The organism is Myxococcota bacterium, from assembly GCA_041389495.1.
Classification (GTDB): Bacteria; Myxococcota_A; UBA9160; order UBA9160; family UBA4427; genus JAWKRT01.
In genome coordinates this window covers 2,342,676-2,400,346 of record JAWKRT010000001.1, presented here as the reverse complement: position 1 = coordinate 2,400,346, position 57,671 = coordinate 2,342,676, and the positions used below count along the sequence as shown (strand labels likewise).

Genomic DNA, 57,671 nt, shown 5'->3' with positions numbered 1-57,671 from the left:
CCGCGATGGCGGGCGTCGAGGACTTCAGCACGCTCGCGGGCTCGATCGGCGCGGGCGGCACGGCGAAGCGCCACCGCATCGCCGAGCTCGCGAAGCAGGAGCGCGTCCCGCTCGTGATGATGCTCGAGGGCGCGGGCCACCGGCTCACCGACACCGGGCACGGCCGCGCGCCCAACGACCTGCTCGCGCTCGCCGACCTGAACGGCCACGTGCCCATGGTGTGTCTCGTCCTCGGCGCATCGGCCGGGCACGGCGCGCTCGCCGCGCCGCTCTCCGACTTCGTCGTGATGAGCGAGGCGGGCGCGATGTTCACGGGCGGGCCTCCGCTCGTGAAGGCGGCGACCGGCGAGGAAGTGACGAAGGAGGAGCTCGGCGGCCCGAAGGTCTGCGCCGAGATCGCGGGCTCCGTGCACAACGTCGCGGCCGACGACGCGGCCGCGATCGATCTCGCGCGCGCGTACCTCTCGCACTTCCCCTCGCATGCGGGCGGCGCGCTGCCGCGTCGCGACGGCGCGGACACGGGGCCGCGGCCGCTCGACGAGCTGCTCGCGATCCTCCCGCCGAACGACCGGCTGCCCTACCGCATGCGCCGCGTCATCGAGCTCGTGGTCGACGACGGCCGCTACCTCGAGGTGCAGCCGGGCTACGGGAAGTCGGTGATCACGGCGCTCGCCTTCGTCGGCGGCCGCGCGGTCGGCATCGTCGCGAACGATCCGTCGCACAAGGCCGGCGCGATGGACAGCGCCGCCGCGATCAAGGCGATGGACTTCCTCGACACGCTCCACCCGTTCGGCCACCCCGTCGTCTTCCTCGCCGACAACCCGGGCGTGATGGCCGGGACGAAGGCCGAGCGCGAGGGCATCCTCAAGTGGGGCGGCAAGATGTTCCGCAGCGAGCGCCGGCTTCGCGGCCCGAAGATCTACGTCGCGATGCGCAAGGCGTTCGGCTTCGGAATGGTCACGATGGCGGGCACGCCGTTCGACCACCAGACGATGACCTTCACCCTCCCCGGCGTGAACCTCGCCTCGATGCCGGCCGCGAGCGGCGGCCGCGCGGCCAAGCTCGACGAGGACGCGCAGCGCGCGGCCGAGGAGGCGCAGCGCGCGGGGCCCTACCGGCTCGCGAACGGGCTCGGCGTCGACGACGTGATCGACCCGCGCGAGCTGCGCAACGCGATCCTCGGGGCGCTCGCGCTCGCGCGCGGGCGCGAGCCGGCGGGTCGCTAGGCGCGCGGCGCGGGCATGCGAAGCGCGCGCGGGCTCGCCCTGCTCCTGTCGAGCGCGCTCTGCGTCCTCGTCGCCGAGGGCGCGCTCCGCCTCGCGTGGTCGAACCCGTACGCGGGCGAGACCGACTACCTGGTGCGCCTGCGCCGCCACTACGGCGACAAGCAGCGCGTGTACGACCGCGGCGCGATCGACCCCGCGCACCCGCGCGTCGCGCTCGCGACCGACGCGCGCGGCTACCTCCGCGGCGCGGCGCGCGGGGACGGGCCGCCCGACCCGACTGCGCTCCGCATCGCCTTCCTCGGCGGCTCGACGACCGAGTGCACGGCGCTCGACGCGGAGGTGCGCTTCCCGGCGCTCGTCGAGGCCGGGCTGCGCGCGCGCGGCGTCCCGGCCGTCGCGTGGAACGCCGCCGTCTCCGGCAACAACCTGCACGACAGCCTCCACGTGCTGCTCGACCACGTCGTCGCCGACGCGCCCGACGTCGTGTTCGTCATGCACGCGACCAACGACACGGGCGTGCTCGCGACGGCCGACGGCTACGCGAGCTCGATGGGCGTCCCGCTCGACGCGCGGGTCGCCGCGCGCTGGCTCGAGACGGTCGCCTCGCGCAGCTCCTTCGTGGTCGCCTTCGCGCGCCACCGTCTCGCGGCCTACGCGCTCGTGCCGCAGCCGCTCGCCGCGGACGTCGCCGCGCGCGAGACGGGGCCCGGCGCCGCGGCGATTCCCGTCGCTCCCTTCGCGCGCCGCCTGCGCGCGTTCGTGGGCGTGGCGCGCGCGTTCGACATCGAGCCCGTCCTCGCGACACAGCCCCTCGCCGCGACGCAGAACGCACTCACGCCGGCCTGGGCGAACGTCGGCGCGCAGGCGCGCTTCAACGCAGCCACCCGCGCAGTCGGCGCGGAGACCGGCGCGCTCGTCGTCGACCTCGACGCCGCGGTCCGCGCGAGCGGCGCCGACTGGGATGCGCCGATGCACCTCTTCTACGACGGCATGCACGTCACCGCGGAAGGCTCGCGGCTCTACGCGCGCACGATCGTCGACTCGCTCGCTCCACGCCTTCGCGCCCGCCACCGTTCCCGGGAGGAACCATGAAGCTCCACACGTTTCCGCTCGCTCCGAACCCGACGAAGGTCGAGGTCTTCCTGAAGGAGAAGGGGCTCGACCTCGCGCGCGAGATCGTCGTGCTGCCGAAGGGCGAGCAGCACGATCCGGCCTTCCTCGCGCGCAATCCGCTCGGGCGCGTCCCCGTGCTCGAGCTCGACGACGGCGAGTTCGTCGCCGAGTCGCTGCCGATCCTCGAGTACCTCGAGGAGCTCCATCCCGAGCCTTCGATGATCGGCCGCACGCCGCTCGAGCGGCTCCGCATCCGCTCGCTCGAGCGGATGATCGACACGTCGATCCTGCTCCCCGTCGGACGACTCGTGCACTCGACGCGCTCGCCGCTGCCGGGGGTCGAGCCGAACGAGGGCATGGCCGCGTGGGCGCGCACTGCGCTCGTGAAGCCGCTCGCCCTGCTCGACGAGCGCGTCGGCGACGCGCCCTTCGTCTTCGGCGATCGCCCGACGATCGCCGACGGGACGCTCTTCGCGGCGATGCGCTTCGGCCGCATGTTCGGCGTCGAGGTGGACGCGAGCCACCGCAACCTGCACCGCTGGTACGCGAGCTTCGAAGAGCGCCACGGAGGAGCGCCCCGGGTGTAGGCTCGCGCGCTCCGAGGGAGGAACGCGCGATGACGACGATCTACCGCTCCTCCGACGCCGACCCGCGCGCGCTCGACGGGCAGCGCGTCGCCGTCGTCGGATACGGCAACCAGGGCCGCTCGTGGGCGCTCAACCTGCGCGACTCGGGCGTCGACGTCGCCGTCCACGCGCGCGCCGACGAGAGCCGCGCGGCGGCGGAAGCCGACGGCTTCGCCGTCGGCGCGATCGCGGACGCGAGCGACGCCGACGTGCTGTGCGTGCTCGTGCCCGACGACGCGATCCCGCGGCTCGGCCTCGCGCCGAAGCCGCACGCGCTCACGATCGTGGCGAGCGGCTACACGCTCGCCTTCGATCGCTTCGCACCCGACGGCGACCTCGCGATGGTCGCGCCGCGCATGCTCGGGCCCGAGGTGCGACGCTGCTACGTCGAGGGCGCGGGCTTCCTGACCGCACTCGGCATCGAGCGCGACGCGACCGGCACCGCGCTCGCGCGCACGCTCGCCGTCGCGCACGCGATCGGGGGCCTCGCGCAGTGCGCGATCGGCCTCACGCCGCGCCAGGAGGCGATCCTCGACCTCTCCGTCGAGCAGGTGCTCTCGCCCGCGCTGACGCATGTGTCGCAGGCGTTCGTCGGCGCGATGCTCGCAGAGGGGATCCCGATCGAGGCGGTGCTGACGGAGCTCCACCTCTCGGGCGAGGTCGAGCGCAACTACCGCCTGCTGCGCGAGGAGGGCTTCGCCGCGCAGCTCGCCCACCACTCGCCGGCGAGCCGCTACGGGCAGCTCTCGCGGCGCGGCCGCTACGACGCGCTCGACTTCGGGCCGGTCATGCGCGAGATCGTCGCGCACATCGCGTCCGGCGCGTTCGCGGACGAGTGGGACGCCGAGAGCGCGGCCGGCCAGCCGCGGCTGCACGCGCTCGAGGAGCAGCACGCGGGGCCCGCGATCCGCGCGTTCGAGGCCGGCGTGCGGCGCACGCTCGGGCTCGACGCCGACTGAGGCGCGGCCCGCACCCGCGCGCGCCGAGACACCCCCGACACCAGGAGGCTCCGTGACCGACCCGACTCCCGAGACCGATCCCGCCCGTGTCCCGACCGATCCGCCGCCCGCCACTGCCCTGCCCCGGCTCGAGCGCCGCGCCTTCCTGCGCGCCGTCGGCGCGGCCGGCGCGCTCTCGGCCCTGCCGCTCTCGGGCGCGCGCGCCGACGCGCACGCCGCGGGTGCGCCGGCGGCCCCCGCGCCCGTCGCATCGGAGAGCCGCGACGCGTGGCGCGACTTCGTCGCGCTGCTCGGCGAGGTCGGCGAACGTTATGCCGGCCCCGAGTACGGCGTCGCGAGTGCGGGCCAGGCGGCGGACACGCACCGCGTGCTCCTCCACTGGCTGTCCGCCGGGCTCGACTTCTACACCGAGCAGAGCCTCGCGCATCCGGTCTTCACGCGGATCGTCTCGCCGACGCGGAAGTTCCTCGGCGACAACCCCGACGCCGTCTACTTCACCACCTCCGTCGACGCAGGCCTCACGTACCGGATCCGCGGGAACACCGCCGGGGCCGTCTACACCTCGTTCACCGTCGAGGACGGCTCGCACGACGGAAGCTATGCGCGGCGCGTCTCGGCCGCGATCCACGACGGCGAGTTCGAGGTCGCGCCCGACGGGAGCTACGAGGTGGTCGCGAGCGCGACGCCGCAGCCGCGCAACTGGCTGCGGCTCGAGGGCAGCGGAACGATCACGACGCGGCACTACTTCGAGGAGCCGACCTCCGTCGCCGCCGATCTCACGAAGCAGATCCCGCTGTCGATCGAGGCGCTCGGCGAACACCCCGCGCCCGCGACGCCGAGCGACGCGTCCGTCGCGGCGGCGATCCGGCGCGTCGCCCGCTACGTGCGCGGGCAGACGCTCGACCAGCCACCGCGCGACCCGTCGAAGATGCCTTCGTGGGTGTCGAGCGTGCCCAACCAGTTCAACGCGCCCGAGAAGCCCGGCGACCTCGCGTTCTCCGCGGTCGACAACGCCTACACGATGGCGCCGTACCAGCTCGGCCCCGACGAGGCGCTCGTGATCGAGGGCCGCTTCCCGAAGTGCCGGATGTCCAACGTCGTGCTCTGGACGCCGACGCTCCAGAGCTACGACTACGCGCACCGCACGATCTCGCGCAATCGCAAGCAGACGACGCTCGGGGCCGACGGGCGCTTCCGCATGGTCGTCGCGCACCGCGACCCGGGCGTTCCGAACTGGCTCGACACCGAGGGCCGACCGTTCGGGATGGTGTACTGGCGCTTCCTGCTGCCGGAGGGCGGGATCGAGACGCCGCGCGGCCGCGTGGTGGCGATGCGCGACGTCGCGAAGGCGGTGCGCGCCTAGCGCGCCGCCGGCGCCTCGACGACGCGTCCGAGCACGACGCGCTCGCACGCCGCGCGATCGATGCGCTCGACGCCGGGGCCCGCCGCACGCGTCGGCGCACCGGATCGGGCATCGGGCAGCTCGTCCACGAGCCCGTGCAGGCGCCCGGCCGCGGCGCTCGTCAGGTTCTCGAACGCGAGCGCGAGCCCGCGCTCCCCGTCGTCGCGCACGACGCGCGCGTCGAGCTCGATCGGCGCGCCGAGCGGGTCGTAGAGCGCGATGCGCAGCGCGTCGCCGACGCGGAGATCGGGCTCGGGATCGACGCGCATCCCGGCGAGCGAGAGGTCGCGGCCGACCAGCACGCGCGCCGCGGCGTGCGCCTCCGCGTCGAGCGCCACGACCTCGCGGTCGAGCGCCGCGCGGCGCAGCTGCCGGCGTTCCTCGAAGGGCGCCTCCTCGATCGCCGCGACCGCGGGCTCGCGGCGACTGCCCGGCGCGTGTGCGGCCCGGCCGCGCCACGACCGGAAGCGCTCGATCCAGCGCTCGATCCACGACGCCGACGGCGCGAGCACCGGCCCGACGGCGCGCCCCGCGAGCACGCGCGAGAGGTTCGCGAGCGCGCGCGGCTCGATCGCCTCGTCGAAGCGCAGCGCGAGCGAGACGACGCCCGGAGCGGAGTCGCCGCGACGCCGCACGACGCGGCATGCGATCGAAGCCGAGCGACCTCCGAGCAGGCGGCGGGGAAGACGCAGCCGCGCGTCCGTCCGCACCGCGACGTCGGCCGCGACGAGCACGCGCGCGCCACCGGCCGAGAACTCGACGAGCGTCGCCGGCAGCGTGCGCCAGCCGACGCGCAGGCCGACGCGCTGGCCCGCCGGACGGCGCACGTCGTGGCGTGCGTCGGCGCCGCGATAGAGCGCGCGCTGCAGGAGCAGCCGCACCACGTCGGGGTGCACGGGGCGCCGCAGCAGGTAGTCGTAGCCGAGCCGGGCGATGCGCCCGAGGAGCGCCTCCGAGCTCGTGTCCGCGACCGCGATGCGCGTGCTGCGCGCGAGTGCGATCGCCTCGGGCAGCTCGATGCGAAGCGCCTCGGCGGCGGGGATGACGAACAGGAGCGGCGGCCGCGACCAGCCGCGGAAGCGCGTCGGGCCCGAGAGGCGAGCGCGCACCGGGCGCGCGCCGAGCTCGTCGAGGAGCGCGTAGACGTCGTCGAGCTCGTGCCCGTCGTAGACGACGAGCACGTCGGGTGCGGGCTCGGCCGCCGGGTCCGTCGCCGCGCGGCGGGGGTGGGATTCCTCGGTCGGCGCCGCTGTGGCGGCCGCGCTCGCGCCGTGCGCGGCGACGGATGCGGGGGTCGGACGCGGCGCGGGCGAAGGAGGCGCGGAGATCGGAGCCGCGGTCGGCGGCGGAGTCGGAGGTGCCCCGGGAGACGGCCCTGGCGCCGAGGTCGCGACGAACGCCGCCGGGAGGTCGGCGTCCTCGGCGCGGCGGCTCGCGTCGGCGGGCCCGACGGGAGCGGGCAGGTCCGCGTCCGCTGCGGCTGCGGAGTCGAGCCGGCCGTCGCCGTCGTCGATCGCGCCCTGGGCCTCGTCCGCTGCCAAGCCGGCCTCCCGTGCATCGGCGCGAACGCGCCACGGGGCCGTTGCGGCGCGCCGCGAGCCTCGCTTGAGGCGCGCAGCGCCGCTCCGGAGCGCGCGCACCGCCTCGGGCGGTCAGACCTCGAGCGCCCTCGCGCGCGCCAGCAGAAGCTTTCCATCCGGCTCGAGGTCTTCGGCGCAAGCGCTCGCGGGAATGTCGATTTCCAGGGCGTGGCCCGGCGCCAGGGTCCGCGCCGCTTCGAGCGCGGCCGGCGGGAGCGGGGCCTCCGCACACGCGCGCTCGGATGCGATCTCCGCGATCAGGGCCGCCGCGACGTCCGCCGCGGTCGCCCCGGGGAGCTCGTTCTCGACGCTGCCGGTCGTCGCGCCGGCGAGCGGGAGGTCGAGCGCCTCGTAGACCTGCTCGAGCACGTCGCGCACGCGCGGCGCGTCGCGCACCACGACGACGCCGCCCACGTGCGCGGCGCCGCGCAGCACGCGCTGGCCGATGCCCGCGAGCTTCACCGCACCGCGCGCGTTCACGCTGAACTCGCCCGGGCAGTACTCGCCCGCCACCTCGCCCGTGCGCGCGTCGATGCCGAGCCGGCGCAGCGCGCGCTCGATGCGCGAGGCGATCGCCGCGAAGCGCGCGCGGATGCCGTCGCGCGGCGACCGCGCGGGCACCGTCCAGGCGAAGGCGAGCGCGCCGCGCTCGAAGACCGCGGCGTGGCCGCCCGCGAGCCGCAGGATCGGCGTGAAGCCGGCGGCGCGCGCGCGCGCGACCGCGAGCGGAAAGCCCGGCCGCGTGCGGTCGAGCACCGAGAACGCGAGCGCGTCTCCCGGCGTGTAGAGCCGCAGCGACTCGCGCCCTCGTCCGGCGTCGGCCTCGCGCAGCAGCGCGTGCGACACGGCCGTGTCGAGGGCCGGGGCGTCGGGGAAGCCCTCGCGATGCAGCGCGATCTGCACGCGCGCTCAGCTCCCGTCGGCCGGGCGGCTGCGCGCCGCGACCTTTGCGAGGTGCTCGACCTGCCCGTCCTCGTTCCCGAGCAGGACGTCGTTGTAGACGCCCTCGCCCCGGTGGTGTGCGAGCGCGCCTTCGCGCGCGAACCCGAGCAGCACGCTCGTGCGGAAGGAGCCGTCGTCCCGCCACGGACCCGCGCGGCGCGGAGGCGGCGCGGCGTGCATGACGTCGCCGTAGTGGAGCGACACGTCTCCGGCATCGACCCGCAGACCGACGCCCTTCGGCGCGCGCGCGTCGGTCGCCTCGAAGAACGGCACCGAGCTGCGCCAGGAGCCCGGAAGCATGCGGAGCTCGCCCGCCTCGGCGTTTCCGGCGGTGAGGTTCACGGTGACGATCAGCAACGGGCACATCACGCCGTGTCCGCCGAGGCCGCAGTCGCGGTGCCACGGCAGGTCGCCCAGGCCCTCCGCCATGTCGGGCTGCTTCCAGAGCACGGAGACGGCCTCGTCGTCGTCGCGCCGGCGCGGCCGCAGGTCGAACTCCGAGAGCGCGACGAGCGAGAGGATGCGCGCGTCGGCGTAGAGCGCGGCCATGCGATCGCGCCGCGCGGCGTCGATCACGCGACAGAGGGTGGCGGCGCCCTGCGCGTCGCGCCCCCACCAGGACGTGCCATCGCCCTCGCGCGCCGCGGCGCGCAGCGCGCGCGCGTCCTCGCGGAGCGCCGCGATCTCGTCCTCCGCGAACACGCCGCGAACGACGAGGTAGCCCGCCTCGCGCAGGAAGTGCGCCATCTCCTCGCGGTCGTCGCCCTGCGCGAAGCGATGCGCGGGGTCGAGCGCACGCCCGCGCCGGTCGACGAGCCGCGGCGGCGCTTCGAGGTCGAACACGGGCCGGCCCGCATAGAGCGCGCGCAGCTTCGGCTCCCAGCGGACGAAGCGCATCGGGTCGCCGCGCACGACGCGGCACGCGCCCGCGTAGAGCAGGCCGGGAGCGGACTCGAGATCGTCGACGAGGTCGCTCCAGCGCTCGCCGTCGAGCTCGACGACGACGTCGGCCTCGGCGTCGCCGCGGCGGAGCGCGACCCCGTCGACCGTCGGTACGTAGGTGAAAGCGCGCGACGCGCCCTCGGCCGAGGAAACGCGCAGCGCGAGCGAGCCGACCGGCGCCGCATCGGCAGCCGCGAGCGCGGCGCGGCCCGATGCGAGGAGTCGCGGCAGCTCGGCCTCGTGGAAGGTCTCGAAGTCGCGCACGGGGAAGCGCTCGCGGAGCGGCGGGGACGGCATGGCGCGCAGTCTACTCCCGCAGCGCGGCGCGCCGACTGCGCGCCGCGGCGCTCCACCCCGCGCGCCGCGGTGGGAAACCCCCCGGAGTCCGGCCGCTTGCCCGGTCGCATGCACCTCAGCTTCCGGCCCACTTCCGCCGATGGGGTGAGCCGTGTCACGGGCACCGCGAGCGCGCGCGGCGATGCGCTGCGCGCCGCGGATGCCGGCCTGGAGGGAAGCCAACGTGTCGTCGACCAGGAACCGAGCCGCTCGCGGCGCGCGCCGCGGGCTCCGCGCTCCCGGAGCTCGCCGCGCACTCCGCGCGCTCGTGCTCGCCACCGTCTGCCAGTCGCTCGTCGCGGCCGACGCGGCCGCGGGCGACTTCTACGCGGCCGGCTCGCTCGCGACCACGCTCGGCATCGTCGAGCCGCACGGACACAACGGCGATCGCGCGGGCGCGAACGACAACCGCGCGAACCGCGGCACCGACACCGACTCCTCGCCGGTCTTCGCCGGCGTCGCCGGCTTCGAGTTCCCGCTCCGCCAGGCGCTCCCGCGCCGTCATCGAATGCCCCGCTGGATGCCCGACGTCGACCTCGACGACTGGGTGATCCGAACGGAGCTCGAGCTCGCGGGCGGACGCAACTACGACGTCGCGATCGGCGCGTCGGGCCTGGCCACGCACCACGTGAGCGTGTCGCAGTGGGCCCTCCTGACGAACGCCTGGCTCGACCTCCCGCTCGGACACGGCCTCGAGGCCATCGGCCTGCGACAGCGCTGGCTTCGCGACGTCACCTTCAACACGGGCCTCGGCATCGGCTACCAGCGCACGCGCGTCGAGTCGACCTCGTTCGACGCGCGCGGCAAGCACAGCGACAACGGCTTCCTCTGGCAGCTCGGCCTCGAGCTCGGCATCCCGCTGAGCGACGCCGTCGTGTTCACCGCAGGCTACCGCTACGTCCCCGTCGGACGGCTCGAGAACGAGATCACCGACACCACGAGCTCGCAGGACTACGGCGTCCAGAAGCTCGACGTCTCGGGGCACGAGCTGCGCACGACGCTGCGCGTGCGGTTCTGGTCCGTGCGCTTCCCGCGTGGCCTCTTCGAGCCCGATCGCGACCGCTACGAGCCCTGATCCGCGTTAGCGGTGCTCGCAGGCCGCCGATAGCCTCCGCGCCATGCGAACGGCCGCTGCGCTCGTGATCGTCGTCGCGTGGCTCGGCGCCGCGGCGACGCCGCGCGCCGCCGCCGCACCGCGCGACGACGCGCCCCGCATCGCGATGCGCTTCCAGAACGCGAACCTCCCCCAGATCCTCGATCGCATCGCGCCCCAGCTCGGATCGCGCTTCATCTACGACACGTCCCTCTCGGGGCGCGTCACGATCTCGCTCGCGCGCCCGGTGACGGTCGACGAGGCCTGGGAGCTCTTGCATGCGGCGCTCGCGATGCGCGGCTTCGCGCTGGCTCCGATCCCGGCGGGCGGCTTCAAGGTCGTCGCCCTCGCCGAAGCCCAGGCGTCCGACCCCTTTCGCGTGCAGGTCCCGACGGGCGACGGCGAGTCGCGGCTCGTCACGCTCCTCGACGTCCAGCACGCCGACGCCGCCGAGCTCCGCGACGTGATCGCGCCGCTCCTCGACGCCCACACGCTCGCCGTCGCCCTCCCCGCCACGAACGCGCTGCTCGTCGCGACGACCGAGCGGCGCCTCGCCGCGATCGCGCGTCTCGTGCGCGCGATCGATGCCGACGCGCGCGACCCGCTCCGCCTGCGGACGCTGCGCGAGCGCGACGCGAGCTTCGTGTTCGGCGTGCTCGACGCGCGCTATGGGGAAGGCAGCGGCGCGGCGCATCCCGTCGAGCTGTGGGTCGACGAGCGGACGAACGCGGTGCTCTACCGCGCGCCCTCGGCGCTCGCCGACGAGATCGAGTCGACGCTCGACGCGCTCGACCACCCGGTCCGCGGCAGCGGCGAGCTCGCCATCCTTCGCCTGCAGCACGCGGACCCGACGGCCGTCGTGGAGGCGCTGCAGGCCCTCGCGGCCGCGCCCGGCGGCGTCGGTCCGGGCGAGGGGAGCGGCCTCGCCGGTGCGCGGCTCAACGTCGTCGCCGAGCCGGCGACGGCGTCGATCGTCGTGAACGCCGCGCCGGAGGTCGTCGAGCGCGTGCGCGCCCTCGTCGCGGCGCTCGATCGGCCGCCGCGACAGATCGCCGTCGACGCGCTCGTGCAGGAGTGGTCCTACTCGCGCGGCTTCGACTTCGAGCTCTCCGCCGCGTCGGAGTTCGGGCTCGACGGCGACGCGATCGGCGCAGTCACCGTGCTCCCCGCCGGCGACCTCGCGCCGGCGCTCGAGCCCTCGGACGCGCTCGCGATCGACGTCGTCCGGGGGCTCAGCCGGCTCGTCGTGGTCGCGAACGCGAACGACGTGGTCGCGAGCACCCTCATGCGGCCTCACCTCCTGGCGCTGAACGGCGAGGAGCAGGTGATCTTCAGCGGCGACAACGTGCCGGTGCCGGTCGCCGCCCCCGCGCAGAACGACCGCGATCAGCTGCTGCGCCAGCGCACGACCATCGAGCGGCGCGACGTCGGCATCGAGCTGCGCGTGCGCCCGACGATCGGCAGCGAGTACGGCGTCGAGCTCGAGGTCGAGATCGAGATCGAGGCGGTCGGCGCGCCGCTCGTCGACGCGGCGCAGGGCCCGACGTTCCAGCAGCGCACGATCCACACCGTGGCGCAGCTCCGCTCGGGCGCCGCCGTCGCCATCGCCACGCCCGTCCAGCTGACGCGGACGACGACGCACGTCGGCATCCCCTTCCTTCGCGATCTGCCCGTGCTCGGACGCCTGTTCGACCGGACGATCGAGAACGAGCGACGGACGCGGCTCGTCATCGCCGTGCAGGCGACGCCGCTGCCGGACTCGGACGCGCTCGCCGCCTACGGGATCCGCCGGCGCGTGGCGTTCGAACGCGCGCTCGCGCGCGAGGAGGTGCTCGCCGGCGCGCCGGAGACGCGCGCGCCGTTCGCGCTGCGCATCCCGTCCGGCTTCCAGCGCGACGACGCCGACGCGCTCGCCGCCCGCCTCGACTCCGAGCTGCACCCGGCGCGCGTCGTCGCCTGGCGCGACGTCGACCGGAGCCCGTCGTACGACGTGCAGCTCTTCGGCTTCGACCGCTACCAGGACGCGGCCGACGAGGCGTTCCGCCTCTTCGCCGACGGCCTGCGCGCCGAGGTCGTCCCGCTGGCCGCGGCGGGGGACGCGATCGGCGGTCCGCCCCGCGCCGGGGGCTCGGCGCCGAACTGAGCGGCGCGCGGCGTGGAGTCGCGCCGACGGTGTGATAGGGTGCGCGCCGCATAACACACGCCGCCGCCCGCGCGCGGCGATGCGACTCGTCGCGCCCGCCCCCAGCCAAGCGCCCTCGGGAGCCTCGATGACGACGTCCGCAGGGCGCAAGGCCCGTGCTGCAGCCCGCCGCCCGTCGGCGCGCGCCGCGCGCCGCCTCTCCACGGTTCTCGCGGCGGTGCTCGCGACCGTCGCGTGCGGCGACGGCGATGCGCCGTCGCGCGCCACGGCGCGCGTCGAGCGCGCCGCGATCGAGCGGATCGTCGTCGCGACGGGAACGATCGAGCCCGCGAAGGAGGTGGAGGTACGACCGCGCATCGCGGGCATCGTCGAGCGCATTCTCGTCGACGACGGCGACGAGGTCGCGGCCGGCCAGGTGCTCGTCGAGATCGAGCGCGAGCTGCTCGCCTCGCAGGTGCGCGAGGCCGAGGCCGCGCTCCGCGAGGCGCAGGCCGGGCTGCGCTTCGCGAAGGTCGAGATCGAGCGCGAGCGCGAGCTGAGCGCGCGCGGCGCGGCCTCGCAGCGCGCGCGCGACGAGGCGAACGCCCGCTACGAGCGATCGGTCGCCGCGGCCGAGGCGGCCCGCGCGCGGCTCGACACGCTCTCGACCCAGCTCTCGTATGCGACGGTGCGATCGCCGCTCGCGGGACGCGTGCTCGAGGTCCACACCGAAGAGGGCAACGCGGTCTCGCCGGTGACCTCGGTGAACGGCGGCACGCTCCTGCTCACGCTCGCGGGCGCGGACACGCTGCATCTCGAGGGGCTCGTCGACGAGAACGAGGTCGCGCGCCTCGCCATCGGGCAGCCTGCGCGCATCCGCACCGAGGCCTTCGGCGAGCGCACGTTCGAGGGCGTGCTCCGGCACGTCGCGCCCCTCGGCAAGCGCATCGAGAACGTCACCTACTTCGAGGTGGAGGTGGACGTGACGGACGCGGACGCGGCGCGGCTTCGTCCGCGCATGTCGGGCGACGCGGAGATCGTCGCCGAGGTCGTTCCCGCCGCGCTCACGATCCCGGAGATGGCGCTGCGCTATCGGGGCGACGCCCTCTACGTCGAGGGACCGCACCTCGCGCCATCGGGCGACGAGGGTGCGGGCGGCGAGCGCGCGATCGAGATCGGCATCGTCGACGGCGACCGCGTCGAGGTGCGCCGCGGGCTCGACGAGGGAGAGGAGGTCTACGTCGAGTGACGGCCCCCCTGCTCCGCCTGCGCGACGTGCACAAGGTCTACGACGTGGGCACGGCTCCCGTGCGCGCGCTCCGCGGCATCGACCTCGAGATCGAGTCGGGCGAATCCGTCGTCGTCATGGGGCCGTCGGGCAGCGGAAAGACGACCCTGCTCGAGATCCTGGGATGTCTGTCGGCGCCGACCTCCGGGCGCTACGAGCTCGCGGGCGAGCCGGTCGAGTCGTACTCGGCCGACGCGCTCGCCCGCGTGCGCGGCGAGCAGATCGGCTTCGTGTTCCAGAGCTTCAACCTGCTGCCGCGCTCGACGCTCGTCGAGAACGTCGAGCTGCCGCTCGGCTACCGGCGCGTGCCGCGCCGCGAGCGGCGCGCGCGCGCCCTCGCCGCGCTCGAGCGCGTCGGCCTCGCGCATCGCGCCGACCACCTCCCGGGCGCCGTCTCGGGCGGCGAGCGGCAGCGCGCCGCCGTCGCCCGCGCGCTCGTGAACCGACCGAGCCTCGTGCTCGCCGACGAGCCGACGGGCAACCTCGACACGCGCACCGGCGAGGAGATCCTCGCGCTGCTCGCCGAGATCCACGGCGAGGGCAACACCGTCGTCGTGGTCACGCACGACCCGCGCATCGGCGAAGCGGCACCGCGCCGGCTGTGGATCCGCGACGGGCGCATCGAACGCGACGAGCGGCGCGGCCCCTCTCCCGGCCGCGGCGCGACGGCGGGCGAAGACGCGCACGCGAGCGCGTCGTGAACGCGCGCGACGCCGTGCGCGAGGCGCTGCGCCTGCTCTGGGCGCACAAGCTCCGTTCGGCGCTCACGATGTTCGGCCTCGTGTGGGGAACGGCGTCGGTGATCCTGCTCGTGAGCTGGGGCGACGGGGTCGTCGTGATGCTCGAGGAGGGCTTCTTCCGCGCAGGGCGCAACATGGGGCAGCTCTGGCCCGGCCGGATCGGCGAGGAGTTCACGCCGGCCGTCGACCGCCGCTCGCTGCGCTTCACCTGGGACGACGTCCTGAGCGTGCGTCGCCGCGCGCGCCTTCCCGAGCTCGTCGCGGGAGAGGCGCGGCGCTACGTGACGGCGGCCTACCGACAGACCGCGCTCAACGTCGACCTGCGCGGCGTCGAGCCCGCCGGCATCGCCATCCGCGGTCCGCGCGTCGTCGCCGGGCGCGCCATCTCGCAGTCGGACCTCGACCACCGTCGCCGCGTCGTCGTGCTCGGCCACGTGCTGCGCCAGCGGCTGCTCGGCCCGAACGGCGGCGTCGGCAGCTGGGTCCGCATCGAGGGCAAGCCGTTCCGCGTCGTCGGCCTCCACGCGCGGGTGGGCACGCAGCTCGCGAACGACGGCGACCCGCTCGACGAGCAGGCCTGGATCCCGATCACGACCGCGATGTCGCTCTGGCCGCATCCGGAGACGGACGAGTGGGTGGTCGCGACGGTGCTCTACCGCATGCGCGATGCGGCGCTCTACGAGCCGACGCGCGACGAGCTGCGCTCCCTGCTCGCCCACCGGCTCGGCGTCTCGGCCGCCGACGAGGAAACGATCCAGGGCTGGAGCGCGGTCGACATGCTCCGGCGACTTCCGCTCGGAGAGCTCGGCACCGCGATGTTCCTGCTCTCGGCGGCGACGCTCGTGATCGGGGGCGTCGGCACGCTCAACATGATGATCGACGCCGTGCGCGAACGACGCCCCGAGATCGGCGTCCGTCTCGCCGTCGGTGCGCGACCGCGCGACGTGCTGCTGCAGCTCTTCCTCGAGTCGGTGGCGGTGGTCGCGCTCGGTGGCGCGCTCGGCCTGGCGCTCGGCATCGGGGGGTGCCTCGCGCTCGCGGGCCTCGACCTCCCGGATCTGATCCCCGTACCGCGTCTCTCGCTCTCGACGGTCGCACTGGCGCTCGGCGTGCTCGGGACCGTCGCGGTCGGCGCGGGCTCCGTTCCCGCGCTGCGCGCGGCGCGCGTCGACCCGGCGCTCACGTTGCGGGGAGAGTGAGGTGACGCGCCTCCTCGACCTCGCACTCGACGCGGCGAACAGCATCCGCGCGCACGCACTCCGCTTCGCGCTCACCGCGAGTGGCGTCGCGTGGGGCGCCTTCCTGCTCACGTTCCTGAGCGCGACCATGCAGGGCATCGACCGTCACTTCGCGAGCGAGTTCCGGGAGCTCGGACCGGACCTCGTCTACTTCGGAGGAGGACGCGTCCTGCGCGACCGCGTCGGCGAGCGCGGCGCGCGCCCCGTCGAGCTCGAACGCGAGGACGTCGAGCGCGTGGACGCACTCGCCGTGGTGCGCGCGGCGACACCCGTCGTCGACCTCGGCACGCGCCTCGTCCGCGCGAACGGACGCACGCGACTGCTGCACGTGGAAGGCGTGGGACCGACCGCGGAGGGCGTGCGCAACCTCGCGCCACGCACGGGTCGCTTCCTTGCGCCGAGCGACGTCGCGCGCCGCGCACGAGCGGCGGTGGTGGGCCCGCGCGTCGCCGAGCGTCTCTTCGGCCGCGGTGCGGACGCGCTCGGGCGGTGGATCCAGATCGAGTCGCTGCGGTTCCGCGTGGTCGGAGTGACTCCCGCCAAGGGCGAGCAGCTGATGAACCCGGGCGACCCGGACGACCTCAAGATCTGGATCCCGTTCACGACGGCACAGCGCTGGTTCGCGCGCGACGACGTGGTGCACGAGGTCGTCTACACGCCGGTCGCCGCGACGCGAAGCCGGGAGTCCGTCCGCCGCGTGCGCGAGGTGACGTCGCTGCACCATGCGTTCACGCCGGACGTCGAGCCCGCGCTCTGGGTGTTCGACACCCACGATGCTCTCGACCCGATCTTCGCGGGTATCGACGCCCTCTCGCTCTTCGTCTCGGCGGCGGGCGCCGTGACGCTCCTCGTCGGCGCGGTCGGCGTCATGAACATCATGCTGGTGGTGGCGGGCGAGAGGCGGCGCGAGATCGGACTCCGCAAGGCCGTGGGCGCGACGTCGCGCGCGATCTTCGCGCAGTTCCTCACCGAGGCGGCGCTCGTCGCGATCGCGGCCGCCGCGGCGGGCACGGCGCTGGGGGTCGCCCTGACGGCGCTGGTCGCGAACCTCGTCCCCGACGACTCGCCGCTCGCGACGGCGGCTGCGGCGACACCGGGAACGATCGCCGGCATTGCGCTCACGCTCGTCGGAGTCGCGGTCGTGGCGGGCGTCGCGCCGGCCCTGCGCGCGGCGCGCACGCCGCCCGCCGAGGCCCTTCGCGCAGGCTAGGCCGTCGCAGCCGCCGATCGCTGCGCGGCGACGCGAGCGGAGTGCTGGCGGCCGAGCGCGGAGGCATCGTCGAGGCACACGAGGAGCCGACCGTAGAGGCGGATCTTCAGCGCCTCGAGGATCGCGAACGCGATCAGGGCGAAGATGCTCGACGTGAGCGCGAGCGCGAGCGCGCCGAGCTCGAGCGACGCGGAAGACGCGTGCATCGAGAAGAACAGGATGAGCATGCCCGTGGTCGTCCCGATGAACCCGAGCGGCGGGAGCAGGTTGGCGTACATGGAGATCAGGCGCGCGTAGTTCTGTTCGTACTCGTTCTGCACGTACTGGCGCGTCGCATCGATCACGAACTCCGCGGGATGCCCCTGGCTCTCGCGAAGCGACTTCGCGAGCACCCGCACCATGAGCAGGGCGAACGAGTCGACCTCGCCCGAGCCGCCCGCGTGGGCGAGCTCCTGGGGCGGCACGCGACGCGTCGCGGCGCGCGCGCGCACGGCGAGCTTAAGCCCGCGGTAGAAGGGGACCCAGACCGCGATCAGGGAGATCGCGCTCACGAAGCTCGTGACGAATGCGTCCGTCGACAGGATCGATCCCATGGCTCTGCTCCGCTCGGGCCGTGTCGCCCTTCTCCGGTGCGCGCCCTGCGGCGCGCGCCTCCGTTCCGCTCCCGCTCCTCGCGCGACCGGGCGCGATCAGCCGCGCCACTTCCCCTGCTGCACCTTCTGCAGTCCTTCGAGCAGCGTCCCCTGCTCGCCGGAGGGGAACTTCACGAGCATGTTCTCGCGACCGGCGTAGCGCGTCAGGATGTCGTCGATCGTGCGCTGTACGCGCGACGTGTCGCGCATGACGATGAAGATCTCGGCCTCGAGGAGCCGCACGTTGGCGTCGAGCGCCATCAGCTCGGGATGCCGGCTCTGCCACTGCCCTTCGAGCATGGGGTCGACGTGCGTCCCGATGTACGCGTCGAGAAAGCCCGAGAAGTTCGTGAAGCCCGCGGAGTCGCGGCGCGACGCGAGGCTCGCGATCGTGCGATGGAAGTGCATGAGGTCGCGCAGCGCGCGCTGCATCTGCGACTTCTTCTGCGCGAGCGCCTCGCCGCCGAGCGGCGCGCTCTCCTCCGCCGCCGTCGCGTCGAGCGCGAACTCGTCGTAGCCCGTCGGCGCACTCGCGCAGGCGAGTCCGACCACCGCGAGCACGGCGGCCGCCACCGCGAGGCGCACGCTGCGAAGATCCGATCCGGACATGGCGCTTCCTCCTGCCGAGCGGCGACTACCGCTGCGCCGAGACGCTCACGCCGCGCGACTCGTGGTACATGCGGCGGAGCAGCGTGTGGATCTTGTGGTCGCGCTGCACGCGCAGCGCGCCTGCGAGGTCCTCCTGCTGGAGGACGTCCTGGAAGAGCGGAAGCGCGCGCGTTCGCGCAGCGATCTGCTTGTCGAGCTTGTCCATGCGCTCGGTCGCGAGCGAGATGCGGCGGTTCAGCTCGGCGATGCCCGGCCCGTCGTCACCGGCGTCGGCCGCGGGCGAAGCCGGGTAGTAGTCGCCCTGTTCCCGCTGCTCGCGCTCGATCGTGAGGCCGTCGAGCTCCCGCTCGATCTCGCCCCGCTTGGCGCGGAGCTCGCCGAGGCTCGCCTCGATGTCGCCCACGCCGTCGCCCGTCGAGAAGCCGAGGTACATGAGCGCGAGGCTGTCGGAGAACGCGCGGCGGTAGGCGGCGAGCGCCGCGAACCCCGGCTCCTCGTTCTCGATCCAGACGTTGACGGCGCGACTGCGCGCGACGGCATCGGCGACGGGACGGGCGATCTCGAGGTAGTCGTTCTCGCGGCCCTGGCGCTCGAGGCCCTCGGTCATGGAGGCCCAGACCGTGTGGTCGAACGGGAAGATCCGGAGCGCGCTCTTGTAGCGCTGCGTCGCGAGATCGACCTCGGCGGGCGTCGGCTTGCGCGTGCCGTAGCGGAGCATCGCGTCGCCGTACCCGCGCGCGGCCTCGAACGCGGCGAAGTACGCCGCTTCGGGCACGCCTTCCTTGTCCTTCGCCGTCGCGAACGCCTTGAAGAACGCGAGGTAGCCGTCGTAGATCCGAGCGGCGTTGCGCGCGTGCTCGTCCGAGCGGAACTTGCTCTTCACGCTGCGCGACAGGTAGTAGTCGGCGGCGTTCAGGCTCGTCTCCTGGATCTCCTCCCAGAGGCCCTGGAGCGTCGTGAGATACGCCTCGCGTCCCACGCTCGCGAACCCGAGCTCCGCCCAGCCACCGTGCAGCCCGCGCTGAAGCTCGCGGTAGGTCTCCATCGCGCCCTCGAGCGTGAACGGGATCTCGATGTCGGGGTCGACGCCGAGCCGCTGCTTCGCCGCGTAGACCTCGCCGAGCTGGCGCAGCACACGCGCGTAGACCGCCGCCTGTCCCTGCACCGTCTCCGCCCGGTTCAGGGCCGTCTCGTAGGCCCCCGCGGCGAGCTCGATCGCGCGCACCGTCTCGCCGTCGAGTCCGTGCGTCGCGAGGAGGCCGCGCGCCGCGTCGTGGTACTTGGTCGCTTCGAAGAGCGCGAGCGTGAACGTGAGGCTTCCGTTGTCGGACTCCGGACCGTCGAGCCGCGCCACGATGCGGTCGAGGTACGCGTACGACGAGGCGTCGACCGGAATCACGTCGGGGTGCGAGCCGACGCGACCGTCGTGGAGCAGGCGCACCACCGCCGCGAGCGGGTCGAGGTCGCGCGTCATGCCCATTTCCTGGCTGCGGATCAGCACGAGTCGCGAGAGGTTCTCGAACACGTAGGGAAGTGCGGAGACGAAGCCGGAGTTCGGCGAGTCCGAGAGCGAGAGCGTGTGGAGCGTCTCGTACGGCGTCTCGAGGGGAACGACGACGCCGAGCCAGAGATCGAGCACCTCGCCCACGAATGCGAACGAGTCGCCGCGGTCGAGCGCCCGGTGCGCCATCACGTAGTGGTACCAGTAGCGGTTCTCGTGCCGACCGAGATGATCCTCGAGCGCGACGACCGCATCGACCGAACGCTCGAGCGCCGTCGGTTCGCCGACCGCGAGATAGTGGAGCAGGAACGCGATCGCCTCGCGTCGCTTCTTCGCCTCGTCGAAGGGGGCGCCGTCGTCGGCGTCGCCACCCGGAAACTCCCTCGAGATGTACTTCTCGAGCGGCATCCCCGCTTCGCGTCCGTATTCGTTGAGGCGCGCGCGCAGTGCGTCGGCATCGGCCGACGAGTAGACGTAGGCATAGTCGAGATAGGCGGCCCACACGTCGTCGGCCGCCGCCGCGGGCGACGCGAGCAGGAGCCCGGCCCAGAGCACCGACAGCAGCGCCCCCACCCGTCGCTTGTCGTTAGGCATCATGAAGTTCGGTTCCTCGTGCGCGGACTGCGCTCCAGACAGTCGAGTGCGTGGCGAAGCTCGACGCAGCGATCGGACTCGCCGCGGCCGGGCGCTCGCTCGACGAACATCAGGAACGAGTTCAGGTTCTTCGTCTGAAGGAATCGGTAGTGCCCCGCCTCACTTACGCATTCCTTCTGCGTCGTAACGGCAGCGATGACCTGCTGCTTGAGTGCGTCCTCGCGGGCATCCGAGACGCACGCCGCCAGCGATCCGAGCGGCACGCCGGCGAGCTGCTCCTCGGCGTCGGAGCGGCGCGGCCCCGCGCTCGGTGCGGCGATCGGCTCCGAACGGGCGACACGGGGCGGCGGCGCCGCGGCGCGGGGTGCCGCCGAGGGCGCGCGTCCGAGCGGAGCGACGTCGACATCGGCGCGGCGAGCATCGCGGCCCGGCTCGAGCGCGGGCGCGACGCGCGCGGTCCTCGCTCGCGCGCCATCCTCCGAAGGGAGCGCGACGGCGGGGCGCGCCGCCGGAGCGAGATCGGGCCGCGGCGGCGCCGGTCTCGCGCTCGCAGGGGCGTCGCGCCGGGGCGGAACGCGCGGCGAAGGCGCGGCCGGTGGAGTCTCCGCGGGCGGGCGAAGCGGGTCGACGCGCACTGTCGGTCGGGCCGCGGCCGGAGCGGCCGAAGCCAGACGGAAGCGCTCGCGAGCGGGCTCCGGCGGCGGTGCGAGGTCCGGAGCCGGCGCGGCCGCGAGCGGTGCGACATCGACCCGCGGCCGCGGCGCGCTGTCGCTCGGATTCGCGCGGGCGACGAGCGGGCGGGCCGCCGGCGGCTCGGGCTGCGCAGCGCGAGCGACGGAGTCGATCTGCACGCGCGGGCGCGGCGGCGGCTCGGGAGCGGTCTTCGGCGGCGGCGGCGCGCGGCGCGGCGCGGGCGCCGGCGGCTCGGGCGGGCGCTGCGCGACGACGGGAGGCGGCTTCGGCATCTCGCGAACGACCGGGGGTGGCGGCGGAGCGGGCGCGGGCTCGACCGCGACCTCCGGCTCCGGGGCAGGCTCCGGCGCAGGCGCAGGCTCCTCGAGCGCGGGCTCGAGCGGTTCGGCCTGGGCCACCTCGAACGGAACGAGCTCGATGTCGGTGTCGTCGAGGCGCGGTCGCGACAGCACGGTCGCGAGCGCGAGGAGCGCGACGAGCGCAAGGCCGAGCAACGGCGCACTGCCGTAGCGGAGCGACCGCGCGAGCCCCTCGGCGCGCAGGTCGCGACCGAACATCTCGAATGCGCGCCGCAGTGCGTGATCGGGCTCGCCGACGTGGATCGGCTCCGCGCACAGGGCGACGTGCGCGGCGCCGTGGCCGTACAGCTCCTCGATGCGGCGGCGCATCATCGCGTCGCGACGACCCGCTCGACGAGGGCGCGGCGCCGCGTCGGCCACTGCTCCTCGAGCAGCTCGACCGCCTTCAGCAGATCGTGGCTGCGCGAATCCTCGTGCGGCGCGAGTGCGGGCTTCTCCTCGCCCTGCTCGCGGAGCACCGCGAGCTCACGACGGAGCTCCGCCTCGTCGACCCGCACGACGTCGGCCGTCGGCGCGTCGGTCGACCGCACGAGCTGGAAGGGAGCGATGCCCTCCTCGGGCGGATGCACGCGCAGCTGGAATCCGTCGCGGACTGCCGCCGTGGCGGGCTCCGTGCGCTCCTCCGCGATCTTCGGGACGATCAGCTCGCCGAGCTGCACGGCGCCCGGATTCGCGAGCTGCGTCATCGCGAGCAGGAGGAGGAACGCGAGGTCGACGAAGCTGAAGAGCCACGCGGGCGCGTCGCTCTGGCCGGAGGGGGCACTCATGGGCGAGCCTTTCGACGGATTCGCACTTCGGGTGTAGGCCGCACTGCGCACCTCCTGCGCGGTGCGGAGTCGGTCATGCGGCAGCGACGGCGGGACGCGATGCGACGGTTTCGGCGACGCGCGGCGCGAGCGTTCCCGCAACCTGGCCGTCTGCGAGCACGCTCACGTGCGGAAGGCCGAGATCCGCGAGCCACGGACCGCACCGCTCCCGACCGAGCAGCATCGCGATCGTCGACACGCTGCCCGCGACCGTGCAGTGCGGCGCGACGACGGTGACGCTCGCGACGCCCTCGACCGGCCACCCGGTTCGCGCGTCGAGCACATGCGTGTAGCGCCGGTCGCCGATCGTCATTCCGCGCTCGTAGTCCCCGCTCGTCGCGACGGCGCCGCGCGCGATGTCGATCGTGAGCAGCGCTTCGCCGCGCTCGAACGGATCGCGGACGCCGATGGTCCAGGGTGCGCCGTCGGGATGCGGTCCCGCGATGCCGAGATCACCGCCGAGATCGACGAGCGCGTGCTCGACCCCGAGGTCCCGGAGCAGACCGACACAGCGATCGACGGCGTACTCCTTCACGACGCCACCGAGGTCCAGCTCCATGCCCGGGCGCGGCAGCCGGAGACGCGGACGCGCCCAGACGACGCGCTCCCAGCCGACGAGCTCGAGCACCGCGTCGACCTCGCGCTGGTCGGGAACCCGACCCGAGCGGAAGTCCCACGCGCGCCTCAGCACGCCCGAGGTGACGTCGAAGCGGCCCTCGCTCTGCGCGAAGCACGTCGCTGCGTGGTCGAGCAGCGAAGCCGTCTCGTCGTCGACGTCGATGCCGCTCGCGGAGCCCGCGGATCGCGCGATCGCAGAGACGAGGCTGTCGTCGCGGTAGCGCGAATACTTCGCTTCGAGGCGGCGCACCTCGCCGACCACCCCGTCCGCGACCCGCTTCGCGTCGATCCGGGACGGGGCATGGAAGTGCAGAACGCACGGGCTCCCCATCGCGCGGAAGCGCACGCGCTCGAGCTCGAGCCCCATTTCAGAACCGGCCGGTCAGACGAACGGAGACGAGGTGGTAGGCGACGAGGCCGGGATGCTCGACGCCGACGCTGCCGAGCGCCAGATCGGCATCGCTCACGTACCGGTCGTAGGAGATCGCGACGTCCCAGTCGGTCCTCCACATGCCGCGAAAGTTCGTCTCGGCGCGGAGTCCGTACGTGAACGCGCCGAAGGGCGACAGCCGGTAGTCGCTCGAGAAGTGGCGCGGCGCCGTCGGCCCTGGGAAGAAGGTGTCGTAGAAGTCCGCCTGACTCTGCGAGTAGTAGCGGAATTGCGGAACGAGCCTCAGCGCTTCGAAGACGCTCTGGTGCCAGGCCAGCTCGAGCGTCACCGCGTTGATGCCCCAGTCGTCGAACGCGTACTGGAAATCGCCGTGCAGGGTGCCGTTCACCTGCTCGAAGTGCTTGCGCGCGCGGACGAGCACCGCGACCTGGTTCCGCTGGTCCGGACGGCTCTCCGCGAGCGGGCCACCTCCGACGAACGCCTGCTTGTACGGGTCGGACAAGTAGCCGGTCGAGTAGCGGTAGGTCGCCGTCGCCTGGAGCGCCGCCGTCCGGCTCAGGAGCTGCGCGATGCCCGCGAACACGGTGTAGGACTGCTTGTCCTCGGAGGCCAGCGCTCCGTTCGGTCCGCCCGACGTCGGATCGACCTCGTCGAACGACATCGCGAGGCCACCGAGGAGCGTCGTCGCGCCGCCGTTCACGTTGCGCGATCCGTCGACACCGAGGCTCACCGCCAGGTAGTCGTTCTCGGTCGACACGCCGAAAGAGCCGCCGAGGCGCCCCTCGTCGAAGTAGTAGTTGGCATCGCCGCGCACATCGATGCGCTCTTCCTCGATCGTGGCGCCGCTCATCACGACGCGGTTCGCCGTGCTGACGCTGATCGGGCTCGCCCCGCTCATCGTCTCCCATACGAAGTTGACGCCGACGTCCGACCGCGCGCCCAACGGAGTGCGGAACTCGAGCTGGAGGATGTCGATCGCGTAGCGCTCGGAGGCCTGGCCGCCCTCGACGCGATGACCGGGAAGATCGTCCTCTCGATACAGGGAGTAGCCGCCGCGAAGCTCTGCCCGCTCGGGCGGCGCGTCGGCGCGCGCGGGGCTCGACACGCCCGGCAGGGCGAGCGCACTCGTCGCGAGCGCCCGGAGTGCGCGCGCGCCCGCATCGCGTCGTCGACGCCCTCTCCGCTCGCAGCCGTTCGCGTTCGCGGATCCCCGATTCCGCTCAGCCATGCTCTCGCTCGCCTCTCGTCAGTTGCAGCCGCAGCCGCCGCCGCCCGTCCCGCCGCCGACGAGGGCGGCTTCCTTGCTGAACGCGATGTGCCCGTCGAGCTGCGCCTCGAGCGGGTCGGGCTCCCACGCCATGTCGGGACGCGCGAGCACCTCGCGCTCCCACGGCTGCACGGCGACGCACCCCGACGAGGCCATGGCGACCCACGCCGCGAGCGCGACGACACCCCCGTGGAGGATTCGCTTGTCCACGATCGTCCTCCCCTTCAGCGGGCCGGTGCGGCGGGCACGCTCAGCAGCTCGCGGATGCGACCCCGGAGCTCGCCGACGTCGCCCTGTCGGAAGCCCTCGTGCACGTACCGGACGACGCCGTTCGCATCGATCAGGAACGACGTCGGCATCGTCGAGATCTGGTAGGTCGACGGGACGGTTCCCTTCGGATCCGTCGCGCTCGGATAGGCGACGCCGAACTTCGCGAGAAAGCGGCGCGCCTTGTCGGGGTCGGTGTCGACGTTGACCGCGACGACCTGGAAGCCATCGTCGCCGAGCTCGCGCTGCAGCTCGTCGAGCTGCGGCAGGGAGGTGAGGCACGGCGCGCACCAGGAGGCCCAGAAGTCGAGATACACGACCTTGCCTCGATAGGCCTCGAGCCGGATGTCGGCGCCGCCGTCGATGGCGGGCACCGCGAACGCCGGCGCCGGATCGCCAGGCTCGACGGCACTCGCTCCCGAGGCCACGAGCGCGAGGGCGAGTGCGAGTGCGAGCACATAGGCAACCGGGCGACGGCGCTGCCGCCCACGAGCGAGGTCCATCCGCATTCGATCGATCTCCCCTGGCGGCGCTGCACGCCACCGCGGCCACCGCTGACCGGGCCGCGCAATGCGCGAACGGTCGTGCAGCGTCGGCGCAACCTGATCGACCTGCGGGCCCGCCACCTTGTGCGCACCGTCACCGCGCGGACCGCCATCGAGCGGCTTTGCGCGCGCCGAGTGCGTCGCTCCGCTCGCTTGCCGAGAGGCTGCGCAGGTGCTGCGCCATCGCCGCCCGCTTCGGGGCGCATACCGGGCGAGGTGAGCGAGATCACCAGTTTCGTGGGGAAATCACCGATGAGGCCCGGCGGCCGGCTCGCTCCCGTCGCGCGGCGCGATCCGCCGATCGACGACGAGCCTCTGCGGGCTCCGAACGGCCCGCCCGCGCGAGGACGAAGGCACGAGATGGCGGATCACACCTGCGCTCTCTTCCGTTCGCACCGACGCCGCGCGCACGCGCGCGGCCTGCTCGGCGTGCTCGGGCTCGGGGTCGCCCTGCTGCTCGTCGGCGCGACGGCCGCGATGGCGGGGCCGGTCGAGCGCGATCGAGCCAAGCGCATCCACGATCGCCTCGTCGGTGTCCCCCCCGACGAGACGACGCTGACACTGATGGAGCAGGACATCGTCGCGACCGACGTGCGCGGTGCCGCCTTCCGCGCCATGGCGCATCCCGAGTTCTTCACGACGTCGCTCAAGAACTGGATCACGCCGTGGACGAACGAGGAGCAGACCTCGTTCGCTCCGCTCAACGACTACACGGCCACCGTGATCGGCATCGTCCGCGACGGCCGTCCGTTCACCGAGGTGCTCTACGACGACGTGCTCTACGTGGGCGCCTCGAGCCTCGGCCTCACGCCCTACTCGCACGACGACAACTTCCACTACGAGGAGCTCGAGGCCGCACACGTCGACCTCTCGAACCCGACGCTCCTCGTGCGGCAGACGCAGTCGGGCCAGTCGGGCTCGCAGGTGCAGGCCTCGGAGGCTGCAGGCGTGCTCACGACGCGCGCCGCGGGGAAGGCGTTCTTCCGGGCCGGCACCAATCGCCGGATGTGGCGCTACACGGCGATGAACTTCCTGTGCCGCGACATGGAGCAGCTGAGCGACAACACGCGTCCCGCCGACCGCGTGCGCCAGGACGTGAGCCGATCGCCCGGCGGCGACAGCAGCGTGTTCCTGAACATGTGCGTGGGCTGCCATGCGCCGATGGACGCCGTCGCCGGCGCGTTCGCGTACTTCGAGTGGGTGCCGGATCCGAACGACCCCGACCTCGGTCGCGTCGTCCACACGCCGGGCGCGGTGCAGGGCAAGTACCTGATCAACGCGACGACCTTCCCGTTCGGGTATCTCACGACCGACAACCGCTGGGACAACTACTGGCGCGAGGGCGACTACAGCGTCCTCGGCTGGAACGGTCCGTCGAGCGGAGGCTGGGGCGCGAAGAGCCTCGGTCAGGAGATCGCGCTGAGCGACGCGTTCGCGGAGTGCCAGGTGCAGAAGATCTGGAAGCGCGTGTGCTTCCGGGAGCCGGCGAACCTCGCGGAGCGGCAGGAGGTGTCGCGCATCGCGACCGACGTCTTCGCTGCCAACAGCTACGACATCCGCGAGGCCTTCGCGGCCGTCGCCGAATACTGCATGGACGACTGACGGGCACGCGCGCGGCGAGAGGTCGCGCCCTGCCCTGCTCCCGCATCGGCATCGAGCGTTCGTCCAGAGGGAATCGAGGAGTGCCCGCATGAAGTCCGCGCACGCCTGCAACGAGAGGAAGTCGCCCCGACTCCGCGGCATCGGGCTCGCGCTCGGAATCGCGTTCGTGGTCGCGGGCGCGACGGCCTGCGGCGACTACGGCGGCGGCAGCCCCGGCTCGGGAGGCTCGTCGTCGAGCGGAAGCACGCTCCCGGGCGGCGGCGGGGGCTCCGCTCCCGACCCGGCACAGTCGATCCCCGCGTTCGAGACGACCGTGCTGCCGATCCTCCAGGCCCAGTGTGCCTCCTGCCACGCGGGCTCGGGCCCGGGCACCCCCGCGATCGCGCATGCCGACACGGCGACCGCCTACTACGCCTCGATGAACAACCAGAAGGTGAACCTCGGCAATCCGCTCGCATCGCGCCTGGTGCAGCGCCTCGCGGTGGACCTCCACTACTGCTGGGGCGTGTGCACGGTGAACGCCGAGGAGATGCGCGCCGCGATCGCCGACTGGGCGACGCAGATCAGCTACACGGGCGCCGGCGTCGACCCCGGAACGATTCGCACGAGTCAGCAGATGATGGCGGACGGCGTCGAGCTCGACTCGAGCGACGAACGCTATGCCAACAATCTGATCGCGCTGTGGGAGTTCAAGGAGGGCACGGGAACGACCGTGGCCGACACGAGCGGCATGGCTCCGGCCATCGACCTCACGCTCGAAGGCGCCGACGTGTCGTGGCTCCCGAGCTACGGCATCGACATCGTCGACGGCCGCGCGATCGCGGGGCCCGCCACCTCGCGCAAGCTCTACGACCGCATCGCGGCGCCGGGGACCGGCACGCAGCAGTACACCGTCGAGGCCTGGATCGTGCCTGCGAACATCGACCAGGGCGACAACACGCCCCGCATCATCAGCTACTCGCAGAACACGTCGAGCCGGAACTTCACGCTCGGCCAGGTCTTCTACCAGTACGCGTTCCGCAACCGCAACACCTCGGCGAACATCTCCACCAACGGCACGCCCGACCTCATCACCTACGACATGGACCGCGACGCCCAGGCCACGCTGCAGCACGTCGTGCTCACGTACAGCCTCGGTGCGGGCCGCCGCATCTACGTCGACGGCCTGTTCACCGACGACGTCGATCCGGTCGAGGCCCAGCCCATGTGGAACTGGGCGAGCGACTACTCGTTCCTCCTCGGCAACGAGCGCACCAACAACCGCCAGTGGAAGGGCAAGATCCAGCTCGTCGCGATCTACGACCAGGCGCTCACGCCCCAGCAGATCAACCAGAACTACCTCGCCGGCGTCGGCCGGAAGGTCGTGCTGCGCTTCGACGTCAGCCAGTGGGCGGGCCCGGGCGCCTATCTCGAGTTCCTCGTGAGCGAGCTCGACTCGAACAGCTACCTGTTCTGTCAGCCGGTCTTCTACGCGAACGCCGCGAACGGGCTCCGCATCGCCGGGCTGCGCATCGCGGTGAACGGCGTGATGCCCGTGAACGGCCAGGCGTTCGCGAACGTGGACGCGGCATCGTTCGGACAGCCCACGCAGATCTCGCGCCTCTGCTCGGTCATCGCCCAGGACCAGGGAGCCGGGCTCGACGTATTCGAGATCGACATCGAGATCGTCGACGGCTACGAGCACGACTTCGTCGAGACGGTGACGCCGGCCGGTGTCGACACGAGCGTGCTGCCGCCCGTGCCCGCCGAGGGGCTCCGCAACTTCGAGCTCGTGAACGCGAGCATGGCGACGCTCACGGGCGTGAGCCCGGCGACGCCGGCGGTGCAGTCCCAGTTCGTCGCCCTCCAGGAGCAGCTCCCGGCCGGCTTCGACCTGCGCACGTTCGTCTCCTCGAACCAGATGGGCATCTCGAAGCTCGCGCTCGAGTACTGCGACGAGCTCGTCGAGGACCCGGTGGCGCGCGACGCGTTCTTCGGCCCGGGCAGCACGTTCGCGTTCGACGCGCCGGTCGCCACCGCCTTCGCAGGCGCGAACGCCGACCTGGTCGTCGACCCGATCGTCGACAAGATGATGGGCGTCGGCATCCCGAACCAGCCGAGCACCGCAGGGGTGAAGGCCGAGGTGCACGCACTGATCTCGAGCCTGAATGCGAGCTGCACGGTGTGCGACGCGCAGCGGACGAAGGACACCGTGAAGGCCGCGTGCACCGCGGTCCTCGGCAGCGCCGTGGTGACGCTCCACTGAACGACCCCGCCGCCGCGGCCCGTCGCGCGCGCCCGCGCCGCGCGACCCGTCGCGAAGTTCGAAGAGGACGAACCGCATGAACCCGAAGCTCCGCGATCTCGAGCGCCGCTCCCTGGAGAGCTCCCGCCGGCTCGGCCACCGAAAGCCCGTCACGCGGCGCGAGTTCCTCGGCCGGGGGCTGCTCGGCGGCCTCGGCATGGCACTCGTCCCCTCGCTCTCGACGATCATCGCCCGTCACGCGAGCGCGGCTCCCAGCTGTGGCGGGTCGCTCGGCGGCGCCGGCAAGATCCCGTTCATCTGCTTCGACCTGGCGGGCGGTGCCAACATCGCCGGCGGAAACGTGCTGGTCGGCGACCAGGCCGGGCAGCTCGGTCCGCTCGGCGTCGACGGCTACGTGAAGCTCGGCATCCCCACCGACATGCTGCCGACCGATCCGGCCTTCGTCGATCAGACGCTCGGGCTCGCGTTCCACACCGACTCCGCGATGCTGCGCGGCATCGTCCAGCGCGCGCAGGCCACGACGCTCGCGCAGACGAACGGCGTGGTCGTGTGCGCGCGTTCCGAGAACGACACGCAGAACAATCCGCACAACCCGATGTACGGCATCGCCGCCGCGGGCGCGGATGGCGAGCTCCTCACGCTCATCGGCACGGACAACACCGACTCGGGGGGACGCTCGATCGCACCGATGGCGATGATCGACCCCGCGATCCGGCCGACCAAGATCGACCGTCCGTCCGATGCGACGGGCCTCGTCGACACGGGCAAGCTCGTCAACATGCTGGGTCAGGCGGACGCCGGCGCGGTGATGTCGGCCGTCGAGCAGATCAGCGCGCTCAAGCTCGGAACGATCGACGAGGATCAGCTGATCGAGGACCTCGTGCACTGCGGCTACATCCAGAGCGCGAGCCTCGTCCAGACGTTCGGCAGCCCGACGGCGCTCGACCCTTCGAACGATCCGGTGCTGAACCAGGTCATCACGCCCGCGGAGATCAACTCGAACGGCGACCTGCGCAAGACCGCGAGCGTCATGAAGCTCGTGCTGAACGGGTTCGCGGGCGCGGGAACGATCGAGCTCGGCGGCTACGACTACCACGACAGCACGCGCTCGACGGGCGAGCGTCGCGACGAGTCGGCCGGCCAGTGCATCGGCGCGATCCTCGAGTACGCCGCGCTGCTCAACCAGCAGGTGATGATCTACGTCTTCAGCGACGGCGCCGTGTCGAGCAACGGCGAGAACGACGACTCGGCGCAGGGTCGCGGGAAGGGCATCTGGAAGTCCGACAACGCGTCGACGTCGTCGGTGTTCATGCTCGCCTACAACCCGCCGCTCCTCGGGCCGCGGCCCGCGCTGACGCCCCAGACGGTGGGAAACCAGATCGGGTACTTCCGCTCGAACGGCTCGCTCGAGACCGCGGCGACGCTCGTCAGCAACTCGGTCGACCGCCTCGCCGAGGCCGTGGTGCTGAACTACCTGGCTCTCCACAACGATCTCGCGAGCTTCGACGGGGCCCTGCCCTTCAACGGACTCACGCCCTCCCAGCGGGCGGGCCTCACGGCGTTCGAGCCCATCCGGTAGCAGCGTCGCCGAACGTGCTCGCCGGCTTTCCTGAGTTCTTCCGAATTGTTGAGGCGCGAATTTCGCGTCTCGCATGAATCCCCTGGGCGCGTCCGATCCGCCCCGCGCCGGATGCCGGGTGGGCCGCCGTCTGGTACCCAGCCCCAATGGCAGGCCGGTACTTCGAAGAGCTCTCGGTCGGACAGGTGTTCGAGCACGCGCCCTCGCGCACCGTGACCGAGACCGACAACCTCCTCTTCTCCACGCTCACCATGAACCCGCAGCCGCTCCACCTGGACGCGGAGTTCGCGAAGTCGTCGCACTTCGGAGAGCGGCTCGTGAACAGCCTCTTCACGCTCGGGTTGCTCGTCGGCCTGAGCGTCTCGGACACCACGCTCGGAACGACCGTCGGCAACCTCGGCTTCGAGAAGGTCGAGTTCCCGAAGCCCGTGCTTCTCGGTGACACGTTGACCGCCTCGACCGAGGTGCTCGACAAGCGCGAGTCGCGCTCGAACCCGGGCTGGGGAATCGTGACGTTCGAGCACCGCGCGCGGAACCAGCGCGGCGAGATCGTGGCGCGTTGTCGACGCGCGGCGATGATGCTGCGCCGCCCGTGAGTCTCGAAGCGCTCCGCGCGCGCGCCCGCAGCTGGCGCACCTGGCACTTCGTCCCCGCCGCGAGCGACCGCATGCTCGCGCGAGCGGCGTCGCTCGAGGCGGACGCGCTGATCCTCGACCTCGAGGACTCCGTCGCGCCGGCGGACAAGCCCGCGGCGCGCGACCGCGCGCGAGCGTGGCTCTCCGCGACGAGCGTCCGCGCAGCCCGCGTCGTGCGCGTGAACCCCGCGTCGACACCGTGGAACGAGGACGACGTCGCGATGGCCGGCGCGCACGCCGACGTCGTGCTCGCGCCGAAGGTCGAATCCGCTCGCGATCTCGCCGCGCTCGACGAGCGAATCGAGGCCGCCGAGCGAGCTGCCGGACGACCGTCGCGCTCCGTCGGCGTCGCCGCGATCGCGACCGAGACGCCGCGCGCCGTCTTCCGCCTCGAAGAGATCGCCGACGGGCCGCGCCTCGTCGCGCTCACCTGGGGCGCCGAGGATCTGTCGGCCGCGCTCGGCGCGCGCGCGACGCGCGACGACGGCGGCGCGTACCTCGAGGTGTTCCGGCTCGCGCGTTCCCTCGCCCTGCTCGCCGCGGCGAGCGCCGGAATCGCCGCCGTCGACGGCGTCTTCACCGCGCTCGACGACGACGAGGGTCTCCGCGGCGAGGCGCATGCGGCGGCCGCGATGGGGTTCACGGGCAAGCTCACGATCCATCCGCGGCAGATCCCGGTCGTGAACGCGGCGTTCGGGCCGGATGCGCGCGCCGTCGCCGAGGCGCGCGAACTCGTCGCCGCCTACGAAGCGCACGCGGCGACGGGCCGCGGCGCGTTCGCCTTCCGCGGCGAGATGGTCGATGCTCCGCACCTCGCGCGCGCGCGGGCGCTGCTCGCGCGCGCCGAAGGCGGCGAACGGGCCTGACGCGGGCCGCACGTTCCGCGACGGAGGAATCGCGTGTTCGATCGCGAGCGCTACGAGCGATGGATCGCGGAGACACCGCCGGAGGGCCGGCCGGGCGTGCCCGCGGCGACCGTCATCCTCCTCCGCGATTGCGAGGACGGCGCCGGGGGGCTCGAGACGCTCATGCTCCGCCGCAACTCGAAGCTCGCGTTCGTGGGCGGAATGTGGGTCTTCCCGGGAGGCCGCGTCGACGATGCCGACCGCGAAGGGCTCGCGCGCAACGACGATCTCGCGTGCGCGCGCCGCGCGGCCGTGCGCGAGGCCGGCGAGGAGGCCGGGCTCGACGTCGACGAGCGGACGCTGGTGCCGTTCTCGCACTGGACGCCGCCGTCGATGACGCCCAAGCGGTTCCTCACCTGGTTCTTCGTGGCGCGCGCGCCGCACGGGCTCGTGACGATCGACGACGGCGAGATCAAGGCGCACCGCTGGATCCGGCCCGCCGACGCCATGGCCCGCAGGCAGGCGGGGGAGATCGAGCTCGCGCCCCCCACGTGGATCACCCTCGAGCGCCTCGCTCGCTATGCCAGCGTCGACGACGCGCTCGACCGCTCGCAGGCCGCGGTGCCCGAGATCTACGAGACCCGCATCGTCATGAGCGACACCGGTGCGGTCGCACTCTACGACGGCGACGCGGGCTACGAGGCCGCGGACGCGAGCCTGGCGGGCGGCCGGCACCGGCTCGAGATGCGCGACACGGGCTGGGTCTACCTGCGCGACGACTGGACGGTCTGACGAGACGACTCGACGGTCTGACGAGACGACTCGACGGTCTGACGCGACGGGCTAGCGACCGAGGTTCGCCTCGATCTGGGCGAGGGCCTCGAACGCGTAGGTGTCGTCGGCGAGCACGTACATCGTCGAGCGCCGGGCGACCGCACCGAAGCGACGCTTCTCGAGGTCGGACCCGTAGCCCAGGTGGACGCGCGGCAGTCCGAGCTCGGCCGCGCGCAGCAGCGCGTGGCGGAGCATCTGGCGGTACAGCCCCGCGGTCCGCGCGTAGCGATCGTCCATGCCGAGGACGGTCGGCACGTAGACGCCGCGACCCACGAAGCACGCGCCGACCGCGCACGGGAGGTCGCGCCCCTCGACGCCGCCGCCCGCGAGTTCCTCGCGCGGGTGGAGCAGCGTGAGCTCCCAGCTCGGGTCCGCCTCGGCGAGGCGGAACACGTCGTCCGGCAGGTCGAACGTATTGAACGCGAGACTGCGGCGCTTGACCTGGCAGTACAGATCCCACAGGTGCGCGTGCTCGTCGTCGCGCAGCCGGCGCGTTCCCTTGCCGACGATCTCGCGCTCGTAGTGCGCGTCGAAGGGCATCACCTGTCGACGCTGCGCGTAGCGGCTCTTCGGCGTGAGCCCCGCCAGGAACTCCTCTTCGGTCCGCCACGCGATCTCGACGGCGTGCGAGGTCGGCCCCTCGCGCGCCACGAAGCCCTCGCCCTCGAGGAAGGCGCGCAGCTCGTCGTCGTCGGCCGGCAGGTCGCGCAGCACGATCATCTCGGCCTCGAGAGCGCGCGCGTCGCGCCGCACGGCTTCGAGCATGCGGGCGAGCCCGTCGCGCCACTCGTCGCCGCTCTCGCGGTCGAGGAACAGGTGGTCGCCCTCGGAGAGCAGCGTTCCGGCCGCGAAGGCGCGCACCGTCAGGTACTCGGGGTCCTCGCGCCGTCGCTCCTCGACGACGCGCGACACGGCCTCGTCCGCGTCGACGTCGACCTTCCAGCGGAAGCACGAGAAGGGCGCGGCGACGACCGTCCGGCCGCGCGCGTCGACGCCGCGGTAGTAGCGGAACGTCGACGCGTTCGGTCCGGCCGCCTCGCGGCCGAGCAGCCGCTCGGCGAAGCGCTGGCCGGCGACGTCGAACGCGCCCCGGCCGCCGAAGCACTGGTTCCACGTCACCTCGGGCACGTCGGCGATGGTCGCCGCGCACGCGAGCTCCACGTGGCGCGCGCGCGCGGCCGCGCGCGGCGTCGCCGTTCCCGACGTCGCGAAGCGATGCGTCTCGGGGAGGCGGAAGTCCGCGAACACCTCCGTCGGCGAATCACCCGTCTCGCGGAAGGCCGCCTCGAAGTGCCGATCGATCGCGTCGACGAGCGCCTCGATGTCGCCGGGCTCGAGGTGGCGCGTCAAGGTGAAGCGGATGCCGGTGCGACGCGTGGAGACGGCCGGGAACCCGACCGCGTTCACGTGGAAGCCCTCGCGCGTGAGCCGCTGGCCGAGCGCGTATGCGACCCGCACCGGTCCGCACGCGACGAATCGCACCGGCGTGCGCTGCGACGACGCGAGCGGGATGCCCGCGCTCGCCAGGCGATCGTTGCAGAGCTCGAGACGCGCCTGCAGGTCCGCCTGCAGCGACTCGATCTCGGGCGAGAGATGGATGCGCGCCGACGCGATCGCCGCTCCGAGCAGCGCTGGCTGCATGGGACCGCCGAAGATCAGCGACGGGCCGAGCAGCCGGAGGCGCCGCGCGAGCTGAGGATCGGGGACGACGATCGCCGCCCCCCCGCCCGCGAACGACTTCGACAGGCTCGTCGTGACGACCATGCGCGGGTGCAGCGCGTACTTCTCGAGCGCGACGCCGCGCCCGTGCCGTCCCCGCCAGCTCATCCCATGCGCGTCGTCGACATAGAGGTGCAGCTGCGGATGCCGATCGAGCAGCGCCTGCAGGGCGCCGATCGGCGCGGTGTCGCCCGCCATGCTGTACACGCCGTCGGCCAGGTACCAGACGCGATCGCACTCGCGCGAGAGCGCCTCGACACGCTCTTCGAGCATCGCGAGGTCGCTGTGCCGGACCGTCTCGATGCGCGTCCCGCCCGAGCGCAGCATCGAGGACGTGAGCTGCACGCTCGCGTGCACGCTCTGGTCGAGCAGCACGACGTCGCGCCCGCCGATCAGCACGGGGAACGCGGAGAAGTGCGCGAGGGTCGTCGTCGCCGTCGTCACGACGTGCGCGTCGAAGATCCGTTCGAGCAGATGCTCGAGCTCGAGGTACTGCGGCGACGACACGTAGGTGCGCGACGACGAGATCTGCGTGCCGTAGCGCTCGACCGCGTCGATCGACGCGCGCTTGAGGCGCTCGTCGAGCTCGAGGCCGAGATAGCTGCACGATCCGAAGTTGAGCCGCCGCTCCCCATCGATCGTCACGAAGCGGCCGTCGAGCCGCTCGTCCTCGAGGACGAGGTGGCCGAGGCCGCGCTGCACGCCCGAGTCGATGTGCGATTCGATCAACGCGAGCTGCGCGGAGTGGTCCACGCCTTCCCCCCTCGGCGGCACACGCGCCGTTCGCCCGGGCGACGCGGGCGGCGCCTCCATCGGCAGGAGTCGGGCGACTCCTTGAGCAGGAGACACGCAACTCGGAGGAACTTCGGTATGGTCGCCGGGGCTTTGCCCAGGGTCCGCGGCATCGAGGCCGCTGCCGTCGGCCGCCGATGCGCACCGAGGGATTCGCTTGGCGGAGGTCTCCTACCGATCGCTCGGCTTCGTCGTCGACGTCCTCGCACGCCGCGGCGTGGACGTCGCTCCGCTCGTCCACGGGCTGCCGATCTCGGTCGACGACGCGTCGCGCCTGCGCGGCGGCTTCGCGTGGTCGACGTTCGCGGAGCTGATCCGCCGCGCGACGGTCGCGCTCGAGCCCCACGGCGGCATCGAGCGCGCCGTCTACGAGCACGCCGAGGCCCCCCTCCCCGCCTGGCTGTCGCCCGTCGTCCGCGCCCTCGTCCGCCCGCGCGACATCCTGTGGATGGGCGCGCGTTGGATGGGGCGGAGCATGTGGCCCATCACGCGGGCCACGTTCGAGGACATCTCGCGCTCGCGCGTGCGCGAGACGATCGAGATCCCGCCCGAGTACGAGGACGTCCCGGAGTTCTTCGTCGCGGTCCGCGGTGCGATCCGCTCCGCGCCGCGCGTGCTCGGCTACGCCGACGCCCTCGTCGACATGGAGCTGCAGCCGCGTCGCGCGATCTACACGATCGAGCTCCCGACGCGCGCGATCGCCGCGTCGCCGCGTTCCGCGCCGGACGAGGAGATCCTGAAGGCGATCGAGGAGATGGGCGCGCAGCTCGACGAGCTCCAGGCCACCCAGGACGCACTGCGCGCGATCAACGCGGACCTCGAGGAGCGCGTGCGCGACCGGACGCGCGAGCTGCTCGTCTCGCGCGCGCGTCTCGAGGAGTCGCACCGGCTCGCGTCGCTCGGCACGCTCGCCGCCGGTATCGCACACGAGATCAACAATCCGCTGGCCGCGATCCAGGCGACGGCGCAGCTGGCGCAGGCGCAGCAGCGGCGGGACCCCTCCCACCGGGTCGAGGACGAGGTCCTGTCGCGCATCGTCGACGAAGCGCGGCGCGGGTCGCGCATCGTCCGCGGGCTCCTGCAGTTCGCACGCGGCGAGCCGGCCGAGCGCTGGCCGACGCAGCTGGCGCTCGTCGTCGACCGCGCGCTCGTGGTCGCGAGCGACCTCGCCGAGCAGGCGGGCGTGCGCGTCGTCCTCGAGCCGAGCGACGCCTCGCTCTCGGTCGTCGCGAACCCGGTACAGCTCGAGCAGGCGCTCCTGTGCCTGGTGAGCAACGCGATCGAGGCGACCGCGCCGACGGGCGCCGTGGTGGTGCGCTGGGCGCGCACCGAGGCGGGTGTGCGCATCAGCGTCGTCGACGCCGGCGCGGGCATCGCGGCCGACGTCCTGCCGCGCGTGCTCGAGCCGTTCTTCACGACGCGCATCGACGAGGGCGCGAGCGGGCTCGGCCTCAGCACCGCGCACGGCATCGTCGAGCAGCACGGCGGCCGCATCGAGATCGAGACCGCGCCCGGCGCGGGCACGTCCGTGCACGTCGACCTCCCCGCGCACTCGCCCGAGCCCTGATCGCGTTCGCTAGCGTGCGCGCCGCATGACGCAGAACCGGCCCCCGGTGCCCGCCAGCCCCGCCTACCGCGCCTGGGTGCTGTTCGTGCTGTTCCTCGTCTACGTCGTCAACTTCGTCGACCGACAGATCCTCTCGAGCCTCGTCGGACCGATCCGCGCGGAGCTCGGCGCGAGCGACTTCCAGATGGGGCTGCTCGGCGGGCTCGCGTTCGCCGTGCTGTACTCGATCGCCGGCATCCCGATCGCGCGGCTCGCCGACACGGGCAACCGGCGCAACGTCGTGACGTTCGCGCTCGCCGCGTGGAGCGCACTGACGGCGCTCTGCGGCACGGCGACGAGCTACGGCCAGCTGCTCCTCTACCGGATCGGCGTCGGCATCGGCGAGGCGGGCGGGAGCGCGCCCTCGCACGCGCTCGTGGCCGACTACTTCCCCGCCGCGCAGCGCGGGCGCGCGCTCGCACTGCTGGCCACGGGAATCCACGTCGGCATCTTCGTCGGCCTCGTCACGGGCTCGCAGTTCTCGGAGGACTGGCGCGACGCGTTCGTCGTCGTCGGGCTGCCCGGGCTCGCGCTCGCCCTGCTCGTCCGCTTCACCGTCCGCGAGCCCGAGCGCGGCGGGACCGACGCGGCGCCGCCGCCCGTCGAGGTCCCGACCTTCGCCGAGACCCTCCGCACGCTGCTTCGCTCGCCGACCGTCGTGCTCGTGCTCGCGGGCGCGTCGGTCGCCGCACTCTCGGGCTACGCGTTCGCGTTCTGGGGATACGAGTTCTTCGCGCGCGTCCACGACCTCGACCGCCCGACGATCGGGTGGAGCCTCGGCCTCGCGACCGCCGTCGGCGGCGGCCTCGGGACGGCGGCGGGCGGCCAGCTCGGCGACCGGCTCGGCCTGCGCGACCCGCGCTGGTACGGGTTCGTGTGCGCGGCGGGCATGCTCGCGACGCTCCCGCTCGGCGCCGCCGCGCTCTACGCAGAGAGCGTGCCCGCCGCGCTCGCCTTCGCCGCCGCCTTCCTGTTCGCGGGCGCGGTCTACGCCGGGCCGATGTACGCGATCCTCCAGGGTCTCGCGCCCGCACGCATGCGCACGATGGCCGCGGCGCTCTTGTTCCTCTGCACGAACCTGATCGGGCTCGGCGCCGGCCCGCCCATCGTCGGCGCGCTCAACCCCCTGCTCGAGCCCGCCGCGGGCCGCGACGCGATCCGTCACTCGCTCGCGATCGTCACCGCGCTCAACCTTCCCGTCGCAGTCGTGTTCGTCGCGATCGGGCGCCGGCTCGGCCGCGCGTCGCCTGCCCCGGGAGCGCCCGAGGTGCCGGCCGCCGGCAGCGCGCGGACGAGCCGCCGCGCATAGCGCGCGTGCGCGAGCGGGCTCGGGTGGCCGTCGTGCGGAAGATTGCGCATGCCCGGCGCGTCGAGGTCGATGGCCAGGTCGAGCCCCGTCGCGCCGGCGCGCTCCGCGTGCGCGCGCATCGCTTCGGAGTGCGCGTTGCGCGTGAGCGTCGCGAACACGACGCGCGCGCCGCTCGCCCGCGCCTCGGCGACGAAGCGGTCGACGATCGCGCGCGTCACGGCCGCGCTGTCGACCCGGCGCCGCTCGAGCTCGTTCCACGCCTGCTCGAGCCGGTGGACGAGCGCCGACGCGGTCATGCCCGGCCACGGCCGATACGCGACGCGCGCCATCTCGACCTCGAGCGCGCCGTCGCGGCCGAGGCGCGCGAACGGCTGCACGAGCGGGCCGAGCCGCTGGAAGGGCGCGACGCGCTTGCGCCGCCGCCGCGTGAACGTGTTGCGCTCGTCGTGGAACGACGCGTAGGCGAGCACGACGACCGCGGGCGCCGGCCGCTCGCGCAGCGCGCGCTCGAGCTGGAGCAGCGACTGCAGCGTCCCGTAGCCGCTCACCGCGAAGTTGCGCACGTCGAGGTCGGGCCGCAGCCGCTCGAGCTGCCACGCGTAGGTCGCGTCGTCGTCGACGGCCCAGCCGTACGTGAACGAGCAGCCGAAGATCCAGAGCCCGGGCGCGTCCAGCGCCGGCGCCTCGCCCGGCGGACGCGTCGCGCGCAGGCCGTCCGCGTCGACCGTCGTCGTGAACGCGAGGCCGGTCGGGAAGCGGATGCGGTAGCGGCCCGGGAGGCTCGCGTAGCCGAGGACGGGGTCCGCGCGGTAGAGCCGCCCGCCCGGCTCGACGAGCAGCTCGGCCGGCCGCGCGTCCCACGGCCTTCCCCCGCGCAGCCGCACGATCCCCTCGCCGACGCCCGCGGTCGCGACGCCCAGCGCGAGGACGAAGAGCGCGTAGGCGACGCGCACGCGCGCCGTCGGTGCGCGGGTCACGGCGCGCGTCAGACCGGCGGGCGCAGATCCGAGGGCATGTTGTCGACGTAGCAGCGCTCCTCGACGCGCTGCCGGATGCGCCATCCGTCCGCGGTGCGCACGAGCTCGTCGACGTACCACAGGCCGCACACGAAGACGTGCTCCTTGCCGCCGCGGTCCATCACCATCGGGTTGTGGCAGATCGTTCGCGCGCTCGCGCGGTCGCCGTCGAGCTCGAGCACCGTGTTCGCGATCATGTGCTGGAAGCTCTTGAACATCACCATCGAGCGTTCGAGGAAGGCCTTCGTCTCGGCGAGCGTTCCCTTCGAGCCCCCGAGCGCGGTGTAGTCGATGTGGGCATCGGGCGTGAAGACGCGATCGAGCCCGTCGAAGTCGCGCGTGTCGATGCAGTGCGAGTAGCGGACGAGGAGCTCCTGGATCTCGATGCGGTCGGAGATCTCCTGAAGACTGAGCGGCACGGCGGCCTCCTCCTGGGTACGGCGGGTTTCGGGCACTCTCGGTCGGACACGCGGTGTCCGCCTCGCGCGGCGGTGCGGCGCGAGCGCTCGAGTATAGTCGCCGCGCGATGACGCAGGGCGAGCGGGCCGGACGAGATCGCGCGCCGCGCGGCCGCCGCGTGGCGCTGCGCGTCGCGAGCGCGGCGCTCGGGACGGTGCTCGGCATCGCGCTCGTCGGCGCCGCGCTCGTCGCGCTCGACGGCGCCCTCCTCCTCGAAGACTTCGCCGCGGCGCGCGCCAACGCGACCTCGTGGCACGATCCGAACACGCGCTTCGATCCCGAGCTCGGATGGGCGCCGATCCCGTCTCGCCGCGTCGAGCTCGACTGGGGCACGATCGAGACCGACGAGCACGGCTATCGCTCGCCGCCGCTGCGGCCGGGGAGCGCGCGCATCGCCGTGCTCGGCGACTCGGTCGCCTGGGGCTTCGGCGTCGACGGCGACGCGGCGTTCCCCGCGCGCCTCTCCCGCGCGCTCGCGCCCTTCGGCGTCGACGTCGCGAACCTCGCCGTCTCGGGCTACGGGCTCGACCAGACGTGGCTGTGGTTCGCGCGCCAGCGCGAGGCGCTGCCCGCGCTGCGCCACGTCGTGCTCGCGCTGTGCGCGCGCAACGACGTCGCCGACACGCAGTCGAACGCGCGCTACGGACGCCGCAAGCCGCTCTTCCGGCGCGCGCGAACCGGCGAGGCGTCGGACGACGGCATCGTCCTCGACGACGGGCCGATCCGCCGTCACAGCCTGCGCCACTGGTACGCCGACAGCCGCTTCCTGCGCGGTGCGCTCGCGCGCGTTCCCGCCCTCGACGCGTTCGTGCGCGCGCGCCTCGGCGACGTGCTGCTCGACCGCGCGGAGACCGACGCCGTGATCGGCGCGCTGCTCGCGCGCATCGACCGCGAGACGCGCGCGCGCGGAGGCGAGCTGCACGTCGTGCTGCTGCCCGCGCGCGACGACCTCGACGGCGAGGGCGACGACTACCGCCTCCTGCGCGCGCGCACGCTGAGCGCTCGCCTGCCGCTGGTCGAGGTGCTCGCCCGGCTTCGCGCCGCGACGCTCGGCGGCGCGCGGAGCCAGGCGGTCTTCCTCGACGCGATGCACCTGCGCGCGCGCGGCCACGCGATCGTGGCGCGCGCGCTGCTCGATCACCTCGCCGCCGTCGACCCCGCGCTCGCGCCCGACGCGCGCACGCGCGCGAGGTCCCAGACGACGAGCCCACCCCCGCGCGCGTCGGGAGGGCCGTAGGCGCGCTCGAGATCGCGGCGCGCGCGCGCGCGCGCGCGCGCGCAGTACGCGCCACACGTCGCCGTGCGCGCGCGGGCGGGCGCCGCCGCGCCGCGCGCCGCGCGGAGCGCCGTCTCCTCCCGCTCGAGGTCGAGGTGCAGGACGAGCCAGCGCGCGCGCGTGCGCAGCACCGGCGCAGGAGCGAGCGCGACGGCGTTGCGCCAGGCGAAGGCGTCCGTGCGCGCGTAGTCCTCGTCGTTCGCGACGATCACGTCCTCACCGTGCACCTCCTGGTAGGCGGGCACCGCATGGCCGAAGCCCCAGAACGGGTGCCACGGCGCCTCGACGACGGCGCCGCGCTCGCGCGCACCCGACGCGAGCTCCGCGTAGAAGCGGGGGAGCGCGGGCGGCGCGAGACGCGCGCGCGAGCGCGTGAACAGGAGGTAGTCGTCGTGATGCCGGAACGCGCTGCGCCAGCGGCCCGCGTCCGGAAGCGGCCCGGCGGCGACGAGCGCCGCGATCGCCGCGGCCGCGACGAGCGCCGTCCGACGCGTGCGCGCCGCGACCGCCTCGACGCCGAACGCGACGCAGAGCGCCGCGGCGGGAAGCGCGACGAGCCACGCGCGCGCGGCGACGACGGGCGAGTCGAGCTTGGGCGCGAGCACGGCGAGCCCGACGAGCTGCGCGGCGATGCCGCCGACCGCGCAGCCGACGAGCGCGCGCCCCCCGCCGCCCCGCCGCCATCCGATCGCGGCGCCGAGCACGGCGAGCGCGCCGACGACGAGCGCGCCCGGCCCTGCCACGCCCGCGTGCAGCTGCGCGACCTCGAGCGCGATCGCGAGCGTCGCACCCGGTGCGCCGCGCTTGCGCGCGACGAGCTCGGCGAGCGAGCCCGCCGCCGGCGCGAGGAGCGCGCCGCCCGCCAGCGCGAGGCCGAGCGCGGACGCGCCGACGTGCGCGAGACGCCGCGGCCCGCCGGCGTCGCCCGCCCGCACGCGGCCGGTCTCGTCGCGACCGCGCGGCGCGCGCAGCGCGGACGCGGCTCCGAAGGCGAGCGGCCCGAGCGCGAACGGCCCCGCGCCGAGATGCAGCCAGATCGCGAGCGCGCCGAGCGCGGCGAAGCCCGCCGCGAAGCGCGCGCCCTCCCCGCTCCAGAAGCGCGCGAAGCACACGAGCGCGAGCGTCGCTGCGGGGAGCACGAGCGCGTAGGAGCGCACCATCGACCCGTACGCCACGAGCATCGGGAGGACGGCGAGCAGCCACGCCCAGACGACGGCGACGCGCCGCCCGACGAGCGGCGCGGCGAGCGCCGGCGCGAGCGCGAGCAGCGCGAGCGAGCCCGCGAGCGGCGGCGCGCGCAGCGCGAGCTCCGAGAGCGGAACGCCGGCGTCGAGCGCGAGGCGATACAGCGCGGTGAGCGGAAGGCTGTGATCGGTGACGCGATAGGTCGAGAGGATCTCGCCCACCGGCATCGCGAGCGCGGCGCGCACGGCGTGGAGCTCGTCGTCGCCGACGACCTGCCGCGCGAGGCCCGCGCAGCGGAGCGCCATGCCGACGGCGACCGGCGCGGCGAGAGGGAGCGCCAGGTGCGCGCGCAGTCGCGCCACGTCGCCGTCCTGCATGCGCGGCAGCTTCCGTCAGCCGCCCTTCGCGCGCCACCCGGACGGCGCGCGCTGCTACGCTCGCGCGCCATGGAGTTCGCCGCGTTCGCGCTGCTCGTGGCCTACCTCGCGCCGTGGATCGCGGCGGTCGGCCGCGGTCACGAGCGCGCGCCGCTGCTGCTCGCCGCGAACCTCGCGCTCGGATGGACGGTCGTCGGCTGGGTCGCGCTGCTCGTCGCGGCGCTGCGCAGCGATGCCCACCCGTCGCGGACGCGCGCCCTCGCCCGGCGCCCCGCGCTCGTCGCGCTTCCCGGGGACGGCGGCGTGCGTCGGCGCCGACGCGAGGGGCACCTCGCCCTCGCCGAGCCTCGTTAGTCGCACCGACGGCGCCGCGCGCGTCGCCCGCACCCACCGGAGGACCGCTTGGCCTACGAAGACATCCGCTTCGCGCTCGAGGACGGCGTCGCGACGATCACGCTGCACCGTCCCGACGCGCTCAACTCCTTCAGCGGGCGGATGGGCGACGAGCTCGGGGACGCCTACCGCCGCTGCGACGCCGACGACGCGGTGCGCGCGATCGTGCTCACGGGCGCCGGTCGGGCGTTCTGCGCGGGCGCCGACATGACGGCGGGCGAGGACACCTTCGCGAAGCAGGACGGCGCCGACTTCAGCGCCGCGGCGGTCGACCCGCCTGCGTTCGCGCTGCGCAAGCCCGTCATCGCCGCGGTGAACGGCCACGCGATCGGCCTCGGGCTCACGCTCGCGCTGCAGGCCGACCTCCGCGTGATCGCGCGCGAGGGCAAGTACGGCATCGTGCAGGTGCGCCGCGGCGTGATGCCCGACGCCTACGCGAACTGGACGCTGCAGCGCATCGTCGGCATCGAGCGCGCGGCCGAGATCCTCCTGACGGGGCGGCGCATGAGCGGCGACGAGGCGTTCGCGATGGGCATCGCGAGCCGCTGCGTGCCCGCCGACGAGGTGCTCCCCACCGCCCTCGCGATCGCACGCGACATCGCCGTCCACACGGCCCCGGTCTCGGTCGCGGTCACGAAGAAGCTCCTGTGGCAGAGCCCGATGCTGTCGCCGCAGCAGACCGAACGCCTCGAGACCGCGCTCCATCACCACCTGATGGGCAGGCCGGATGCGATCGAGGGCGTCATGGCATACCTCGAGCGGCGCGACCCGCGGTGGAGCCTGCGCGTGAGCGCGGACTGGCCCGAGTGGCCGGACGTGTGAGCGGCGCGTCCGCGCCGCGCGTGACGGGCCTGCCGCCCGTCGCCGCGCCCGACGCCCACACGCTCGTGCTCGGAACGATGCCGAGCGTCGCGTCGCTCGCCGCGGGCGAGTACTACGGGCACCCGCGCAACGCGTTCTGGGACGTGGTCGACGCGATCGGCGTCGAGCGCGATCGCCCGTACCGCGAGCGCTGCGCGGCGCTGTGCGAGCGCGGGTTCGCGCTCTGGGACGTGCTCGCGGAGTGCGTCCGTGCCGGCTCGCTCGACGCCGCGATCCGCGATCCCGCGCCGAACGACCTCGCGCGATTCGTGCGCGCGCACCGCGCGCTGCGCCGGGTCTGGTTCAACGGCCAGACCGCGCGGCGCCTCTTCGAGCGGCACGCGGCCGGCCCGCTGCAGCCGCTGCTCGACGAGCGCGCGATCGCGCTCGCGACCCTCCCGAGCACGAGCCCCGCGAACACCGCGCGCGCGAAGCGCGACGTCTGGCGGGCCGCCCTCGTCGACGCGCTCGCATCCGCGCAGCCGCCCGCGCCGGCTCGCCCCGCCGGCCGCGGCTCCGCGCGCTGAGGGCTCGCCGCCGCCCGCGCCGCGCTATGGTCGGCCCGCGCCACCCGCACGCATTCCGCGCAACGCCGGAGACTCCGTGAGCGATCGTCTCGAAGACCGCGAGGGCCCTGCGGCCTCGCTGGGCGCCCTCTCCGCGCGCGCACTCGCCGAGCCCGCCCCGGAGCTGCACGCGGAGTACGACGCGGAGAGCGGCATTCCGCCCGCGAGCGCGGCGACCGCGCGCCCCACGGTGTTCCAGCTCGCGTGGCCGTCGATCGCGACCAACGTGCTGCAGTCGATCGTCGGCATCGTCGACACCGCGATCGTCGGGCGCGTGAGCGTCGATGCGCAGGCCGCCGTCGGCAGCGGCAACCGCATCTTCTTCTTCGGGCAGGCCGTGATGATGGCGGTGACGGCGGGAACGACGGCGCTCGTCGCCCGCGCCTGGGGGGCGGGCGACCGCGCCGAGGCGGAGCGCGTGACGTTCGCGTCGCTCGCGCTCTGCGCCTCGCTCGGGCTCGTCTTCTCCGCCGTGACGATCTGGCTGTCGGACCCGCTCGCGGCGAGCTTCGGCCTGCCGCCGGAGACGACCGCGCGCACGGCCGACTTCCTGCGCTGGCTGATGGCCTTCTACGTCGGGTTCACCGTGCAGTTCGTGCTGGGCACGGCGCTGCGCGCGGCGGGCGACGTGCTGACACCGCTCGCGATCGGCGCGCTCATGAACATCGTGAACGTCGTGCTCGTGTACGCGCTCGTGTTCGGCGAGCTGCCCGGCCTTCCGCTCCCCATCGCGCCGATGGGCGTGCGCGGCGCGGCGATCGCGACCGGGATCGCGTTCAGCGTCGGCGCCGCGGCGATGCTCGTGCAGTTCGCGCGTCGCAGGCTCTGCCTCGCGCCGCGCGTGCGCGGCGCGCTCACGCGCGAGCGGCTCGCCCGGATCGCGCAGATCGGCTGGCCGTCCGGCATCGAGCAGGCCGTCTTCCAGGGCGGCTTCTTCGCCTTCCTCGTCATCGTGTCGACCTACGGAACGGCGCCGAACGCCGCGTACAACATCGGCGTCCAGCTGCTCTCGATCTCCTTCGTGGTCGGCTTCGCGTACTCGATCGCCGCTTCGACCCTCGTGGGCCAGCACCTCGGCGCGGGCGAGCCGGAGGAGGCGATGGTGGCGGGCTGGCGCTGCACGCGGCTCGCGATCTACGCGATGGTCGTGCTCGGCGTCGCGGTGATCGCGAGTGCGCAGACCGTCGCGCCGCTCTTCAACGCCGACCCCGAGGTGCAGCGGCTCACCGTCGTCTTCATCTGGGTGCTCGGCGTCGTGCAGCCGCTGATGGCGATCGAGTTCGCGCTGTCCGGGGCGCTCCGCGGCGCGGGCGACACCCGCTGGCCGCTGATCTCGGTGATGAGCGGCTTCCTCGGCGTGCGCCTCACGCTCGCGTTCGCGTTCCGGCTGGCCGGGCTGCCCGTCGAGTGGGTCTACGCGGCCCTGATCGGCGACTACGTGGTGAAGGCGTTCGTGTTGACGACGCGCTTCCGCTCCGGACGCTGGCAGGCACTCCGCGCCTGACGCGCGTCGGCGACGCGACGCAGCGCGTCTCGCCGACGCATCACGGAGCCCGCGCATGACGCGGTGCGTGAACGAGGAGGCCCGCCCGGTGGGGCCTCCTGCGCGCGGAGGCTGCCGGGCGGGCCGAGGGTTCCGCTCCGTCGCTCTGGGAAGGAATGGGCCCGCCGAGTGCGGACTCCGGAAGACGTTATGCGTGGTGGCGGCGTCTTCCCCTCTGCGGGCCCCTGCGTCGAGCGGTCGACCTCACCACCATGGATACCGACACGGGACGCGCAGCTGCATCCCTCAGTTGGGTGACCCTTCGCGACTTTTCCGATGCCGATGCGCCGGGGGGCCGCCCGTCTACCCCATTTCGGGATCCAGCGGTCTACTATCCCGTCGACAGGGGATCGAGCGAGCGCTCATCGATGTCCGAGCCCACCGACGACCGACGACTCGCGGAGCAGCGCCTCCTCCCGCTGCTCGACGCGATCTACCGCGCCGCGACCGACCGCGAGGCCTGGTCCGACGTCGCGAAGGGCATCTCCGAGCTGTTCGGGGGCGCCGCCGTCTTCCTCAACATCCAGACGCCTGCGCTCAACCAGCCCGCCGCGCAGTTCTACGCGGGCACCGACCCGCTGCCGTCGCCGATCTCGCTGCGCCACGCGCGGGCCGGCCTCCCCTGGCTCGCGAACGCGGGCGACGACCTCGGCCGCCGCTTCGTGCGCATGAGCGAGCACTACCCGCCCGAGATGATGCCCGGCAGCGAGTTCGACGAGGACTTCCTCCGGCCGCGCGGCCTCGCTCCGGAGCCGCCGATCCTCCACCTCGTGTCGCCCGAGGAGGCGATCCTCTCCTCGCTGATCGTCGTCTACCGCCGCGGCGACCAGCCGGCGATCTCCGACGCGCTGCTCGGCGTCGCGGATCGTCTCGTTCCCCACCTCGGCCGCGCGGTCGACATCTTCGGGCGCCTGCAGAGCACCGAGGGCCAGCAGCTCGCGCTGCACGAGGTCATCGACCGCATCCCGACCGGCGTCGTCGTGCTCGATGCGAACCGCGCGCCGCTGATCCGCAACCGGATGGCGCTCCGCATCGCCGCGGCGGAGGACGGCTTCACGTTCGCCGACGACGGGCCGCGCGCGAGCGACCGCGAGACGACCGCCGCGCTCCACCAGCTGATCGACTCCGCGACCATGCCGGAGCGCGGACGCGAGCTCTCCGGCGGCGGCTTCATGTCGCTCGCCCGGCCTTCGGGGCTGCGCGCCTATCCCGTGCTCGTGACGCCCGTGCTCGGGCGGGTCCACGACCGCGCGATGGCCGGGGCCGCCGCGGTGATCTTCATCAGCGACCCCGAGTACCGCGACCTCTCGCTCACGACGGTGCTCACGACCGTGTACGGGCTGACGCCGGCCGAGGCCGACCTCGCGCAGCTGCTCGCGCAGGGGCACTCGCTCGAGGACGCGGCGGGCATCCGCGGCGTCACGCTCAACACGGCGCGCAGCCAGCTCAAGCAGGTCTTCGCGAAGACGGAGACGAACCGGCAGGGCGAGCTGCTGCAGCTGATCCTGAGCGGCGTCGCGACGATCGACGAGGGCGGAGCGGCGCGGGCGCGTCAGGCGCGCGGGTCGAAGTAGATCCCGCGCACCCAGCGCGCGCCCGTGAACGCTTCGCGCGCGTGCAGCATCCGGAAGTTGTCGTAGAGCAGGAAATCGCCCGCCTCGAGGCGGAAGGCGACGCGGTGGCGCTCGTCGTTCACGAGCCGCACGAAGCGCGCGTACGCGCGGTACCACGCCTCCATGCGCTCGAACGGCAGCATCGGCGTCCCGAGCGTGAAGTAGCTCGCGCGCACGCGCACGGGCTCGTCGTCCACCACCTCGAGCACGGGCGTCACGAGGCGCTTCGTGTACCGCTTCTGGCGCCGGTCGAACACGATCGGCGTTCCGGCGAGCACGTCGAAGTCCTCGCGCGCCGTGTCGCGCAGCACGCGCGCCGCGGCGAACGCATCGGCGATCGCGCTCGCCCCGCCCTCGTCGGCGGCGCGCACGCAGTGGAGCGCCTGGTAGCGCGGCGGCCGCTCGAGGAAGGGCTGGTCGGTGTGGAGGTCGACGGGCGCGTTCGTGTAGCCGAGCTGGTCGGTGTTCTCGTTCGTCGTGTTGTCGGTGCGCAGATCCTCGATGCGCCCGAAGTGCGTCGGCACGACGACGAGGCCCAGCGCCTCGAACTGCGCGATCAGGCCCTCGGTGTCGTCGCCGGCGCCGAACACGACGGCCGCCCCGCGCTCGGCGACGCGCGCGAGACAGCGCGCCGCCAGCTCGGGCCCGGGCTCGACGCGGTGGTCGTCGACGCGCGCCGCCGCCGCACCGCCCGACCGCTCGGGTGCGTAGGCGTGCGCGGCGAGCCACGAGGTCGCGAACCGCGACGCGTGGCCGTCGGGCCATGCGAGCTCGACGGCGCCGCCGTCGGGCGTCGCCGCCGCGCGCACCGGCCGGAGCGCGAGGTCGACGTGCGACGGGCACACGACGCGCTCGCCGGTGGTCGGATGGCAGCAGCACGGGCACTGGTGGCGGAGCCAGAAGTAGTGGTAGTCGGCCGACGCGGCGCCCTCCGGGCCGGCGCCGGGCTCGAAGTGGACGCGGAGCGCCTCGGGCAGGCACTCGACGCGCGCGGCGCGGGCGGAATCGGTCGTCGTCGCGGGGCTCGTCACGGCGCAGAGCCTAATGCATCGCGGGCCAACCGGCGCAGCCGGACGCGCGCCTCGGCGTCGAGCGGGTCCACCGCCAGGATCGCCTCGTACTGCGCGCGCGCGGCGTCGACGTCGCCGCGCTGCGCGAGCAGCTCGGCCAGCGTGTGGCGCGCCTTGCCCGACGACGGCCGCAGCGCCACGGCCTCCTCGTAGAGCGCGAGCGCCTCGTCGTCGCGCCCCGCGTCGCGCAGCAGGTTGCCGAGGTTGAGCCGCACGACGTAGGCGGACGGCTCGGCGCGCAGCGCGGCGCGGTAGGCCCGCTCGGCGTCGTCGAGGCGACCGAGGTCGCGGTACACGTTGCCGAGCTGGTTGTGCGCGAGCGCGAGGCCGGGCTGCAGCGCGAGGGCCCGCTCGAGCGCGCCCGCCGCCTCGTGATCCCGCCCGAGCTGGTGGAGCACGACACCCAATCCGTTCCACGCGCGCGCCGAGCGCGGCTGCCGCGCGAGCACGGCGCGGTAGTGCGCGAGCGCGAGCGCGTCCTCGCCGCGCGCGCGGTACTCGCCCGCGAGGCTGAAGTGCGCGGCGAGATTGCCGGGGTCGACCTCGAGCGAGCGGCGGTAGATCGCGAGCGAGTCGCGCCAGGTGCGGATCTGCAACGCGCTCGCGAGCGCGAGCAGCGCGATCGCCGCCGCGATGGCGGCGGCTCCGGCGCGGCGGAGCCCGCGCGAGCGGCCGACGCGCGCCGCGAGGGGCGCGCCGACGCCGAACACGACGGCGATCCAGAACCCGATCGAAGGCAGGTACGTGTAGCGGTCGGCGAGCGCGTACGGGCCGACCTGCACGATGCCGCTCACGGGGACGAGCATGCCCAGGAACCAGAGCCAGCCGACGCCCACCGCGCGACCCGCCGCGAGCGCGCCCGCCGTCAGCGCGCCGAGCAGCGCGAGCGCGCCGACGACCTGCCCCGCGCCGAGCCCCCGCCCGCCCTCCATCGGGAGGAACGGATGCGGCACCTGCGAGGCGAGACCGACGGGCCACAGCTGCGCGCTCGCGTAGCGCGCGAAGGCGACGACCGCGTTCGCGAGGCGCTCGGGCGCGGCGAGGTCGCCGCCCACGACCATCGCGCCCCGCCCCTCCTGGGCCGCGAACGTGATCGCGCTCGCCGCCGCGACGAGCGCGAAGAGCGGGAGCTTCTCGCGCACGAGGTCGGCGAGCGGCGCCGCGCGGAAGCGACCCGGCCGCTCCGCGCCGCCCCAGCGCGCGAGCGCGCGCTCGAGTGCGCCGGCGTCCGCCCGCGCGCCCGCGACGCGGCCGAGCGGCCAGACGTCGAGCAGGAGCAGCACGAACGGCAGCGTCACGAGCATCGACTTCGCCATCAGGCCGGCGGCGAGCGCGGCGATCACGCCGGCGCGCCGCGCGGCTCCGCCCGTGCGCGCGAAGGACGCGTGCGCGGCGATCGCGAGCAGCGCGAACGTCCCGCTCAGGACGTCCTTGCGCTCGGCGACCCAGGCCACCGACTCGACGCGCAGCGGGTGCAGCGCGAAGAGCGCGGCGACGAGCGCCGCGGGTGCGGCCCGTCCCGTCATCGCGACGAGCGCGGCGAACACGAGCGCGGCGTTCAGCGCGTGCAGCCAGCGACTCGTCCGGTGGTGCCGGCCCGCGTCGAGCCCGTACAGCTCGACGTCGAGCATGTGCGAGAGCCAGGTCGCCGGGAGCCAGTTGCCGTCGCTCGTGCTGGTGAGCGCCCAGCGCAGCCCGTCGAGATCGAGCCCGGCCTGCACGCGCGGGTTGCCGGTGACGTAGAGCGAGTCGTCGATCGACGCGAACGGGTAGCCGTCGACGGGCGCGTACAGCGTGAGGACGGCGCCGACGAGCAGCGCGGCGATCGCGATCCGGCGGGCCATCGGCGCGGCAGGGTACGGAATCGGCGGGCCGCGCGTATGGCATGCTGCGCGCGTGCGGCCCCGTGCGATCGAGTCTCGACCCGGCGCGCCGCGGCCGCTCCGGCCCGCGCGCGCGGCGCGCGCCGCTGCGGCGGCCCTCGTCGGCGCGCTCGTCGGCCCCCTGGTCGGGGCTGCGCCCGCGTGCGGCGTGCTGCTCGCCGTCGGCGACGCGGCGACCAACACGCAGCCGCCGCCGGCGAGCGCGACGGGCCGCGCGCGGCTCCCCTTCGAGCACCTCGCGCGACGCGGCCCGTACAGCGCCGTCTACCTCGGCCACCGCTGGGTGCTCACGGCCGCCCACGTCGGCGCCTTCCCGGTCGAGATCGGCGGCGTCGTCGGTTCCCCGATCGATGCGACGCGCACGCGCCTCCGCAACGAAGACGGCAGCGCGAGCGACCTGCTCGCGTTCCGCATCGACAGCGACCCGCACCTGCCCGTGCTGCCGATCGCGCGCGCGCGCCCTCCGCGGGGGGCGCGCGTGTGGCTCGTCGGCCAGGGGCTCGACCGCGGTGCGCGCGCCGCGTGGAGCGCGCCCGGCGGCGCTGCGTTCGAGGGCTTCCGCTGGGCGGCGACGCGCGCCATGCGCTGGGGAACGAACCGGATCGAGGCCGGCCCCTTCCGCGTCGCCACCGGCGGCGTGCACACGCACGTGCTCGCGATGGACTTCACGCCGCCCGGCGCGCCGGGCGCGACGCGCTTCGAGGCGCAGGCGACGACGGGCGACTCGGGCGGCGCGCTCTTCGCCCGGCGCGGCGACCGCTTCGAGCTCGCGGGCATCCTCGTCGTGCGCACCTTCGAGAAGCGCCAGCCGCGCGCGACGAGCTTCTACGGAAATCGCACGCTGGCCGCGGACCTGAGCCTCTACCGCGCCCAGCTCGTCGCGCTGGTGCGCCCCGCCTGCAGCGACGAGATCGACGACGACGGCGACGGCGCGATCGACTACCCGGCCGATCCCGACTGCGCGTCGCCCGAGGACGACCGCGAGGACGGCCTCGGCCCCGGCCTCGCCCCGGCGCCCTAGCGACTACACTCGGCGCGCATGGCGAGCCGGGCGATCGAGCTGCTGCGCGACTACGTGGCGATCCCGTCGGTGAATCCGATGGGGCGCGACGACGTGCCGCCCTCGATCGCCGGCGAGGCGCGCTATGCCGAGCACGTCGCCGCGCAGCTGCGCGCGATGGCCCTCGACGCCGTGGTGGTCGGCGCAGGCGACCGCCGGAGCGTGGTCGCCGAGGCGACCGCGGCCGGCGCGCGCGACACGGTCCTCGTGGCGTCGCACCTCGACACCGTGCCCGTCGACGGCATGGAGATCGACCCGTTCGACCCGCGCATCGCGAACGAGCGCCTCTACGGGCGCGGCGCGTGCGACACCAAGGCCGGCATGGCGGCCCTCGTGGCCGCGCTCCAGGGCGTGCTCGCGCGCGGGACGCTCCGGCGCAACGTCGTCGTCGTGGGCGAGGCCGACGAGGAGCTCGGCAGCGCGGGCGTCGCCGACGTGCTCGCGCATCTCGGCGGGCGCCGGCCCGACTGGGTGCTCGCCACCGAGCCGACGAGCCTGCGCGTCGTGAACGAGCACAAGGGCATCGCGCTCGCGCGCGTCGCCGCGCGCGGCGTCGCCTGCCACGGGTCGAACCCGCGCGCGGGGCGCAACGCGCTCGGCCTGCTCGCGCGCGCGATCCTCGCGTTCGAGGAGCTCGCGGACGAGCTCGCCGCGCGCCCGCACGGCGCCCTCGGGCCGGCGACGCTCTCGCCCGGCATCGGCGCCGGCGGACACGCGCCCAACATCGTCCCCGACCGCGCGTGGGTCGTGCTCGACCGCCGGATGGTGCCCGGCGAGACGGTCGACGGCGTGCGCGCCGAGCTCGAGGCGGCGCTCGCGCGCCGCGGCCTCGAGCACGTCGTCGTCGAGCGCTGCGAGAGCGAGAAGGGCCCGCTCGGCACGCCCGCCGACCACGTCTGCGTGCGCCGGTGCCGCAACGCGCTCGCCGCGTGCGGCGCGCGCGCCGAGCTCGGCCACGTCGCGTTCGGCACCGACGCCGGCGCCTTCGCCCTGCACGGAATTCCGGGCGTCGTCATGGGCCCGGGCTCGATCGAACGCGCCCACACGGCGGCCGAGTACGTCGAGACGCCCGAGGTCGAGGCGATGACGCGCTTCTTCACCGCCCTGCTCGAGAGCGCCGACTGAGGGCGCGCGACGCGCGCCGGCCGCCCCGCCTCGTCCGCGCCTCGTCGGACTAACGACGGCCGGACCTCGCGATCGCGGCCGCCTCCGGCGTTCCCCGCGGCGGCAGGCCGGCCGCGCGATAGAGCGCGTCGATCACGACCATGTTCGCGACGCCGTCGTTCCCGTCCGTCGGAATCGCCGCGCCCTCGTCCACCGCGCGCACGAAGGCGCGCAGCTGCGCGGTGTACGTGGGCTCGCCCGCCGCGCGCTCGGTGCGCGTGCCGCTGCGCGTGCGCACGCGCAGGCGGTGCAGGAGCTGCGGCATGACGGGGTTCAGGAAGCGCAGCTCGCCCTCGCTCCCGACGACGCGCGCGCTCAGGTCGAGGAGCCGCGCCGACCACATCGACGCGCGCACGCGCCCGCTCGCACCGCTCGGGAACGCGAGCTCGCCGACGAGCGCGCGGTCGACGCCCGGGGAGCGGAGCTTCGCGCGCGCGGACGCGACGGCCGGCTCCTCGCCCGCGAGGTGCCGCGCGATCGAGACCGCATAGCATCCCGCGTCCATCGTCGCGCCGCCGGCGAGGTCGAGCCGGTAGCGGATGTCGCCGAACAGCGGCAGCGGGAAGCACATCGCGGCTTCGACGCGCTCGACGCGGCCGAGCTCTCCCGAGCGCACGATCTCGATCGCCCGCTCCGCGGCGCGGTGGTAGCGCCAGTGGAAGGCCTCCATCAGCACCCGCCCGGTGCGCGCCGCGGCCGCCGCCATCGCCCGCGCCTCGTCCGCGTTCGCCGCCAGCGGCTTCTCGCACAGCACGTGCTTCCCGGCCTCGAGCGCGCGGATCGTCCACTCGGCGTGGAGGCCGTTCGGGAGCGGGTTGTAGATGGCGTCGAGCTCGCGGTCCTCGACGAGCTCGGCGTAGTCGCGCGCGACGCGCGCGATGCCGTGCTTGCGCGCGAAGGCCTCGGCCCGCGCCGCGTCGCGGGCGGCCACGGCCGCGACGATCGCGCCGTCGACGCTCCGCGCGGGCGTGACGAGCGCGGCCGGCGCGATGCGCGCGGCGCCGAGGATGCCGATCCGAAGCGCTCGCTCCGCCATTCCGCGGCCTCCTCCGCCGCCGACGCCGCCGCCGACGCCGCCTACGCGCCGTCCGCCGCGCCGCCGTCCGCCGCCGCGCGCTCGGCGAGCGCGCGCGCCGCCTTGTAGTCGGGCTTCCCGTTCGGTGCGCGGAGCAACGCGGCCTCGGCCGCGACGACGCGCTTGGGCGTCTTGTAGCCCGCGAGCCGATCGCGCACGTGGGCGCGCAGCGCCGCGTCGTCGATCGCGCGTCCGCGCCGCGCGGCAACGACGGCCGTCACGGCCTGTCCCCATTTCGGGTCGGGGAGGCCGACGACGAGCGCGTCCGCGACGTCCGGGTGCTGCTTCAGCACCTCCTCGACCTCCTCGGGATACACCTTCTCGCCGGCCGTGTTGATGCAGGCGCTCCCGCGCCCGAGCAGCGTCAGCGTGCCGTCCGCCTCGACCGTGCACCAGTCGCCCGGAATCGAGTAGCGGACGCCGCCGATCGTCGGGAACGTCTTCGCGGACTTCTCCGGATCCTTGTAGTAGCCGAGCGGGATCGGCCCGCGGCGCGCGATGAAGCCGCGCTCGCCGCTCCCGGGCGCGACCTCGCGCAGGTCCTCGGTGAAGACGCGGCAGTCGTCGCCGATGCGGAACTTCGCGGTGCGGCCCTTCCCCGCCTTGCGGCTCGTCACCGAGGACCCGAAGCCGACGGCCTCGGACGAGCCGAACAGGTCGGCGAGCGTGAGGTTCGGCTGGTGCGCGAGCAGCGCGTCCTTCGTCTCGCGGCTCCACATCACGCCCGACGACATGACGACCTTGAGCGACGCGAGGCTCCAGCGGCCGGGGTGCGCATCGAGCGCGTCGACGATCGGCCGTGCGAACGCGTCGCCGACGATCACCATCGATTCCGCGCGCGCGCGGTCGACGAAGTCGAGCGCGGCCTCGGCCTCGAAGCGCTCGCCGCCCGTCGTGAGCGTCACGCCGCCGCCGACGAAGTTTCCGATCGCGGTGAGCAGCCCCGTCCCGTGCATGAGCGGGCACGCCGTGTACTGCCGCGGCCCGACGCCGTGCGCCTTCACGTTCGCGACGTGCTCGGCCGGCGTCGCGGGCCGCGCGCCGCGGTTCGCGCGCGCGTTCGCGCCGTACCCGAGCGCCCCCCACAGGTCGCCGTGGCGCCACATCACGCCCTTCGGCATGCCCGTGGTGCCGCCCGTGTAGATGAAGAGCAGGTCGTCCGCCGAGCGCGCGACGTCGAGCGCGGCGTCGGGCCGCTCGCCGGCGAGCGCGGCGAACGACTCGGCGAACGCGGGCGGCTCGCCCGGGCCGACGCGCACCCACGCGCGCACCTTGCCGGCGCGTTCGCGCACGCGCGCGATGCGCTCGTCGAACTCCGCCGCGTACACGACGACCGCCGCGTCGGAGTCGTCGAGGATGTAGAGCAGCTCGTCGTCGAGGTAGCGGTAGTTGACGTTGACGTGGACGTACGCGCCCTTGAAGCAGGCGGCGAGCGTCAGCATGTAGGCGGGCTGGTTGCGCATGTAGAAGGCGACCTTGTCGCCGGGCTTCGCGCCGCGCGCGGCGAAGGCCGCGGCGAGCGAGCGCGACGCGCGCGCGAGCGCGCTCCACGACACGACCTCGTCGTCGTGGACGAGCGCCGGCGCGTCGGGCGGCAGCACCGCTTCGACGCCCTCGATCAGATCGCCCAGGCTCCACATCTCGTCGTCGGTCACGGGCCGCCCCTCGGCTGTGGATCTCCATCGCACGCCCGGGCGCGCGGCGCGGCTAGAGGAACAGCACCGCGCGCTCGAAGCACCAGTAGGCGGCGAGCGATCCGATCGCATACGCGGGCGCGCGGCGTACGAAGTCGGGAAGCCGCGCCATCCGCGGCCCTGCCATGTACCCGAGCGCGACGAGCGGCGCCACGATCAGGAGCTGTCCCGCCTCGACGCCGACGTTGAACGCGACGAGCGCGAGCGGGATGTCGCCGTGCGGCAGGCCGATCTCGGCGAGCGCCCCGGCGAAGCCGAGGCCGTGCAGCAGGCCGAACGAGAAGGCCATGACCCACGGGCGACGGCGCAACCAGGAGACGCCCGCGTCGCCGTCGGGCGGGACGTCGCGCCGCGCGAGCTCGGCGCCGAGCAGCAGGATGCTCACGGCGATCAGCAGCTCGAAGAGCATCGCCGGCACCTCGACGACGCCGAGCGTCGCGAGCGACAGCGTGACGGAGTGGCCTAGCGTGAACGACGTGATCGTCGCGACGAGCCGCCGCCCCCCCGGCACGAGCAGCACGAGCCCGGCGACGAACAGCACGTGGTCGAGCCCGGTGAGCAGGTGCTCGACGCCGAGCCCGAAGTAGCCGTGCGCGACCGCGGCCGCGCTCTCGCGCTCGGGCACGACGTAGGTGGGCTCGCGCTCGCTCACGAGCCCGCGCAGCGAGCGTCCGTCGGCGAGCCGCACGTGCAGGAGCGCGTCCGTGCGGCTGCGGTCGAGCCCGGCGACCGCGATGCGCGCGCCGACGAGCCCGCGCTCGCCGCAGTCGACCCGGAACCGTTCCGTCACGTCGAGCTCGCTGACCGCGATCTCCGGCGCACCGGGCAGTCGCGCGCAGTGCGCGGGCAGCACGGGCGCCACGTCGCTGCCCGTCGGGCGCAGGCGCGAGACCTTCCACGTCACCGCGACGACGCCGTCGGCGCCCTCCTCGAGCGAGAGCAGCGCGGGAGCGAGCGGGTGTGCGCGCGCGGCGCCGCTCGCGAGCGCTGCTGCGGCGGCGATCGCGAGCGCGGCCGCGCGGCACGCGCGGCGCGCGATCACGAGGCGTCGCTCGCGGCGCGCGCCGCTTCGGAGGCGTGGCGCGCATCCCCGGCGCGCGGCGCGGATGCGCCCTTCGCGTCGACGTAGCGCGCGCGCAGGCGGGCGAGGCCGGCCTCGAATGCCTCGGCGTCGCGCTCGGCCTGCAGCGCGGAGAGCGCCGAGCGGCGGACGCTCTCGAGATCCGGGTCCTCGGCGTCGCGCCGCTCGCGCACCCACACGAGGTGCATGCCGTAGGCCGACTCGACGGGCCCCTGCCAGCCGCCGGGCGCGAGCGCGAGCGCGGCGCGCGCGAAGTCCGGGCCGAGCTGCTTCGCGAGCTGCGCCTCGGTCTGCAGACCGAGATCGGTCGGGTGGAGGAACGGGTCACCGAGCCCGCGCGCGGCGTCGGGCGGGACGGCGTCGCGTTCGAGGCGCGCGCGCAGCGCGCGCGCGTCGGCCTCGAGCGCGTCGCCGCGCCGATCGCGGCTCAGGTAGACGTGCGTGAGCCGCACGCGCGGCGGGATGCGATAGCGCTCGGGCCGGCTCGCGACGTACGCGCGCAGCTCGTCGTCGCTCGGCGCGGCCGCCGGCGCCGCGCCCTCGAGCAGGAAGCGCATCTGCTGCACGAGTCGCCTTCGCACGACGATGTCGCTGCGATCCATGCCGACCGCCAGCGCCTCCGCGTAGAGCTCCTCGTCGGTGCGCGGATCGTCCTCGCCGGCGAGGAAGCGCATGTTCCGCACGAGCCGCGCGCGGACGACGGGGTCGATGCGGTCGAGCCCGAGCCGCACGGCCTCGCGGTGGAGGACCTCGTCGTCGACCCAGGCGTCGACGCGCGCCGCGAGCTCGCGCTCGCTCGGGCGCCGGCCCGTCTCGGCGATCGCGTCGCGCTCGATGCGCTCGACGACGTCGGGCGTGACCTCGACGCGCTCGATCGGCGCGCCGGCGTCGACGTCCTGCAGCGCGCCCCGCACCGCGTCGAGCGCGAACAGCAGCGCGCCGATCGCGAGGAAGTGGACTAGCGGCCGCAGCACGTCGAGCCGCTTCCCGCCGGGCGCGCCGACCCGCCGCGCTCAGCGACCACCGGCGACCGCCCCCATCGCGCGTGCGCGCAGCTCGCGCGCGGTCGCCGTCGAGCCGTCCGGGCTCC

49 protein-coding genes (2 of these 49 cut by a window edge) are annotated in these 57,671 nt (G+C 74.1%); 27 read left to right on the top strand and 22 right to left on the bottom strand.

The genetic code is table 11. The features are described 5' to 3' along the window. The 5 genes in view from R3E88_10640 to R3E88_10620 are tightly spaced (at most 52 nt apart) and all read left to right on the top strand, a layout consistent with a single transcriptional unit that may run on beyond the window. Window positions 1–1,226: the 3' portion of a carboxyl transferase domain-containing protein gene (locus R3E88_10640; GenBank protein ID MEZ4216923.1), read on the top strand. Its footprint begins 259 nt before the window's first position; the window shows 1,226 of its 1,485 coding nt (coding positions 260–1,485); its start codon lies beyond the left edge, outside the window; its stop codon occupies window positions 1,224–1,226. A 15-nt stretch (window positions 1,227–1,241) separates the two neighbouring features. Continuing rightward, a complete protein-coding gene (locus R3E88_10635) occupies window positions 1,242–2,318 on the top strand; it encodes an SGNH/GDSL hydrolase family protein (GenBank protein ID MEZ4216922.1) in 1,077 nt (358 codons plus the stop codon). Continuing rightward, a complete protein-coding gene (locus R3E88_10630) occupies window positions 2,315–2,926 on the top strand; it encodes a glutathione S-transferase family protein (protein ID MEZ4216921.1) in 612 nt (203 codons plus the stop codon). The genes R3E88_10635 and R3E88_10630 overlap by 4 nt, the downstream gene beginning before the upstream one ends. A gap of 29 nt (window positions 2,927–2,955) precedes the next feature. Beyond that, window positions 2,956–3,924: a ketol-acid reductoisomerase gene (locus R3E88_10625; GenBank protein MEZ4216920.1), complete on the top strand. Its 969-nt coding sequence runs from the start codon at window positions 2,956–2,958 to the stop codon at window positions 3,922–3,924. A gap of 52 nt (window positions 3,925–3,976) precedes the next feature. Then, on the top strand, window positions 3,977–5,287 hold the full coding sequence (locus tag R3E88_10620) for a hypothetical protein (protein MEZ4216919.1): 1,311 nt from the start codon (window positions 3,977–3,979) through the stop codon (window positions 5,285–5,287). On the opposite strand, the gene R3E88_10615 is transcribed toward R3E88_10620, so the two are convergent. From R3E88_10615 to R3E88_10605, 3 genes are all read right to left on the bottom strand, one after another. Beyond that, the gene (locus R3E88_10615) at window positions 5,284–6,507 is read right to left on the bottom strand and encodes a PilZ domain-containing protein (GenBank protein MEZ4216918.1); all 1,224 of its coding nucleotides are present in this window, start codon (window positions 6,505–6,507) and stop codon (window positions 5,284–5,286) included. The two genes, R3E88_10620 and R3E88_10615, sit on opposite strands and share 4 nt — an antisense overlap. 471 nt (window positions 6,508–6,978) lie before the next feature. Then, window positions 6,979–7,809 (bottom strand): lipoate--protein ligase family protein, encoded by an 831-nt coding sequence (locus R3E88_10610; GenBank protein MEZ4216917.1) that lies wholly within the window; start codon window positions 7,807–7,809, stop codon window positions 6,979–6,981. A 6-nt stretch (window positions 7,810–7,815) separates the two neighbouring features. After that, window positions 7,816–9,087: a phytanoyl-CoA dioxygenase family protein gene (locus R3E88_10605; protein MEZ4216916.1), complete on the bottom strand. Its 1,272-nt coding sequence runs from the start codon at window positions 9,085–9,087 to the stop codon at window positions 7,816–7,818. A 307-nt stretch (window positions 9,088–9,394) separates the two neighbouring features. Here R3E88_10605 and R3E88_10600 point away from each other — a divergent pair, with 307 nt between their 5' ends. The 6 genes from R3E88_10600 (at window position 9,395) to R3E88_10575 (ending at window position 16,817) form a co-directional block, all read left to right on the top strand. Continuing rightward, window positions 9,395–10,201, top strand: coding sequence for a hypothetical protein (locus R3E88_10600; protein MEZ4216915.1), 807 nt, complete (start codon window positions 9,395–9,397; stop codon window positions 10,199–10,201). Between the two features lie 43 nt (window positions 10,202–10,244). Then, window positions 10,245–12,362 carry a secretin N-terminal domain-containing protein gene (locus R3E88_10595; GenBank protein MEZ4216914.1) on the top strand — a complete coding sequence of 706 codons (2,118 nt, stop codon included), beginning with the start codon at window positions 10,245–10,247 and terminating at the stop codon, window positions 12,360–12,362. Window positions 12,363–12,489: 127 nt separating this feature from the next. Continuing rightward, window positions 12,490–13,590: an efflux RND transporter periplasmic adaptor subunit gene (locus R3E88_10590; GenBank protein MEZ4216913.1), complete on the top strand. Its 1,101-nt coding sequence runs from the start codon at window positions 12,490–12,492 to the stop codon at window positions 13,588–13,590. After that, window positions 13,587–14,330: an ABC transporter ATP-binding protein gene (locus R3E88_10585; GenBank protein ID MEZ4216912.1), complete on the top strand. Its 744-nt coding sequence runs from the start codon at window positions 13,587–13,589 to the stop codon at window positions 14,328–14,330. The genes R3E88_10590 and R3E88_10585 overlap by 4 nt, the downstream gene beginning before the upstream one ends. Next, on the top strand, window positions 14,327–15,568 hold the full coding sequence (locus R3E88_10580) for an ABC transporter permease (GenBank protein MEZ4216911.1): 1,242 nt from the start codon (window positions 14,327–14,329) through the stop codon (window positions 15,566–15,568). The genes R3E88_10585 and R3E88_10580 overlap by 4 nt, the downstream gene beginning before the upstream one ends. Before the next feature lies 1 nt (window position 15,569). Continuing rightward, window positions 15,570–16,817, top strand: a complete 1,248-nt coding sequence (locus R3E88_10575; GenBank protein MEZ4216910.1) for an ABC transporter permease — start codon at window positions 15,570–15,572, stop codon at window positions 16,815–16,817. Here the strand turns inward: R3E88_10575 and R3E88_10570 are convergent. From R3E88_10570 to R3E88_10530, 9 genes are all read right to left on the bottom strand, one after another. Beyond that, a complete protein-coding gene (locus R3E88_10570) occupies window positions 16,814–17,410 on the bottom strand; it encodes a MotA/TolQ/ExbB proton channel family protein (GenBank protein ID MEZ4216909.1) in 597 nt (198 codons plus the stop codon). The two genes, R3E88_10575 and R3E88_10570, sit on opposite strands and share 4 nt — an antisense overlap. A gap of 96 nt (window positions 17,411–17,506) precedes the next feature. Then, window positions 17,507–18,058 carry a hypothetical protein gene (locus tag R3E88_10565; protein MEZ4216908.1) on the bottom strand — a complete coding sequence of 184 codons (552 nt, stop codon included), beginning with the start codon at window positions 18,056–18,058 and terminating at the stop codon, window positions 17,507–17,509. Window positions 18,059–18,083: 25 nt separating this feature from the next. Then, window positions 18,084–20,156, bottom strand: coding sequence for a hypothetical protein (locus R3E88_10560; GenBank protein MEZ4216907.1), 2,073 nt, complete (start codon window positions 20,154–20,156; stop codon window positions 18,084–18,086). Then, window positions 20,153–20,416, bottom strand: a complete 264-nt coding sequence (locus tag R3E88_10555; GenBank protein ID MEZ4216906.1) for a hypothetical protein — start codon at window positions 20,414–20,416, stop codon at window positions 20,153–20,155. Before R3E88_10555 ends, R3E88_10560 begins: the two co-directional genes overlap by 4 nt. A gap of 1,097 nt (window positions 20,417–21,513) precedes the next feature. Then, the gene (locus tag R3E88_10550) at window positions 21,514–21,972 is read right to left on the bottom strand and encodes a hypothetical protein (protein MEZ4216905.1); all 459 of its coding nucleotides are present in this window, start codon (window positions 21,970–21,972) and stop codon (window positions 21,514–21,516) included. 73 nt (window positions 21,973–22,045) lie between these two features. After that, window positions 22,046–22,996 carry an FAD:protein FMN transferase gene (locus R3E88_10545; protein ID MEZ4216904.1) on the bottom strand — a complete coding sequence of 317 codons (951 nt, stop codon included), beginning with the start codon at window positions 22,994–22,996 and terminating at the stop codon, window positions 22,046–22,048. 1 nt (window position 22,997) lies between these two features. After that, the gene (locus R3E88_10540; GenBank protein MEZ4216903.1) at window positions 22,998–24,248 is read right to left on the bottom strand and encodes a DUF3570 domain-containing protein; all 1,251 of its coding nucleotides are present in this window, start codon (window positions 24,246–24,248) and stop codon (window positions 22,998–23,000) included. Between the two features lie 18 nt (window positions 24,249–24,266). Continuing rightward, complete coding sequence (locus R3E88_10535) at window positions 24,267–24,443, bottom strand: DUF4266 domain-containing protein (GenBank protein MEZ4216902.1); 177 nt, start codon at window positions 24,441–24,443, stop codon at window positions 24,267–24,269. Window positions 24,444–24,511: 68 nt separating this feature from the next. Further along, window positions 24,512–25,012: a TlpA disulfide reductase family protein gene (locus R3E88_10530; protein MEZ4216901.1), complete on the bottom strand. Its 501-nt coding sequence runs from the start codon at window positions 25,010–25,012 to the stop codon at window positions 24,512–24,514. Window positions 25,013–25,459: 447 nt separating this feature from the next. Here R3E88_10530 and R3E88_10525 point away from each other — a divergent pair, with 447 nt between their 5' ends. The 6 genes from R3E88_10525 (at window position 25,460) to R3E88_10500 (ending at window position 32,797) form a co-directional block, all read left to right on the top strand. After that, window positions 25,460–26,701 carry a hypothetical protein gene (locus R3E88_10525; GenBank protein ID MEZ4216900.1) on the top strand — a complete coding sequence of 414 codons (1,242 nt, stop codon included), beginning with the start codon at window positions 25,460–25,462 and terminating at the stop codon, window positions 26,699–26,701. A gap of 88 nt (window positions 26,702–26,789) precedes the next feature. After that, a complete protein-coding gene (locus R3E88_10520; GenBank protein ID MEZ4216899.1) occupies window positions 26,790–28,946 on the top strand; it encodes a LamG domain-containing protein in 2,157 nt (718 codons plus the stop codon). Between the two features lie 76 nt (window positions 28,947–29,022). Beyond that, a complete protein-coding gene (locus tag R3E88_10515; protein ID MEZ4216898.1) occupies window positions 29,023–30,525 on the top strand; it encodes a hypothetical protein in 1,503 nt (500 codons plus the stop codon). A gap of 146 nt (window positions 30,526–30,671) precedes the next feature. Then, window positions 30,672–31,121 (top strand): MaoC family dehydratase, encoded by a 450-nt coding sequence (locus R3E88_10510; GenBank protein MEZ4216897.1) that lies wholly within the window; start codon window positions 30,672–30,674, stop codon window positions 31,119–31,121. Beyond that, on the top strand, window positions 31,118–32,026 hold the full coding sequence (locus R3E88_10505; GenBank protein MEZ4216896.1) for a CoA ester lyase: 909 nt from the start codon (window positions 31,118–31,120) through the stop codon (window positions 32,024–32,026). Before R3E88_10510 ends, R3E88_10505 begins: the two co-directional genes overlap by 4 nt. 33 nt (window positions 32,027–32,059) lie before the next feature. Then, window positions 32,060–32,797: an NUDIX hydrolase gene (locus R3E88_10500; protein MEZ4216895.1), complete on the top strand. Its 738-nt coding sequence runs from the start codon at window positions 32,060–32,062 to the stop codon at window positions 32,795–32,797. A gap of 51 nt (window positions 32,798–32,848) precedes the next feature. Here R3E88_10500 and R3E88_10495 read toward each other — a convergent pair whose 3' ends face one another. After that, window positions 32,849–35,311, bottom strand: a complete 2,463-nt coding sequence (locus R3E88_10495) for an aminotransferase class I/II-fold pyridoxal phosphate-dependent enzyme (GenBank protein ID MEZ4216894.1) — start codon at window positions 35,309–35,311, stop codon at window positions 32,849–32,851. Between the two features lie 196 nt (window positions 35,312–35,507). Here R3E88_10495 and R3E88_10490 point away from each other — a divergent pair, with 196 nt between their 5' ends. Then, window positions 35,508–36,917 (top strand): ATP-binding protein, encoded by a 1,410-nt coding sequence (locus tag R3E88_10490; GenBank protein ID MEZ4216893.1) that lies wholly within the window; start codon window positions 35,508–35,510, stop codon window positions 36,915–36,917. A gap of 25 nt (window positions 36,918–36,942) precedes the next feature. Further along, window positions 36,943–38,265, top strand: a complete 1,323-nt coding sequence (locus R3E88_10485) for an MFS transporter (GenBank protein MEZ4216892.1) — start codon at window positions 36,943–36,945, stop codon at window positions 38,263–38,265. A 985-nt stretch (window positions 38,266–39,250) separates the two neighbouring features. Here R3E88_10485 and R3E88_10480 read toward each other — a convergent pair. Next, window positions 39,251–39,700: a nuclear transport factor 2 family protein gene (locus R3E88_10480; GenBank protein MEZ4216891.1), complete on the bottom strand. Its 450-nt coding sequence runs from the start codon at window positions 39,698–39,700 to the stop codon at window positions 39,251–39,253. A gap of 158 nt (window positions 39,701–39,858) precedes the next feature. Between R3E88_10480 and R3E88_10475 the strand changes: the two genes are divergently transcribed. Next, window positions 39,859–40,977 (top strand): hypothetical protein, encoded by a 1,119-nt coding sequence (locus R3E88_10475; protein ID MEZ4216890.1) that lies wholly within the window; start codon window positions 39,859–39,861, stop codon window positions 40,975–40,977. Here the strand turns inward: R3E88_10475 and R3E88_10470 are convergent. After that, the gene (locus R3E88_10470; GenBank protein MEZ4216889.1) at window positions 40,878–42,578 is read right to left on the bottom strand and encodes a hypothetical protein; all 1,701 of its coding nucleotides are present in this window, start codon (window positions 42,576–42,578) and stop codon (window positions 40,878–40,880) included. The two genes, R3E88_10475 and R3E88_10470, sit on opposite strands and share 100 nt — an antisense overlap. 69 nt (window positions 42,579–42,647) lie before the next feature. On the opposite strand from R3E88_10470, the gene R3E88_10465 reads away from it, so the two are divergent. The 5 genes from R3E88_10465 to R3E88_10445 all read left to right on the top strand — a co-directional run bounded on the left by R3E88_10465 (window position 42,648) and on the right by R3E88_10445 (window position 47,515). Next, window positions 42,648–42,932, top strand: a complete 285-nt coding sequence (locus tag R3E88_10465) for a superinfection immunity protein (protein ID MEZ4216888.1) — start codon at window positions 42,648–42,650, stop codon at window positions 42,930–42,932. Window positions 42,933–42,980: 48 nt separating this feature from the next. Continuing rightward, a complete protein-coding gene (locus tag R3E88_10460; protein MEZ4216887.1) occupies window positions 42,981–43,793 on the top strand; it encodes an enoyl-CoA hydratase-related protein in 813 nt (270 codons plus the stop codon). Next, window positions 43,790–44,359 (top strand): DNA-deoxyinosine glycosylase, encoded by a 570-nt coding sequence (locus R3E88_10455; protein MEZ4216886.1) that lies wholly within the window; start codon window positions 43,790–43,792, stop codon window positions 44,357–44,359. The genes R3E88_10460 and R3E88_10455 overlap by 4 nt, the downstream gene beginning before the upstream one ends. Before the next feature lie 76 nt (window positions 44,360–44,435). Next, window positions 44,436–45,902 (top strand): MATE family efflux transporter, encoded by a 1,467-nt coding sequence (locus R3E88_10450; GenBank protein ID MEZ4216885.1) that lies wholly within the window; start codon window positions 44,436–44,438, stop codon window positions 45,900–45,902. A 407-nt stretch (window positions 45,903–46,309) separates the two neighbouring features. Continuing rightward, complete coding sequence (locus tag R3E88_10445; protein ID MEZ4216884.1) at window positions 46,310–47,515, top strand: helix-turn-helix transcriptional regulator; 1,206 nt, start codon at window positions 46,310–46,312, stop codon at window positions 47,513–47,515. Here R3E88_10445 and R3E88_10440 read toward each other — a convergent pair. Then, entirely contained in the window at window positions 47,494–48,585 is a 1,092-nt protein-coding gene (locus R3E88_10440) for a TauD/TfdA family dioxygenase (GenBank protein ID MEZ4216883.1), read from the bottom strand. The two genes, R3E88_10445 and R3E88_10440, sit on opposite strands and share 22 nt — an antisense overlap. Further along, window positions 48,582–50,468, bottom strand: coding sequence for a tetratricopeptide repeat protein (locus R3E88_10435; protein ID MEZ4216882.1), 1,887 nt, complete (start codon window positions 50,466–50,468; stop codon window positions 48,582–48,584). The genes R3E88_10440 and R3E88_10435 overlap by 4 nt, the downstream gene beginning before the upstream one ends. A 187-nt stretch (window positions 50,469–50,655) precedes the next feature. On the opposite strand from R3E88_10435, the gene R3E88_10430 reads away from it, so the two are divergent. Together R3E88_10430 and R3E88_10425 are read left to right on the top strand one after the other, a co-directional pair. After that, window positions 50,656–51,528 carry a hypothetical protein gene (locus tag R3E88_10430; protein ID MEZ4216881.1) on the top strand — a complete coding sequence of 291 codons (873 nt, stop codon included), beginning with the start codon at window positions 50,656–50,658 and terminating at the stop codon, window positions 51,526–51,528. Window positions 51,529–51,546: 18 nt separating this feature from the next. Beyond that, entirely contained in the window at window positions 51,547–52,692 is a 1,146-nt protein-coding gene (locus R3E88_10425; protein MEZ4216880.1) for a M20/M25/M40 family metallo-hydrolase, read from the top strand. Window positions 52,693–52,741: 49 nt separating this feature from the next. Here the strand turns inward: R3E88_10425 and R3E88_10420 are convergent, their stop codons facing one another. The 5 genes in view from R3E88_10420 to R3E88_10400 are tightly spaced (at most 52 nt apart) and all read right to left on the bottom strand, a layout consistent with a single transcriptional unit that may run on beyond the window. Next, window positions 52,742–53,767 carry a Gfo/Idh/MocA family oxidoreductase gene (locus R3E88_10420; GenBank protein ID MEZ4216879.1) on the bottom strand — a complete coding sequence of 342 codons (1,026 nt, stop codon included), beginning with the start codon at window positions 53,765–53,767 and terminating at the stop codon, window positions 52,742–52,744. A gap of 41 nt (window positions 53,768–53,808) precedes the next feature. After that, on the bottom strand, window positions 53,809–55,461 hold the full coding sequence (locus tag R3E88_10415) for an AMP-binding protein (protein MEZ4216878.1): 1,653 nt from the start codon (window positions 55,459–55,461) through the stop codon (window positions 53,809–53,811). Window positions 55,462–55,513: 52 nt separating this feature from the next. After that, window positions 55,514–56,542: a HupE/UreJ family protein gene (locus R3E88_10410; GenBank protein MEZ4216877.1), complete on the bottom strand. Its 1,029-nt coding sequence runs from the start codon at window positions 56,540–56,542 to the stop codon at window positions 55,514–55,516. Next, a complete protein-coding gene (locus R3E88_10405) occupies window positions 56,539–57,555 on the bottom strand; it encodes a peptidylprolyl isomerase (GenBank protein ID MEZ4216876.1) in 1,017 nt (338 codons plus the stop codon). The genes R3E88_10410 and R3E88_10405 overlap by 4 nt, the downstream gene beginning before the upstream one ends. Before the next feature lie 39 nt (window positions 57,556–57,594). Beyond that, on the bottom strand, window positions 57,595–57,671 hold the final stretch of the coding sequence (locus R3E88_10400; protein MEZ4216875.1) for a sterol desaturase family protein. 805 nt of this gene lie beyond the right edge of the window; the window shows 77 of its 882 coding nt (coding positions 806–882); its start codon lies beyond the right edge, outside the window — the gene reads right to left on this strand; its stop codon occupies window positions 57,595–57,597.

Coding starts and splice junctions, on each gene's coding strand:
- R3E88_10635 (MEZ4216922.1), top strand. CDS start 1,242: ATGCGAAGCGCGCGCGGGCTCGCCCTGCTCCTGTCGAGCGCGCTCTGC.
- R3E88_10630 (MEZ4216921.1), top strand. CDS start 2,315: ATGAAGCTCCACACGTTTCCGCTCGCTCCGAACCCGACGAAGGTCGAG.
- R3E88_10625 (MEZ4216920.1), top strand. CDS start 2,956: ATGACGACGATCTACCGCTCCTCCGACGCCGACCCGCGCGCGCTCGAC.
- R3E88_10605 (MEZ4216916.1), bottom strand. CDS start 9,087: ATGCCGTCCCCGCCGCTCCGCGAGCGCTTCCCCGTGCGCGACTTCGAG.
- R3E88_10595 (MEZ4216914.1), top strand. CDS start 10,245: ATGCGAACGGCCGCTGCGCTCGTGATCGTCGTCGCGTGGCTCGGCGCC.
- R3E88_10590 (MEZ4216913.1), top strand. CDS start 12,490: ATGACGACGTCCGCAGGGCGCAAGGCCCGTGCTGCAGCCCGCCGCCCG.
- R3E88_10570 (MEZ4216909.1), bottom strand. CDS start 17,410: ATGGGATCGATCCTGTCGACGGACGCATTCGTCACGAGCTTCGTGAGC.
- R3E88_10565 (MEZ4216908.1), bottom strand. CDS start 18,058: ATGTCCGGATCGGATCTTCGCAGCGTGCGCCTCGCGGTGGCGGCCGCC.
- R3E88_10560 (MEZ4216907.1), bottom strand. CDS start 20,156: ATGATGCCTAACGACAAGCGACGGGTGGGGGCGCTGCTGTCGGTGCTC.
- R3E88_10550 (MEZ4216905.1), bottom strand. CDS start 21,972: ATGAGTGCCCCCTCCGGCCAGAGCGACGCGCCCGCGTGGCTCTTCAGC.
- R3E88_10545 (MEZ4216904.1), bottom strand. CDS start 22,996: ATGGGGCTCGAGCTCGAGCGCGTGCGCTTCCGCGCGATGGGGAGCCCG.
- R3E88_10540 (MEZ4216903.1), bottom strand. CDS start 24,248: ATGGCTGAGCGGAATCGGGGATCCGCGAACGCGAACGGCTGCGAGCGG.
- R3E88_10535 (MEZ4216902.1), bottom strand. CDS start 24,443: ATGGCCTCGTCGGGGTGCGTCGCCGTGCAGCCGTGGGAGCGCGAGGTG.
- R3E88_10525 (MEZ4216900.1), top strand. CDS start 25,460: ATGGCGGATCACACCTGCGCTCTCTTCCGTTCGCACCGACGCCGCGCG.
- R3E88_10520 (MEZ4216899.1), top strand. CDS start 26,790: ATGAAGTCCGCGCACGCCTGCAACGAGAGGAAGTCGCCCCGACTCCGC.
- R3E88_10515 (MEZ4216898.1), top strand. CDS start 29,023: ATGAACCCGAAGCTCCGCGATCTCGAGCGCCGCTCCCTGGAGAGCTCC.
- R3E88_10510 (MEZ4216897.1), top strand. CDS start 30,672: ATGGCAGGCCGGTACTTCGAAGAGCTCTCGGTCGGACAGGTGTTCGAG.
- R3E88_10485 (MEZ4216892.1), top strand. CDS start 36,943: ATGACGCAGAACCGGCCCCCGGTGCCCGCCAGCCCCGCCTACCGCGCC.
- R3E88_10470 (MEZ4216889.1), bottom strand. CDS start 42,578: ATGCAGGACGGCGACGTGGCGCGACTGCGCGCGCACCTGGCGCTCCCT.
- R3E88_10465 (MEZ4216888.1), top strand. CDS start 42,648: ATGGAGTTCGCCGCGTTCGCGCTGCTCGTGGCCTACCTCGCGCCGTGG.
- R3E88_10445 (MEZ4216884.1), top strand. CDS start 46,310: ATGTCCGAGCCCACCGACGACCGACGACTCGCGGAGCAGCGCCTCCTC.
- R3E88_10435 (MEZ4216882.1), bottom strand. CDS start 50,468: ATGGCCCGCCGGATCGCGATCGCCGCGCTGCTCGTCGGCGCCGTCCTC.
- R3E88_10425 (MEZ4216880.1), top strand. CDS start 51,547: ATGGCGAGCCGGGCGATCGAGCTGCTGCGCGACTACGTGGCGATCCCG.
- R3E88_10420 (MEZ4216879.1), bottom strand. CDS start 53,767: ATGGCGGAGCGAGCGCTTCGGATCGGCATCCTCGGCGCCGCGCGCATC.